The following is a 57,671-nucleotide window of genomic DNA, read 5'->3' as shown; positions in this document are numbered from 1 at the left end:
GTATGCCCGCTGCGGTCGACGCTGGCGGCATTCATAAAGCCCAGCTCGGTCAGGCGATGGGGCTGAGCGCCCTTGGCCTTATAGTCCAGCGCATAGACCTGATGCGCCAACACATCATCCTTGGTGCCGGTAAAGAACAGCTTGCCTGCCTTCTCATCCACGCCATCCAGCGAGGTCACCATCCAGCGCCCTTGGGTCAGCTGGCTCCAGTGCCCATCGGCCAGACGATAGAGATGCCCGAAACCATCGCGCTCGCTCCACCAGATCAGGCTGCCGTCCTTCAGGAATCGATAGGAATCCGACAGGTTAACCCAGCTCTTCTCCCGCGCCTTTTCCGAAAACAGCACGGTCGAGGCGACTGTTGCCGGATCGACCTTGAGCATATCAAGCTGCGTCTGCGCGCGGTTCTGACGCTGGACATAAAGCGCCTTCCCATCCGGCGCCCAATCAACGCGGGCAAGGTAAATGTCTGGGTCCGCGCCCAGATCGACCTTCACCGGAGCGCCACCCTTGGGCGAGACGATGTAAAGCGAAACTTCCGCATTGGGCGTGCCAGCGGCAGGATAGCGCTGGTCGAACACTTTGGTGCCGGTTGCGCCAATCGCCGCGCGGGTGACAATGCCCACCTTGGCTTCGTCAAAGCGCTCGACGGCAATATGCTGGTCATCGCCCGACCACCAGCTACCGGCCATGCGCGCCATTTCTTCCTGCGCGACAAATTCCGCCTCGCCCCAATGCACCGTCTCGCTGGCCTCGGCAGGGGTAACCGGCGTGGGCGCACCGCCCGCCACCGGCACCACCCAGAGGCGACGATCGCGCACAAAGGAGACAAAGCCGCCCTTGGGGCTGAGGCGCGGGTTAAGGCTGTCGGCGCCAGCGCCTTCGACCTTGCGCACCGAACCATCAAGGCCCGCCAAAAACAATTCGCCATCCAGCGGCACCAGAATGGTCTTGCCATCGGCGGCCCAAGTATAGCTGATAATGCCTTTCAGATCGCCAACACGAGCGCGCTCGCGCTGCATCTTCTCCGCTTCCGACAGGCTGCGGCCCGAGGACAGCTTGAGCGAATCCACCAGCATCCGCCATTCGCGCTTCTCGCGGTCATAGCCCCACAGGTCATAACGCTCGCGATCCTCGGCGCGGTTACGCAGCAAGGTCAGATAGCGCCCGTCCGGCGACAGCTTCACCCCGCGCGGCGCAGGGCCATTGAGCGAGGGACTGGCAAACACCCGCTCCAGCGTCAGCGAAGAGGCCACAGGCGCGCTCACAGCAGCTTGCTCGGCATAGGCTGGCACAGTGGCGCAGAGGGCAGCGCCAAGGAATGTGGCGGCAAGCAAAAGAGCAGCGTGGCGCATGGCAAGGTCTGACGTCCTGTCAAAAAAGCGGGAAAAGGATGGCATGCATAAGCAAAAGGCGCCCCGACAGCCAGTGCCGAGACGCCTTTCACGAATTTCCGTAATACGGCTAAAGGGACTAGTCCCTTTCGGCTTAGCCAGCCGTGCGCGGATCGCGACGTTCGGCAATACGGGCGCGCTTGCCGGTGCGGCCGCGCAGGTAATACAGCTTCGCACGACGCACGACACCACGGCGGACCACGGTGATCGATTCGGTGTTGGGCGAATACAGCGGGAATACGCGTTCCACGCCTTCGCCGAACGACATCTTGCGCACGGTGAAGTTCGAGTTGATGCCGCGGTTCGAGCGGGCAATGACAACGCCTTCATAGGCCTGAACGCGGGTGCGCTCGCCTTCCACCACCTTCACGCCAACGCGAACGGTGTCGCCGGGGCGGAATTCGGGGATGTCCTTGCCAGCCTTGGCGATTTCTTCGGCTTCGATCTGCTGAATCAGGTTCATTTAACCCAAGTCCTTACCATTTTGCCGCGCGCCAGAGGCAGACAGGCCCCGATCGCTACCATAGCGATCCCAAAGGTCCGGCCTGCGTGACCGAGTGTCGGCTTGCGCCATGGCTTGACGCCATTTTGCAATTTTACCGTGATCCCCCGATCGCAGCACTTCAGGGATCAAATGCCCCTCCCACTCTTGTGGTCGGGTATATTGGGGATATTCGAGCAGCCCGCTTTCGAACGACTCATCATCCCCACTGGAAGCCGCGCCCATTACGCCGGGAAGCAGCCGAATGCAAGCATCCAGCAGCATCAGCGCGGCAGGCTCGCCGCCCGAAAGGATAATATCGCCGATGCAGACTTCCTCGACCTGACGGCCTTCAAAGATCCGCTCGTCAAAACCTTCAAACCGCCCGCATAGCACAATCACGCCCGGCCCCTGCGCCAACTCGCGCACGCGCTGCTGCTTGAGCGGACGCCCGCGCGGCGTCATAGCCAGCACGGGGCGCCCCTCGGGGCCATTGGCACGCGCATGGTCAATCGCGCGGGCCAGCACATCGACCTTCAGCACCATGCCAGCACCGCCACCGGCAGGCGTATCATCCACCGTGCGATGTTTGTTAGCGGCAAAGTCGCGGATCTGCACCGTATCGACCGACCACTTGCCCTCGTCCCGCGCACGACCGGCAAGGCTGACGCCCAGCGGACCGGGGAACATTTCGGGGTAAAGGGTCAGGACGGTGGCGGAGAAAGTCATTCTGGAGTCTCCGGCAGATTGTCAGCGCCTGGCTGTCCTAAACGGTGCAACAACCGTCCCACAATGGCGCCCGATGGAGCAAATATTAGGGAAATCACAGGCGAAACCATCGCGAGCATGAGCATAGAACGTTGGGGGGCGTCGTCCAACGGGTCATCGTTCAGCAGGGCATCTTCGACGAAGCCGAAAACAAGGAGCAGCAAAAGCAGTGCAGGCACCACCAAGGCCCCTGCAAACATGAGCTTGGAGCGTGGGATGTCAGGATACCGACGCTTGACAAAAAACGCGCCGCCGCATTGGCATAAAATGAGGATGACCGCCAAAGCGACGAGGAAAACCAATTCACCCCTCCGCAAAAGCGGCTTCAACCACCAGCTTTTCGCTATCCCATTCCGGCACCGCTTCGGCGCTCATCGGCACCATAAAGCGCAGAGGCTTTTTCGCGCCTTCAGCCAAAGGCCGCTCGATCTCGATAATGTCGCCCGCGCCGAAATTATCGACGGCGACCACCACACCCAAAGCAACGCCCTGCGTCGAAACCGCCGACAGGCCGATCAGGTCGGCATAATAATATTCACCCTCCGCCAGCGGCGGCAAAGCCGAACGAGCTACGGTCAAAGCCGTGCCCCGCAACTTTTCCGCCGCTGTACGGTCGGCGATTTCGGCAAAGCGGGCGATAGCGCCCCCCTTGCCGTCATCTTTCAGCGCTTTGACGGTGAGCGTGCCATTGTTGAAGGCCTTATAGCGCTTCAACTCCGCCACGCTCTCGCCAAACAGCTTGAGGCGGACCTCCCCCGTCACGCCATGGGCTGCGGCGATGGCCGCCATGGTAACGGGGCGATCCATCGCTCTTACTCGGCCGAAGCTTCGGCAGCGGCTTCAGCAGCAGCCTTGGCCTTTTCAGCCTTTTCTTCAGCGCGTTCCTGAGCCTTCTTGCCGGGCACACCAGCCTTCGGGTTGTAGGTCACCTTGCGTTCCTTGATACCGGCCTTGTCCAGCAGACGGGCAACGCGGTCGGTGGGCTGTGCGCCCACGCCCAGCCAGTACTTCACGCGGTCTTCCACCAGACGCACGCGGTTTTCATCGTCCTTGGCCAGCAGCGGGTTGTAGGTGCCAACCTGCTCCAGGAACTTACCATCGCGGGGCGCGGTGGAGTTGGCGATGACGATCTTGTAATAAGGGCGCTTCTTGGAACCACCACGCGACAGACGCAAAGAAACCGACATTGTTCTACCTTTCCAACTAAATTACGATTATTTCTTCAAAAACTTCGAAAGATCAGGGGCACCGCCACCCAGACCGGGCAGGCCGCCAAGGCCACCTGCGCCGCCGCCCAGACCACCAAGGTCCGGCATCCCGCCAGCAGCAGCACCGCCACCGCCCAGCGCGCCGCCCAAAGCGCCGCCAAGGCCACCGCCCTTACCAAAGAGCGCGGCAAGACCCTTCATGCCGCCCATCTTCTTGATCTGCTTCATCGCGCGCTCCATTTCCTGGTGCATCTTGATGAGCTTGTTAACGTCCTGCACCTGCGTGCCCGAACCCTTGGCCACGCGGATCTTGCGCTTGGCGTTGAGCAGGTCGGGACGGGCGCGTTCCTTTTCGGTCATCGAACCGATGATGGCATCCATGCGCAGCAGCGTGCGGTCATTCATGCCGCTGGCTTCCATCGCCTGCTTGGCCTTTTTCATGCCCGGCATCATGCCCGCCAGCATGCCCAGCCCGCCCATCTTCTGCATCTGGCGCAGCTGGGTGCGCAGGTCGTTCATGTCGAACTGACCCTTGGACATGCGCTCGGCCATTTTCTCGGCATCGGCCACATCCACCGCCGCCGCCGCCTTTTCGACCAGGCTGACAATGTCGCCCATGCCCAGAATGCGGCCAGCCACACGGCTAGGCTGGAACACTTCGATCTGGTCCAGCTTTTCGCCGGTGCCCGCAAATTTGATCGGCTTGCCCGTCACGGCGCGCATCGACAGCGCCGCACCACCGCGCGCATCGCCATCCATACGAGTCAGGATCACGCCGGTCAGGTCCACCTCACCGGCAAAGCTCTGCGCCACATTCACCGCGTCCTGACCGGTCAGCGAATCGACGACCAGCAGGGTTTCCTTCGGCGTAGAGATGGCGGCCACCGCCTTCATCTCTTCCATCAGCGCCGCATCCACGTGCAGACGGCCCGCCGTATCCAGCAGCAGCACATCCACCGCGGTCAGCTTGGCCGAATTGATCGCACGCTCGGCAATGGCGGTGGGCGACTGGCCAGCGATAATCGGCAGCGTGCCCACGCCCACCTGCTCGCCCAGCACAGCCAGCTGTTCCTGCGCGGCGGGGCGGTTGACGTCGAGCGACGCCATCAACACCTTCTTGCCGTGCTTTTCTTTCAGCAGCTTGCCCAGCTTGGCGGTGCTGGTGGTCTTGCCCGAACCCTGCAGGCCGACCATCATGATCACCACCGGCGGGGCAGCGTTCAGATCGATACCGGGGACATCTTGCCCGCCCAGCATATCGACCAGAGCGTCATTGACGATCTTGATAACCTGCTGGCCCGGGGTCACCGATTTCAGCACGTTCTGGCCAATGGCCTTTTCGGTTACTTCATCGATGAAGCGGCGCACCACCGGCAAGGCCACGTCGGCCTCCAGCAGGGCGATGCGCACTTCGCGCATGGCATCGCGCACGTCCTGCTCTTTGAGCGACCCGCGCCCCTTGAGCGAGGCGAAAACCGAACCAAGGCGATCCGACAGATTGTCAAACATCGATCAAACCCTTTTGTCAGCCAGCCCAAACGAACCAAGCCATAAAAACCAAATCCGGCGAAACGCAAAAAACGCCGATGGGCGAAACCTCGCCGATCAGCGTTGACCATCAACCCATCATGCGAAAAATGCCGGCGGACGAAACCTCGTCGGCCAGCATAACGCGTGTGGAATGCGATCCTGCACGTCGCCTCTGCAATCTTTCCAGCGAAAGATCAACAGATCTGTAAAACAATGGTGGAGCCTAGCGGGATCGAACCGCTGACCTCCTGCATGCCATGCAGGCGCTCTCCCAGCTGAGCTAAGGCCCCTTAACCATTCAAATTTCAGAAAAACTTCTGTGGGAGGAAGTTTTCTGCCCTGCCGCTTCCGGCCGGGCCGCCCCTCTATGACGATGCCCCGACCTTGGCAAGAAGTTTTTTGCAGGTGGGTGAAGATTTTTTCCAAACCCTCACCGACACCTGCACAAACCTTAGACTTCGTCGGGCTCGTCGTCGTGACCGGCCACGCCCAGATCATCGTCACCGCCCAGATCGACGTCATTGTCCGGCGAATCGCCGTCCTCGTCGATGTCCAGATCCTCATCGGCCAGATCCACATCGGCCACTTCTTCGGAATCCTTCTTCTGGATTTCCTCAAACGGGATCGGCTGCTTGCTCTTCAGCACAGGCTCGGGAACCCAGCTATAGCCGCATTCGATGCAGCTGACCGGATCATCCTTGCCCAGATCGTAAAAGCGGGTGCCGCATTTCGGGCAGCCGTGCTTGGCGCCCCATTCTGGCTTGACCATGCTGTTCCTCATTCAATCCCGCATGTGCGGGCGGATAGTTATGACGATGCTATATCTGCCACTAAGGGCCAGTATGCATTTAAGACGGCAGGTGAAGCCCTTTTGCAAGGGATGCCCCCGACCGCTATACTCTGGCGCCTTGCCATAGCGCGTTTGCGCTGTCAAAAGCCGCGCGCTTCTGACGGGTGGCTTCCAAGGAAGCAAGCCCTAAAAGGCGCCACAATCAATATAGCCCATACCAGAGGAAAGCACCCAAAGTGAGCGCGTCCGCTTCCCCCACTCCCCGCCGTTTTGTTGCCCAGGGCCCCTTGAAGGGCACGATCCGTGTGCCGGGCGACAAATCGATCAGCCATCGCTCGATCATGCTGGGCGCGCTGGCCTTGGGCGAAACGCGCGTTACCGGCCTGCTGGAAGGCGAGGATGTGATGTCCACCGCCGCCGCCATGCGCGCCATGGGCGCCACCATCACCAAGACTGATAGCGGCGAATGGGTCATTCAGGGCGTAGGCGTGGGCGGCTTGCTCCAGCCCGAAACCGCGCTGGATATGGGCAATTCCGGCACATCCACCCGCCTGTTGATGGGTCTGGTGTCCAGCCATGCCATCACCGCCACCTTCATCGGTGACGCCAGCCTGTCCAAGCGCCCGATGGGCCGCGTGATCGATCCGCTGTCGACCATGGGCGCCGATTTCACCTCTACAGAAGGCCGCCTGCCGCTGACCATGCGCGGCGCCTCGCCCGCCGTGCCGATCACCTATCGCCTGCCCGTGGCCAGCGCTCAGGTGAAAAGCGCGGTGCTGCTGGCGGGTCTCAACACCGCAGGCGTGACGACTGTTATCGAACCCGTCCCCACCCGCGACCATTCGGAACGGATGCTCAAAGGCTTTGGCGCGAATCTGACCGCGGAAACCAACGAGGCCGGTGAGCGAGTGATTCGCATCCACGGCCCCGCCGAATTGACCGGCCAGACCATCGAAGTCCCCGGCGACCCCTCCTCCGCCGCTTTCTTCATTGTCGCGGCCTTGATCGTGCCCGGCTCGGACGTGCTGATCGAAAATGTCGGCCTGAACGATACGCGCGCGGGCATCATCACCGTGCTGCGCCAGATGGGCGGCAGCATCGAGGAAGTGAACCCGCGCATCGTCGGCGGCGAACCCGTGGCCGATCTGCGCGTGCGCCATTCGGCCCTGCATGGCATCAACGTCGATCCGGCCATCGTGCCCAGCATGGTCGATGAATTCCCCGTCCTCTTCGTGGCCGCCGCCCATGCCGCGGGCCGCACCATCTGCACCGGCCTTGAAGAATTGCGCGTGAAGGAAAGCGACCGCATCACCGTGATGCGCGTGGCGCTGGAACTGGCTGGCGCCAAAGTCGCCGAGACCGAGGATGGCATGATCATCGACGGCACGGGCGGTGCCCCCCTGCCCGCCGGAGCCGCGGAGGCGGTTGCCACCCATCTCGACCACCGCATCGCCATGAGCATGGCGGTGGCCGGTATCGCCAGCGAAGGCGGCGTGCTGGTGGATGACACCAGCCCGATCCGCACCTCTTTCCCCAATTTCGAAGCGCTGATGGACGGGTTGGTCGCGTGATTATTGCCGTCGATGGCCCCACCGCTTCGGGCAAGGGCACGATAGCCAAGGCTTTGGCCGCACATTACGGCCTGCCTCATCTCGACACCGGCCTGCTCTATCGCGCGGTAGGGCGGCAGGTAGCGTTGAGCGGCGGCAACCCCGACAATGCCGAAGACGCTCTGGCCGCCTGCGCCTTTCCCGAAGCGCTGCTCGATGAAGCCGAACTCCGCTCCGAAGCGAGCGGCGGATTGGCGAGCCGCGTCTCGGTGCATCCTGCGGTGCGCCAAGCCCTGTATGAACGCCAACGCGCCTTTGCCACGCAGGCAGGCGGCGCGGTGCTGGACGGGCGCGACATTGGCACGGTGATCGCCCCCGAAGCGCAAGCCAAGCTTTTCGTCATCGCCAGCGTCGAGGCCCGCGCCGAGCGGCGCTATAAGGAAATGCTGGCCCAAGGCCGCGCGGCCGACCTTGCCGCCATCGCGCAGGATCTGGCCGACCGCGACGAACGCGACCGCAACCGCGCCCAAGCCCCCTTGCGTGCAGCAGAAGGCGCGGCCCTGCTCGACACCTCCGCCCTCACCCGCGAGGAAGCGATTGCCGCGGCGATTGCGCTGGTGGAAGCAGCGCGCAACGCTTGATCGCATAACCGCCGCCTCAGCGGCTATTTTCCTTGCCTTTCGCGCCACTTTCGCCTAGGCGCGCAGCCGTTCGCAAACAGGTCTGCCTGTTTGCGAATGCTGTGGCTGGCATTCGGCCTCCACGGCGGTTCGGCCCTTTTTGGCCCGGCCCCGGCATGGTGCGGGGGGCGGAGGAAAGACCGGCGGAAACAACCGCCTGGCCGGAAAAACTGTTAAACTTGGGAACTATCCTATGAGCACCCCTACGCGCGACGATTTTGCCGCGCTGCTTGACGAATCGCTGGGCGGAGCCGCCGGTGGTGGCTTTGAAGGCCGCGTCGTCAAGGGCACCGTTACCGCCATCGAAAACGACAAGGCTGTTATCGACGTTGGCCTCAAGAGCGAAGGCCGCGTGGCCCTGCGCGAATTCGCCATGCCCGGTCAGCCCCACGGTCTGAAGGTTGGCGACGAAGTCGAAGTTTACGTCGACCGCGTTGAAAACTCCGAAGGCGAAGCCATGCTGAGCCGCGACCGTGCACGTCGCGAAGCCGCATGGGACAAGCTTGAAAACGAATTTGGCGAAGGCAAGCGCGTTGAAGGCGTGATCTTCGGCCGCGTCAAGGGCGGCTTCACCGTTGACCTCGACGGCGCCGTGGCCTTCCTGCCCGGCTCGCAGGTTGACATCCGCCCCGTGCGCGACGTCACCCCGCTGATGGATGTGCCCCAGCCCTTCCAGATCCTGAAGATGGATCGCCGTCGTGGCAACATCGTGGTTTCGCGCCGCGCTGTGCTGGAAGAAACCCGCGCTGAACAGCGTTCGGGCCTGATCCAGAACCTGACCGAAGGCCAGATCATCGATGGCGTGGTCAAGAACATCACCGATTACGGTGCCTTCGTTGATCTGGGCGGCATCGACGGCCTGCTGCATGTCACCGACATGAGCTACAAGCGCGTCAACCACCCGAGCGAAGTGATCGCCATCGGCGACACCGTCCGCGTGCAGATCGTCCGCATCAATCAGGACACGCAGCGCATCAGCCTCGGCATGAAGCAGCTGGAATCCGATCCGTGGGATGGCGTTGCCGCCAAGTATCCCGTGGGCGCCAAGCTGTCGGGCACCGTCACCAACATCACCGAATATGGTGCGTTTGTGGAACTGGAAGCCGGCATCGAAGGTCTGGTCCACGTTTCGGAAATGTCCTGGACCAAGAAGAACGTCCACCCCGGCAAGATCGTTTCGACGAGCCAGGAAGTCGACGTGCTGGTTCTGGAAGTCGATTCCGACAAGCGCCGCATCAGCCTCGGCCTCAAGCAGGCCCAGCAGAACCCCTGGGAAGCTTTCGCTGAAAAGCACCCCGTTGGTTCGACCGTCGAAGGCGAAGTCAAGAACGCCACCGAATTCGGCCTGTTCATCGGTCTGGACGGCGAAGTCGACGGCATGGTCCACATGTCCGACATCGCTTGGGGCATCTCGGGCGAAGACGCTCTGGCCCTGCACCGCAAGGGCGAAGTGGTTTCGGCCATCGTGCTCGACGTGGACATCGAAAAGGAACGCATCAGCCTCGGCATGAAGCAGCTTGAAAAGGGTGCCCCCGCCGCCGGTGGTGCAGCCGCTTCGGGCAGCAACCTGCGCCGCAACGAAGTCGTCACCGTGACGGTTCTGGAAGTGCGTGACGGCGGCCTTGAAGTGCAGGCTGGCGACGATGGCGCCACCGGCTTCATCAAGCGCTCCGACCTCGGCCGCGACCGCGACGAACAGCGCCCCGACCGCTTCTCGGTTGGCCAAAAGATCGACGCCATGGTCACCGGCTTCGACCGCTCGAAGAAGCCCAGCTTCTCGATCAAGGCCCGCCAGCTGCACGAGGAAAAGGAAGCCGTGGAACAATACGGTTCCTCCGACGCCGGCGCCTCGCTGGGCGACATCCTCGGCGCCGCCCTGAAGGCCAAGCAGTAAGCTTTAGCTTTCAGGCAGCCCTAGGCTGACAAGAACAAACCCGCTCGGAGCAATCCGGGCGGGTTTTCTTTGGGTTGGGGATGAGGGAGGGATTGAAGGTGCCTCCGGCGGGGGTTTTATTGCCCCCGGCGGGCAAAGGGCGGGGGCCCTTTGTAATCCCGGTGATGGGGAGATTTCCGACCAGTTTAAGCCATTTGACAGAAGAGATTTGAATGGCCGCTCCTGCCGAACAGAGTCCAATGAGCGCAGCCGCCAATTTGAGATCGTGCTAGTCGATTGCCGGAGCTCCATAGCTAAGACCTATGGATATCGAAAAAAACACTATGATTGAATATGCGAGGTTGCAGCCGTATCCATCTCCGAAACACAGGGAGAAGCAAGGATGAATGGACTGTCACGGCGCGATCTACACCGCCTCATAGCGGCGACTGCAGCTTCAATGGGACTGGGTGGCTTTGCAAAAGCAGCGGTTGCCGGTGAGCCAGCAGATTTAAGCTACGTGCATACCGAATTGCGTCCCTTTGCCCAAAAGTTGCTCCAGCTGGTCGGGTCGATGCCAGAACTTTCCTCAGATACACTCGCCCTTACGCGTCAAAGCATGAGCGCCTGGGCGCAGCCACCGCTCGAATACCCCAAATGGGATCAACGAAATATCAAAGGCCTGCCCGGGAACCCCAGCGTCAGCGTTTATGTCGTCAATAGTGATGCGACAAAGCGTCGCCCCGCGATTCTGCACACGCATGGTGGCGGTTTCATTAGCGGCAAGGCTATCAGTATGATCGCCGATCTGCAGCGTTTGGCGCTGGAATTGGATTGCACCATCGTCACGGTGGACTATCGCCTTGCCCCGGAAACCGATTTTCGGGGCTCTACCGCAGACACTTACGCCGCTTTGCAATGGCTGCATGATGAGGCCAAAGCTTTGGGTATCGATGCTGGACGTATTGCTGTCATGGGCGAAAGTGCTGGCGGCGGCCATGCGGCCTTGCTGGCACTGCAAGCACGCGACATTGGTAAGATTCCGCTGGTAGCGCAGATTCTTGTCTATCCCATGCTCGATGACCGCACGGGCACCACAAAAACGCCGCCCGCGCCCATCGGTTCAATTGTTTGGAATGTGGCGAAAAACCGTTTTGGATGGCAGGCGTTTCTGGGCATGGCGCCGGGCACGGACAAAATCCCACAAGCGGCTGTCCCGGCACGCTACCATGATTTGTCGGGCCTGCCGCCAACCTTCATCGGTGTGGGCGCGATCGATCTTTTTGTCGACGAGGACATCGCCTATGCCAATCGCCTGATCGATGCTGGCGTGCCAACCCAACTGGAAGTGGTGCCCGGTGCGTTCCATGGTTTCGACGGAATTGGCTCATCGAGCCAAGTGGCCAAGGATTTCACGGCATCAAAGGTGGCCGCTCTGCGCCGGGCATTCGCATAATTTAGATGCGAATATTCATGACGTTAGTCCATTAGCCGCAGTTTATGGCTATACCTGCCGTTCGAAGGACGGCCCTGAAACGGGAGAAATGTCCACTTCCCGCCCATCCCGCGAAGCGGCCTAAATCCTGCTAACCTTTCCCCTAACCCGACGCAGCCTCCCGCGGACCACTCATTAAAGGGTTTGCAAAGGGCCCCCGCCCTTTGCCCGCCGGAGGCAACTAACTCCACCCAACGATCCCCCTCCCCTGTCCTACACAGCCAAAGAGCGTCATACTCGTGGCGCTCTTTCTCATGGTTGGAACTGGTTCAGGAAAAAACAGGCTCTGCGCTTGTGTTTTATCAACTTGCATTTAGTGCAATCACATAAGTCATTGAAAAAGAAACTTCCTTCAAAATAACCCCAAAACCATATTCAATAAAGGGATCGCAAAGGAACGAGTCCCTTTGCCCGCCGGAGGCAAAAAGGCTACACAAGGCACATCAAACGCCATCAACAAGGCCACCCCAAAAAAAAATGCCCCTGCTCATCCATCAATTCCCCTGCCTTTCGGACAATTACGGCTTTTTGATCCACGATGCGCAAAGCGGGGAAACGGCCTGCATCGATACGCCCGAGGCGGAGGAATATCTCGATCAGGCCAGGCTGAAAGGCTGGCGGATTACGCAGGTGTGGAACACGCATTGGCATAAGGACCACGCGGGCGGCAATCTGGAGATCAAGGCCGCCACGGGGGCCAGCATCACCGCGCCTGCGGGCGATGCGGCCAAGATCGAGGGCGTGGACCGGAAGGTGGATCAGGGCGACACGGTGGCGCTGGGCGGGTTGACCGCGCAGGTCATCAATGTGGGCGGGCATACGGTGGGCCATGTGGCCTATTACCTGCCAGAGGCGGGCGTGGCCTTTGTGGGCGACGCTTTGTTTGCGCTGGGCTGCGGACGGATGTTTGAAGGCACGGCGGAGCAGTTCTGGGCCTCACTGAAAAGGCTCAAAGCGCTGCCGCCCGAAACCATGCTTTATTGCGCCCATGAATATACGGCCAGCAACGCCAAATTTGCCCGCCATGCCGATCCGGACAATGCCGCCTTGGCCGATTATGCGCAGGATGTGGCAGGCCTCTGCGGCAGCGGAGAGCCGACCGTGCCCTTCCCGCTGGGGCGCGAGCTTGCCACCAATCCTTTCCTGCGCGCCGATGCGCCGGAGATTCAGGCCCGCTGGGGCGGCGATGCCATCACCGCCTTTGCCGCCCTGCGCGAGGCTAAAAACACATTCTAGGAGCTTATTGCTCCACCACCATATCCTCGCCACCATGGCTGACGCGACCGCCAATCGCGTCAAAGCCGCGGCGGATCGCTTCCAGCAATTCGCTGCGCTTGGCGGCGACCTGCTCGAGACGGCTGCCGCGTTCGGGCTGGGTTTCGGGCTTGAACGCTTCCCAGATCACTTCGGCCTTGGGATCGGTGCCCGCCACGCCGCCAAACACCGGCTGTCCGGTAGAGCGGCTGATTTTGACCATGCGGATACCGGCGGGGGCCACGAAAGGCGTGTGGTCCCAACGCGGCTTGGTCAATTGCACGAATTGCTTGAAGATCGGCGCGGCATAGGTGCCACCCTGCACATAGCCGCCCAGCGACACCGGCTTGTCATAGCCCATATAGACCCCGCCGACGACTTTCTGCGATCCGCCCACAAACCATACATTGGTGGGGCCGGTAGTGGTGCCGGTCTTGCCAAACAGCGGCAGGCCAAGGTCATGCAGAGTGGCCGCCGTGCCGCGCGTCACCACGCCTTCCAGCATATGCACGGTTTGATAGGCGGTGCGCGCATCCATCACCTGCCGCCCGCGCGGGGCAAAGCGGGGCATGGGCTTGCCATCCCAATCGGGCAGGTTGCAATTGTTACAGGCCCGCTGGTCAGACTTCCAGATCACCTTGCCATGGCGGTCCTGAATATAGTCGATCAGCGTCTGTTCGTGCTGGATACCATTGGCGGCAAGCGCGGCATAGGCATTGACCATCTGCGCCACGGTGGTTTCGCCCGCGCCCAGCGCAAAGGCGAAATAGGGCGGATATTTGCCGATGCCGACATTGGCAAAGGTCTTTACCACCTTGTCCATGCCGGTCTGGTCGGCGATATGCACCGTCATCAGGTTGCGCGACTGTTCAAGGCCCCAGCGCATGGTATGCACGCCGCCCACGCCGCGATTGTCAAAGTTTTTGAAGCATTTCTCGCCCAGCCCCGCGCCTTGGTAAACGCAGAAAGGCTGATCGGCCACCATGCTGGCGGGGGTCATGCCATTGTCGAGACCGGTGGCATAGACGAAAGGCTTGATGGTGGAGCCGGGCTGGCGCTGGGCCTGCGTGGCGCGATTGAAACTGTCGAGGCCAAAGTCAAAACCGCCAGCCATGGCCAGCACCCGCCCCGTGCCGGGCTGTTCGACCAACATGCCGCCGCCCACGCCGGGCAGGATGCGCAGCCCATAGGTGCCCGCACCCACAGGCGCCACCGTCACCACATCACCGCGCCGCACGCCATCGACAAGGCCCGTCAGCGCCGCCGTCGTGCCATCGGCAAAGCCCACCTTGCCCGAAGCCCCGCGCGACAGCACCACGCCCACCCGCCAATTCTGATAGGCGATGCTCTTGTTGAGCGAAGCCAGTTGCCCCTGCCAATGGTCAGGGTCCAGATCGATATGGGCGATGGGCCCATGCCAGCCCTTACCCGCCGAATAGCGGAGCAGGCCATTGCGCAAAGCCTCCTGCGCCGCTTTCTGGAATTCGCTATCCAGCGAGGTGCGCACCCACAAACCGCCCGCATAGACGCTGTTTGGCCCGTCCTCGGCCTTTTCGCCATATTTCTCGATCAATTGGCGGCGAACATCTTCGACGAAATAGCCCACCGAAGGGTCATAGGTTTCGGCATGGCGCTGGATCAGGCCCAAAGGCTGCGCCTTGGCAGCGGCGGCGCTGGCGGCGTCGACAAAGCCGTTCTTGACCATCTGGTCCAGCACCCAATTGCGGCGCGTCATCGCCTTGTCGGCAAATTTGGCGCGGCCATAGGTTTCGGGCGCCTTGGGCAGCACAGCCAGAAAGGCCACTTCATGCAGCGCCAACTGGTCCACATCCTTGCCAAAATAGGCGCGGGCGGCGGCCTGCACGCCAAAGCTTTGTCGGCCCAGCGGAATTTCGTTGAGGTAAAGCTCAAGGATCTGCTGCTTGTTCAGAACGCCTTCGATGCGGAAGGCGACGATCATTTCCTTCAACTTGCGGCTGATCGAATATTCATCGCCCAGCAGGATATTCTTGGCCACCTGCTGTGTAATCGTCGAACCGCCACGGGCGCGCTCACCCGAACCGAATTTCATGGCGTAATCGACCACCGCCTGCCCCAGCCCCAGCAAGTCCACCCCGCCATGGCTGAAGAAGTTTTTGTCCTCCGCCGAAAGGAAGGCGTTGACCATTGGCTTGGGGAAATCGACGAAGCGCAATTGGACGCGGCGTTCGCGGGCATAGGAATAGATGGTCGCCCCATCCGATCCGCGCACCATGGTTGGCAAGGGCGGCTGATAGGTCAGCAAGGATTCCGCCGAGGGCAGATTGCGCAAAACCGTGAACCACAAAGCGCCATAAAGCAGCGCACCGCCACCCAGAATGCTGGCCCCGATGCGAAAGGCGCGCCCGCCCTGCCAACGCTCCACAAACCAGTCGCGCGCCGGAGCAAGACGGCTGCCAAAGGCGCTGCCCGCCAGCAGAACCGCATTACGCCCGCGCTTCAACCGCAGGCGCGTGGCGTCCTCTTGCACAGGGGAGGAAGCAGGACCGCCTTCGGGCGGGGTCGGGTCACTATGCTGGTCGGCCATATCGGGGCCAGCCCCTAGCATGGCGGCGGCGTGCTAGGCCAGAGGGATTGCATCGCGCGGCGCGGGCCAATCACATTCCAGCGGGCAAAACTTCGGCTGATCTTTCACGCACAAAGAACAAACGGATCGCCTGCGCGGTGGCCGAGGCAAATTCCTTGCGCCCCTGCGGCGAATGGAGGCGCTCGGCATCCGTGGGATTGGTGATATAGCCCGCCTCGAACAGCACCGAGGGCACATCGGGGGATTTGAGCACCACAAAGGCCGCCGACTGCACCGGATTGGCGCGGAAGGCGATGTGCCCCTCCCCTTCGCGCAGCACCAGTTTGACAAAATCATCGGCCAGTTCCGCCACATGGCGCTGCGCCAGATCGACCAGAATGGCCGAGACGCTGCTGCTGGTTTGCGCCAGAGGCACGCCATTGACCGTGTCGGCGCGGTTTTCGGCATTGGCCAAACGCTCCGCTTCTTCCGAAGAACCCCGTTGCGACAAAGTATAGATCGTCGCCCCGCTGGCCCCTTCCACCTCGGCGCTGTCGGCATGGATCGAGATGAACAGATCGGCCTTCATCCGCCGCGCAATGCCCGAACGCTCCTCCAGCAACAGATAGCGGTCGCTGCTGCGTGTCAGCGCCACCCGCACCCCGCCCTTGGCCAGCAATTGATCCCGCAAGGCCAAGGCAAGGGCCAGCGTCATATCCTTTTCAATATGGGTGCCGCCACCCGAGGCCGGACCATGCGCGCCCGGATCATGGCCGCCATGCCCCGCATCGATCACCACCAAAGGCCGCGTAGGATCGGCAGGCCCTTCGATCGATGGCAATCCGATCTGCACCGCATTGGCGGGCAATTCGATCCGCGCGGCATAGGAAGGCGGAAAGGTCGATTGCCCCATGGCCATATTCACCGCGACCACCGCACCCAGGGTCAGCAAAGGCGCAAAGGCCACCAATCCCAGCACCAGACCGCGCCGCCAACCCAGCACTGGCACCAATTCGCGCCCCTGCCCCTCAACATCCTGCGCAACGGCCTGAACCGGCCCCGCGCCATCGGGTAGCGCAATCGGACGGGCGGAATCGGAAGCAAAGGGCATGAAGGACAACCTGTTATTCTGCGTAACCATCCGTAGGCCGCCGTTGCGCGCCACGCAATGATTTAGGTCCGATAGGGCCAGCTTGACGCCGTAATGGATCAAAGACGACAGAAAATCCGCGCTGGCACATAAAATCACGCAATAATGCCGATGCCGCAATAAACTTGCCCATGGGGTTGATGGGTGCTAGCAAGCAAGAACCGGGGAAACCATGTCCCCGCGAGTTTTGCCGCCGGACAACGGAATGCCCCATGCGCAACAGACGCAAAGGCAGCCCCCAAAACCGGCTTCGGCGCCAGCATCGCCCGCGACAAGCGGGCATGTGGAGAAGCGGACGGAAAAACGCGCGGATAAAAAGGGATACAGGTCCGCAAACCGGCACACATTTGGCCCATACAACAAGGGCCGGATGCAACAGGTTGATGCAAGTATGATGAGCCGTAACCCGTTCCGTGATGCAGAGCCCCTTGGCGGGCCTGCGGCGTGGGCGGTGTTCGGGCCGATGGCAGCCATTTCGGCATCCACGCCACGGCCAGCGCTTAGTCAAATCAAGCGCCCCATCCGCTTTGCAGACACGCAAACAGCCGCCCACCTTGCGCAGAGCATGATCTCTGCGCATGGCCATGGCGGCGAAACGCCTTTCATCGCCTTGCAGGACAGGGATGGCCCTATGCCATGCCAAGCCACCGGCGATGCCCCCCAACAGTTCACGATATCAGGCGTCGCGCAGCGGGCCGATGGGCAAACAGCCCTTGGCAGCGCCGGACGCCTCCGGAGATTACACAATGTCAACGCGCATGCTGATCGATGCGCGCCACCGCGAAGAAACGCGCGTGGCGGTCCTCAAGGGCAACCGTATTGAGGAATTCGACTTTGATTCTGCCGATCACAAGCAGATCAAAGGCAATATTTATCTGGCCAAGGTCACGCGAGTAGAGCCCTCGCTGCAGGCCGCTTTTGTCGATTTCGGCGGCAACCGTCACGGTTTCCTCGCCTTTTCCGAAATCCACCCCGATTATTACCAGATCCCCAAGGAAGACCGCGAGGCCCTGCTGGCCGAAGAGGCCGCCCATGCGGAAGAAGAAGCCGCCCTGCGCGCCGTGGCCGAGGGTGAAGAAGACTTCATGGGCGATGACGAGCTGGGCGAAGGTCTGGCCGATGATTTCGCCGGTGGCAGCGTGGAAGATGCTGGCTCGCTGATCGAGGTGGACACGTCCGAAAAGGGCAGCGTGGCCACGATCGAGGCTGGCCATGTCGAAGAAGGCTTTGACGGCGACCATGAAGCCGAGGAAGCCGCCGAGGAAGCTGGCCACCAGCGCGGCCGCCGCCGCCGTCAGGGCCGCTCGGCAGGCCATGCCAAGGAAGCCGAAGAACTGCGCGCCAAGCGTATGGCTCTGCGCCGCCGTTACAAGATTCAGGACGTCATCCATCGCCGTCAGGTGCTGTTGGTGCAGGTGGTGAAGGAAGAGCGCGGCAACAAGGGCGCGGCTCTGACCACCTATCTGTCGCTGGCGGGCCGCTATTGCGTGCTGATGCCCAATTCCAGCCATGGCGGCGGCATCAGCCGCAAGATTTCCAGCGTGGCTGACCGCAAGCGTTTGAAGAGCATCATTGCCGAGATGGACCTGCCCAAGAGCATGGGCTGCATCGTGCGTACTGCCGGCCTTCAGCGCACCAAGACCGAAATCAAGCGCGACTTCGACTATCTGGCCCGCCTGTGGGACGATATTCGCGAAATCACCTTGAAGTCGGCCGCCCCTGCGCTGATCCATTCGGACAGCGATCTGATCAAGCGTGCCATCCGCGACATTTACAACCGCGAGATCGAGGAAGTGATTGTCGAGGGCGATGACGGCTATCGCGCCGCCCGCGATTTCATGAAGCTGTTGATGCCCAGCCATGCCCGCCGCGTGAAGCATTATGCCGATCCGGTGCCGCTGTTCCAGCGCTTTGGCGCGGAAGACCAGCTTTCGGCTATGTATGATCCGGTGGTGCAGCTGAAATCGGGTGGCTATATTGTCATCAACCCGACCGAAGCGCTGGTGTCGATCGACATTAACTCGGGCCGTTCGACCAAGGAGCATGGCATCGAGCAGACCGCTGTTGCCACTAACCTTGAAGCCGCGCGCGAAATCGCCCGCCAGTTGCGCCTGCGCGATATGGCTGGTCTGGTCGTGATCGACTTCATCGACATGGAATATGGCTCGAACGTCCGCAAGGTCGAGAAGGCCATGAAGGACGCGCTGAAGAACGATCGCGCGCGCATTCAGGTGGGTCGCATCTCTTCCTTCGGCCTGATGGAAATGAGCCGCCAGCGCCTGCGTACCGGTGTGCTGGAAGCCACCACGCGTTCCTGCCCGCATTGCGATGGTTCGGGTCTGGTCCGCACCGCCGGTTCGGCGGGCCTGTCGGCGCTGCGTCTGATCGAGGATGAAGCCGCCAAGGGCAAGGGCATCTACATCACGCTGTATGCCAGCCAGGAAGCGGCGGTCTATGTGCTGAACCACAAGCGTGGGGATCTGGCCGAGATCGAGCATCGCTATGGCGTGAACGTGGAAGTGATCCCCGAAGGCGAGAATGAAGGCGCGAAGATGCGCGTCATTTCCTCCGGTCCGCGCAACGAATTCGTGCCCCGTTTCGAACCGATCATCATCGAGGAAGATTTCGACGATCTGCCCGAGGAAGAGTTTGAAGACGAGGCCGAAGAAGCCGTCGAAGACGCCCGTAGCGAGCGCGGTGACAGCGAGGGCGAAGGCGATGATGTCAACCGTCGCAAGCGCCGCAAGCGCCGCCGTGGCCGTGGCCGTGACCGCCGCGAAGATGGCGTGAACGGTGAGGCAGGCGCCGAGGAAGAGACCTCCGACGAAGGTGAAGGCGAAGACGCCGAAGCCGGTGAAGCTAGCGAGGTCGCTGGCGACAATGGCGGTGAAGCTGCCGATAGCGAAACCCGCAAGCGCCGCCGCCGCAAGCGTCGTCGTGGTCGTGGCCGTGGCGAACAGGGCGAAGCACAGGGCAACGAAGAAGCCGGTGCCGAAGCTGAAGGCGAAGCTGCCGATGACGTGGTGGAAGCACCGGTCGAGGCTGTCGTAGAGGCTGCGCCTGCTCCTGTCGCGGAACCGGTTGTGGAAGCCGTAGCTGAAGCCGCAACCGAAGAAGGGCCCAAGCCCAAGGCCAAGCGCGCACCGCGTCGCAAGAAGGCGGAAGTCGTGGCTGTAGAAGCGGAGGCGGAAGCCGCGCCTGCTGAAGCGACCACCGAGGCAGCTCCTGCCAAACCCAAGCGCGTGCGCAAGAAGAAGGTGGACGCGGTGGCCGAAGAAGCAGCGGCCGTGGCGGTGGAGCCTGCCGCGGAAGCACCTGCCAAGCCCAAGCGCGTGCGCAAGAAGAAGGTGGAAGCCCCTGTCGCTGAAGCAGAAGCTGCGCCTGTCGTGGAAGCTGCGCCCAAGGCAGAAGCAGAGCCCGCTGTGGACGAACCCGCCCCCGCCCCGCGTCGTGGTTGGTGGCAGCGCACGACCACCGTGCTAGGTCTGGATGAAAGCAAGGAAGACTAAACTTTACCCTTTAGTCGCCTAAACAGGGGCCGGAGAGCATTACGCTTTCCGGCCCCTTTCCTTTGCACGCCTTGTGCAGGGCACAGGAGCGATCAACCTCTGTTGTGGAGTATCACGGCGATATAATCGTGAGCGCTGTTCTAGGCCCTCTGGACACCGATACCGATGCTGCTCTGAGGCCACTCCAGCGGGTTGCAGGCTGGCCGAGATGGCTGGGCGCGGGCAAATCTGAACGCTCGACGATTAGCTAGTGCTGGTCGCGGAGATCGCCTGCTGTGGTAATATCTCCGGAGCGCGGCGTCAGCACGTCTCTGTCGGACACTTAGTTAACCGCATCAAGCGCAATGCTGCGTAAGGGCATATGTTACGACAAAGCAGCGTTCAAGCCACGGGCGCCACCTGCACCCCAAACGCAAAAAGCCCCGCCAAGGCGGGGCTTTTCTATTTCGTGCCAAAGGGACTGAGGACTTAGAGAGCAGCGATAGCCGCATCCACCTGAGCCTTGTCGGCATCAGCGCCATAATTGCTGGCGATCAGTTGCTGGGCAGCGGCTGCGGCAGCAGAAGCAGCCTTTGCGCGCAGACCATCAACAGCGGCACGCTCAGCCGCTTCGATGGCTTCACCAGCTATCTTCTCGCGGCGAGCGATCATGGCGCTGGTATCGGCTTCGGCCTTGGCGATAATCGCGGCAGCTTCGGTCTGGGCATGAGCCACCAGCTGAGCGGCTTCCTGCTGGGCGCCTTCAATGCGCTTGGCATAGTCGGCGCGCAGCTGCTCGGCTTCACCGCGCAGGGCCTTGGCATCGTCCAGTGCCTTCTTGATCTCGGCGATCGAACCGTCGAGACCCTTGGCAGCCGTGGCCGGAACCTTCAGGAACAGCGCGACCAGGATCAGCACCGCCATCGAGGCAGCGACGATCTGGGCAGCCGACACGCCACCGAATGCCACCGGTTCGGCAGCCTCATGGCCACCATGTTCGGCAACAGCGCCAGCGGCCAGAATAGCCAGAGTTACGAGGTTAGCCATGGAGCACCTCCTTCACCGAAGCGCGGGCGGCATCGGCGTCGAGCGTCAGGCCGGCAAGGCTCTGGGCGATCAACACAGCCGCTTCGCTGGCGACGGTTTCAATTTCTTGCAAAGCGCTGGCGCTGGCGGCGGCCAGACGCGCATCGGCTTCTGCCATACGCGCATCCACCGCAGCGGCGGCTTCGCCCAAACGGGTTTCGCTTGCCAAGGTCGCATCATGCTTTGCAGCGGCGATCAGGGCATGCGCGTCGGCGCGCTGCTTGGCGGCCGTCTGCTTCCACGCTTCCTCGGCAGCTTCAGCGGCCGTGCGTGCAGCCTTGGCGGCGGCGAGGTCGTCGGCGATCTGCTTGTCACGGTTTGCCACGGTTGCCAGCACGCCGGGCACAAAGCCGCGACCGATGACAAAAAAGACAAAGCCGAAGAAGATCAGCGCCCAGAAGATCTGGGACGCATAGGTTGCGGATAGCTGCGCAATCTGAGGCATCGTAGGTTCCGGTTGCTGTGCGCCCCGACCCGAAGGCCGGAGGGCTTCACCGCTGCTGGAGGCACCAGAGCCATAGGCCAAGGCACCAAGCCGGGGTAAATTCATAAGGCGGAGGGGATCAGGCGCTATACGGTGGCATCAAACCACCAGCGACAGATCCCCCCGTCGCCAAAACTTCGTTTTAGGCAACGAAGATCAGGATCATCGCCACGACGAACGAGAGCAGACCCAGAAGTTCGGCGGCGGCGAAGCCGATGAACAGGCGGCCCTGCTGACCGTCGGCAGCGCCGGGGTTGCGCAGTGCGGATTCGAGGAACGAACCGAAGACGTTACCCACGCCGATGGCGGCAAGGCCAGCACCGATAGCAGCCAGACCAGCGCCGATCAGCTTTGCGGCAGTTGCGTCCATTTCCATAACTCCTCTTGAACGAAATTCGTTGGGTTGAAAGACTTGTATTGCAGTAAGAAACTTTGAAAAACTCAGTGCAGGTTCTCAGCGTCGTTGAGATACAGCGAGGTCAACAGAGCGAAAACATAAGCCTGAATACCAGCCACCAGAATTTCCAGTGCGCAAATGGCGATCATCAGCAGGAAGCTGGGCAGACCGACCACCGTGCCCCACAGGAAGCCCGAGTTGGTGCTGGCGATAACGAAGCTGGACAGAACCTCAAGCAGCACGTGACCTGCCATCATCGCCACGAACAAACGCAGGGCGAGCGAGAAAGGACGCACGAGGAACGAGATCAGCTCGATGAAGGGGATCAGCCACAGCAGCCAGCCCGGAGTGCCATGCGGCACGAACAGGCTGAAGAAGTGCAGGCCGTGACGCTTGAAGCCAACGATCAGCACGATGGCGAAAGACAGAACTGCCAGCACGCCGGTGACCGTGAAATGGCTGGTCGCGGTGAAGGGGTGAACGCCGACCAGACCCAGCGGCAGCAGACCCAGCACGTTGGCGAACAGGATGAAGCTGAACAGAGAGAAGATGTAAGGCACATACTTCTTGCCAGCAGGGCCGACATTGGCAGCCAGCAGATTGTCGATAAAGCCGGTCAGGCTTTCCACCGCCATCTGCCAACGGCCGGGAACCAGCTGCTTCTTCGAACCGCCAGCCACGAATACAAACAGGGCGACAGTGGTGATCAGCATCCACAGCGCCGAATTGGTAAAGGCGATATTATAGCCGCCAAGCGTCAAATGATCGGTGCCGAACAGCGGCTCGATCATGAACTGGTGCATCGGATCGACTTTGCCCTGCTCAGCCACGATAATGCCCTCTTGTCTATCTGCGCCCTTCGCCCCCGCCTTATTCAGGCTGGTCGGGACTCGGGGACGAAATCCGGATGATGTTCCTGAAAGCGACAATGGTGCCAAGCGCCATCACCACCAACAGACCCCAGGGGCGCGTTCCGGCAAATCGGTCAATGACCCAGCCAAAGAATGCGCCGCCGCCAATTCCGGCAATAAGTTCGGTCAGAACGCGATTGCCCAGCCGATAATTAGCATCAGCTTGAGCCCCCCCGTTCGGCGCCTTGCGGGCCTGCTCGCGTTCCTGCAACTCTTGAAGCCGCAGATCGATCGCTTGCATGCGCGCGTCCCTATCGCCGCAATCCTGCGCTTCTGGCCGATCGTCCATTCCCACCTCCTCGCGCCCGATTCCGCAGCCGGAATCTTTTGCGACAAGGCGTGCTTGAACAACGGCTGTCTGCCCAGGGCGCTTGCCCCTTAGGCGGGGGGTAACATCAAGTCAACCGGTCGCAAGGTCGCATCGCGCAGGCCAGAGCCAATCGGGGCGTTTTCCTATGGGTTCGTATGCGGGAAAATTGCCGCGCTGGGCAATATCGCTGCTTTTGCCGCAGCTTTCAGGAGCGCATCCGCGAATCACTCGGGCGCCGCCTTCGGCGCCCCGCCCACCCCCTGCACACCATCGGCAGGAGGCGGGAAAAGGCTTATTTCATCAGCCTATTGCGCCCTTCAAGCAGGGCAACGCGCATCACGGGTCGCCGCACCGTTACCGCGGATCAGCCACTGACCTTCGGGCGACTGATACTTCTCCCCCGGCAAAGTCTGCGCGATCAGCTGACAACCGATGGTGAAGGCATATTGTTCCAAAGTGGCATGCTGGCCCGGCGCCCGCTCGGCATAGACCGCTTTGCGGCGGATGTTGATGTCATCGACCATCCGCTTCAAATCCGGGGTAGGCGAACCCACGATACCCAGAAAGCCCGTGGGCATTTCCCCCACCTGCCCCGCAGCACGCGCGGCGGCATAGGCCGGATCACGCCCCTGCGCCATGGCGGGCGTGGCAACCAAGGGCAAAGCCAGCGCGGCGACCATCAGGCCAAAGCCCATATTCTTCACGCTTATCATGATCCGGCCCATCAGAAAATCCCCTGGTTGTTCTGGATCGTCTTGGCCGCATCGGGCGCCAGACGATAGGTAACATCCTGTGTAATCGCGATGTTGAGTTCGATCACGATCGGCTTGTCCGGCGCCTGCACCGTGATGCAGCCCGAAAGCGCCGAGGCCATCGCCCCCAACACCAGCCCTTGGCTAACCACTTTCAAGCCTCGAAACGACTTGGCGTGGATCATCTGGGTTAAAAGCATCATGGGCGGGACTCGCTTGCTGGAGGCTGAATGGTGGAAGAAGGCTTGGCCGCGGGCGATAATTTCACATCGCGCGGATCGCTGACATAGCTCGAATCATAAAGCGAGCGCAGCGAACCGATCAAAGCATAGAAAGGCGCGCGCAGATTGATGTTGAACTGCAGGGGCAACTTGGCGATCTGGCGCGTCAGGAAGTTGCGACTGGCCAGCTTGCCCTGCGACAGGCCTTTCATGCTGACCCGCGTCACCACTTCGCCCGCAATATCGCCATCCATCCCGATCCGCATTTCGGTAAAGCGCAGGGACTTCAACATGCGAAAGGCCATATTGGCCGCTGGCGACAGGTCACGATAGCTGAGCGCGCCGACATAGGAGACGCTGCCGCCCCCTGCACGCGATACCAGTTCACCGCCCACCACGCGCCCGCCATTATGGTCGAACACCAGAGGCAGGCGCCCGTCAAACGAGCCGGTCGCGGCTAGATTGCTCATATTCATCTGCTCGACGAATTTGGCGGCGTTGATGCCTGAAACCTGCAATTCGAATCGCCGTACCGCCACGCCGCCCAATTGCAGGCGTGCAGGGCTCATCACCATCTGCCCATCGAGGAAGGGCCAACGCGCGTCCTCCACCTCCAGCAAGGCGCCCGGATGCATGGTGAAACGCACCAGACCATCGGTGGCTTCGATACCGGGGTTGATCGAGGCAATCTTCAGCGTTTGATGCGGGGCGGTCACCAGCCCCAGCAGATCGATAAATTCGATCCTGCCTTCGACGCCTTTGACCGGACCTGCCAGACCGGCAAAGTCAAAGCCCTTGCTGCTTATGCTGCCATGGCTGGTCACGCGCCCGCCTGCCCAATCGATTCGGCCCTGCCCGTCCACCGTGCCGCGGGCATTGGCAATCGTGCCCTGCACCAAGGGGGAGAGCATATCGGGCTGGAAATTCTGGTCAAAGCGCAAGGAGGGGATCGTCAGATCAGCAAAGCCGCGCCCGCTGCCCAGATTATGCCCCAGCGCCACCTGCACCACCGGCCGGTCGCTTTTCGATTCGCGTAATTCGGCCTGCGCCGCCACCGCGCCATGGCGGAAAGTCAGCTTCGCCTCTCGCGCGACCAGCGGCGAGAAACGGGCCACCCGCTCCCGATCCGCCACAGTCAAGGCCAGACCGTCCAGCGTCAGCCCGCCATCGGCCCAGTGCCAAGCGCCGCCCGCCTGTTGCAAGGCCATCGGCACCACGCCCATCGTGGCATCCAGACCGCTAAACTGCCCCTGAGGCGCAGCACCCAGCGTAGCCGTCACCGCACCAAGCCGCATCTGCACCGCGCTGTCGCCAGCGCCCATGTTCAGCGCCAGCTTGCGCGCCGACATCTGCGCTCCGTTCCATTCCACCGGCCCGCTATCCAGCGTCAGGCGTTGATCGCCCATCCGCCCGCGCAGCGCCAGCTCCGGCAAGCGCAAGCCCAAACGGCCTCCGCGCCATACCGCCCCACCGCTGGGGCAGAAATCCACCGCGCCCGCATCCAGCGCCAATTCACCGGCCTTCAGTCCGCCAAACTCGGCCCTGCTGCATCGGGTCCATAGCGACAGGCCGCTGCCGTCAAGTGAACCGTTCAGCGGCAGGCGCAGATCGGCCACCTGCACGCCCTCGGCCAAGCCGCCCGTGGCGATCACCTCGCCCTGCCATGCCAGCCCTTGCGTGCCCTTGCGGATCACCACCAGTTCGGGCAGCGCCAGCCTTGCCCCCTGTACGGCATAATCGGCCATGGACAAGCGCAAGGCCTGCCCGTCGCCCTCGATCCTGGCGGCGATGCGCGGCAGGCCCGGAGTCGCACTGGTCAGACTGCCCGACAGGCGCATATGCCCGCCCTGCGCCACTAAAGTCAGCCGCTTGGCCTCCAGCAAAGGATAAAGGCTGGTCCCGCGCAGCATCATTTCGGGCACCACCGCGCTCATCCGCCCCTGCCCCGCATGCAGGACGAAACGCCCCTTCAACTGGCTTGTGGCAGTCTCGCGTTGCAGATTACGGCTCAAGCTGGCCAGCAAAGGCGCGGCCAAGGTGCCCTGCGCCGCCGCGCCTGCACGGGCCAAAGCCGCCATACTGGCCTTGTCGGGCGCCAGAGCCTGCCCCGAAATCTCGCCCTCGCCATCCATGCGGAAATTGTCGAGGCCCAAACGGAGGTGACCGGCAAGGCCAAAGCGCTGCGCCGTCAAACCGGCCGCCTGCGCATGCACAGCCGCCAGATCCCACACCGCATTCACCGCGCCCTGACCGTAGGCCAGTTTGAGCGGGCCGCTGATCGCCGCCGCCGAGGCTCCGCGATAGCGCAAAACACCGCCCGCCAGCGCCAGATCCGCCCCGCCGCTATCCAGCGTCGAGGCTAGCCGCGCCTTCACCGCCACCAATCCACCGGCCAGATGCATGTCCTTGCCACAGGCCAGCGAACCCAGATGCAGCGGCCCATCCAGCATGGGCGCCCCATTGGATGTCGTAATCCGGCCCGTCAGCGAGGCCTGCGTCGAACAGGCACCAGCCTGGATATGCGGCGCCGACACCGCCACAATCCCTGAAAACCCGTCGCTCAACCGCCCGCGCCCTGCCAACGCAACGCCGACCGGCCCTGTCGGCCCCGCAAAGGACAGCCGCGCATCGTTCAGACGCAAATCCACGTCCGGCAGTCGCGCCGGTTGATCGGAGGGCGCATAGATCAATTTGTCCAGCGCGCCGAAACTGGCCCGCCCCTGCACCCAGCGCGCCAGCACGCGCGCGCCATCCACCCGCACCGCCGTCATGCCCGGCAAGCCCCCCGCCCAGCCAAGCAAGACCTCGACCCGCCTTGCGCTGGCGTCGGGACGCGCCGGATCACCAATCACCACATCGGCCAGCACCACATGTGATGAATCCAGTTCGACGATGCGATAACGCGCGGGCAGATGCAGGCTATAGGCCTGCGCCGTAATCATCCGGTCGGCAATGGATACACGCTGGCTCCAACCCAGCCCCAGACCAAGGGCCAGCAAACCCGCCCCTATCGCCAATCCGTGGCGCGCGCGCAGGCGGAAATTTGGCCGCCCGCCATCCTGCTCATTTGCCTCGATGTGTCGCTCAGCTTCGGCCATGGCTTCCTCTTGCGCATGCGCGCGGAAGAAGGCAAGTTAATCCGCAATAATCCGCAGGGAGACAACCCTGCCTGCAAGGGAGAAAGCCTATGAGCAAACCACCCTTCACCTATCGGGGAGAGCGTCGGTCAACGTCGGCCAACCGCCTGCGCGAGGCCCATGGCGGCCATTTGCTCGGCGCGCTCGACCCTGCCAGCGATGCCTTGGTGCAGGACCAACTCAAAGTGTTAGCCCATGATCCCACCGGCCATCGCGCAAGACTGCGCCAGCGATTGCTGCAGGGCGGAGCAGAGGCTTTGGGCGATCACGAGATACTCGAATATCTGCTCACCACCGCGATACCCCGCCGCGATACCAAACCTCTGACCCGCTCGCTGCTCGCCCGCTTCGGCTCTCTGGCCGGTGTCTTTCACGCCGATGCCGCCGCCTTGGTGCAGCACCCCGGAATGGGCGAAACCAGCGCCGCGGCCATCCGCATCGTCGCGCTGGCCGCCAGCCGTTTTGCCCGCACCCAGGCCAGCAGCGCGTCACTGCTCAACAGTTGGTCTGCTTTGCTCGAATATCTGACCATCGACATGGCGCATCTGACCAAGGAGCGGGTGCGGGTGCTCTATCTCGACACCAAAAACCGGTTGATCCATGACGAACATGTCGGCGATGGCAGTCTGGACGAAGCCGCCATTCACCCGCGCGAGGTGATCCGCCACGCGCTGGATCTGGGCGCGGCCTCGCTCATTCTGGTCCATAACCACCCGTCAGGCTCCCCCGAACCCAGCCGCGCCGACATCCAGATCACCCAGCGCATCGCCGAGGCCGGACGCCTGTTGGGCATCGGGGTGCATGACCATGTGATCATCGGCCGCGAGGGGCATGTTTCACTCCGCGCCCGGGGCTTGCTGTAGGCCAACCCCCAATGCTGCGCCAAAATGATACGTTTCGGCGCAAAATACGTGATTCGAACTGATGCCTTTCCCTGAAAACGGAGTAACTTGTTCCAAAATCGAGCGAGTCGCGGCGAGTATGGTGCAACCACAATGCAACATACCGCCTCTATCGGGCGGTTTCCAAGCTGGGGGTCGGCTTAAGATACGCTTCTGAAAGGGAATTTGCAGGCCGACTATCGGCGCGCAAACCCATGATGGCGCGACGGGCGGCAGGCAACCTTGCATCACGGTCGTATAAAAGGGTCTGCACGTGTTCAAGCGATTTGCCACTGCCACTGCCAGCCGCCTCTGGAAACCGCGTGAAGCGGATAACCGCTTTACCGACACTTTGACCAAAAACAGCCCGCCGCGCATGGCCATCACGCCCAAGGCCGACACGCCCCGCCGCGATGTCGCCAATGAGGGCGAGCATCCGCTGGTGGTGGTGCATGACATTATCGGCCGCAGCCGCCCCAAGGCCCGCATCATCGCGGTGGCCAATGAAAAAGGCGGCGTAGGCAAATCGACACTCGCCTTTCACACCGCGATTGCGCTGTGCGATGCCGGTTACAAGGTGGCCGTGCTCGATCTTGACCCGCGCCAGCAATCGGTCGCCCGCACGCTGGCCTTCCGCGAAGCCACGGCCAAGCGCCTCTCGATCAACCTGCCCAGCCCCACCCATACCGTATTTCGGCACAGTTCGGGCGCGATGCTGTGTCAGGAACTGGTGCGGATTGGCTGGCAGGCCGATTACATCCTGCTCGATGTGGCAGGATCGGATTCGCCGCTGGCCCGCCGCGCTATCGCTCTGGCGGATACTTTGCTGACGCCGATCAATGCCTCCTTTGTCGATCTGGACCTGCTGGGCCGGTTCAACCCGACCACGCATGAATTGCTGGGACCGGCCTTCTTTGCCCGCATGGTCAATGAAATCCGCGACGAAAAAGTGCGGCGCGGCATGAATGGCACCGACTGGATTGTGGTGCCCAACCGCCTGCGCGGCGGCGCAGCCAAAGGTCCCAGCGTCAACCAGCAGCGTTTCGACGCGGCACTGGCCCATCTGGCACCCGTGGCCGGTTTCCGCATCGGGCGCGGGATGAGCGAGCGCGTGGCCTATCGCGAATTGTTCCTGCTGGGCCTGACCCATCTGGATTTGCCCCGCGTGCCGCAACTGGCCGATATGAACAGCGCCGCGCCGCAAGAGATCGCCAACCTGCTGGAAGATCTGGCGCTGTTGCCGGTGCAGGAGAAAATCGCGGTTCCCGCCTGACGGCCTAAAACCGGCCTGAAGCGGGCATGAAGCGCCGCTTTAGGCCAAGCCGCCTCTTGCCTTTCGCCCCCACTCCGCCTAGCGCCCGCGGCAGATTTGACGCGCAGGGCGCAATATCCGCTGCATAGCGAGCCCCTTGCGCCCCCTACTGCGGAGGAAAGCATGGTACCTCGTTACGCCCGCCCGGCAATGACCGCCATTTGGGAACCGGAAGCCCGTTACAAGATCTGGTTCGAGATCGAGGCCCATGCCACACAGAAGCTGGGTGAACTGGGCGTCGTACCCATGTCGGGCGCCAAGGCTTTGTGGGATTGGTGGGCGACCAAGCCCAGCATCGATGTCGCCGCGATTGACGCGATCGAAGCGGTGACCAAGCATGACGTGATCGCCTTCCTTGACTGGGTGGCCCAGCAGGTTGGCCCCGAAGCCCGCTTCATGCATCAGGGCATGACCAGCTCGGACGTGCTGGACACCACCCTGTCGGTCCAGCTGGCCAAGGCTGCCGACATCCTGCTCGAAGACCTCGACGCGCTGCTGGCCGCCATCAAGCGCCGCGCGTTTGAACACAAATATACGCCCACCATCGGCCGCAGCCATGGCATCCATGCCGAACCCACCACTTTCGGCAAGAAGCTGGCCGAGGCCTATGCCGAATTCAGCCGCAACAAGGCGCGCCTGCAATTCGCCCGCGCAGAAATCGCCACTTGCGCCATTTCGGGCGCGGTGGGCACCTTTGCCAATATCGACCCCAGCGTGGAAGAATATGTGGCAGAGCAGATGGGCCTGTCGGTGGAACCTGTCTCGACGCAGGTGATCCCGCGCGACCGTCACGCTTTCTTCTTCGCCACCCTGGGCGTGATCGCCTCCTCGATCGAGCGTCTGGCCACCGAAATCCGCCACCTGCAGCGCACCGAAGTGCTCGAAGCGGAAGAATATTTCTCGCCCGGCCAAAAGGGTTCGAGCGCGATGCCGCATAAGCGCAACCCCGTGCTGACCGAAAACCTGACTGGCCTTGCCCGCGTGGTGCGTTCGGCGGTGACGCCTGCGCTGGAAAACGTGGCCCTGTGGCACGAGCGCGATATCTCGCATAGCTCGGTCGAACGCTACATCGGCCCCGATGCCACGATCACGCTGGACTTTGCACTCGCCCGCCTGACCGGCGTGGTGGACAAGCTGGTGATCTATCCCGAGCGCATGCAGAAGAACCTCGACCGCATGGGCGGTCTGGTCCATTCGCAGCGCGTGTTGCTGGCGCTGACGCAGGCCGGTCTGGAGCGTGACGCCTCCTACCGTCTGGTGCAGCGCAATGCGATGAAAGTGTGGGAATCGGACGGCCAGCTGTCCTTGCTGGAACTGCTGAAAGCCGACCCCGAAGTGGCCGCAGCCCTGACCACCGAACAGCTCGAAGAACGCTTCAACCTTGATTATCATTTCAAGGCGGTGGACGTGATTTTTGACCGCGTGTTCGGCGCTTAATTCCGATCATCGGGGCGCGTGAGGCCTGTCCTTGCGCGCCCTCTTCCCTTCGCCGCCATTCCCGCCTAGTCTTGACCACAATGTCTGTGCGAAAGCGGCAAAACGAGAAGGGTTAGCCATGCAAATCCTGCGCAATGCGCTCTGGCTGTTGATCGCCATGCTGGCCACCGCCTTTGTGGCTATCAACTGGCACAAGGCACCGCTGAACCTGTGGCCACTGGAATCGGGCTATCTCCATGTGGAATGGCCGGTGGGCATTGTGGCGCTGGTGTTCTATCTGCTGGGTGCGCTGCCCACGGCCTTGCTTAACAAGGCGCGGCGCTGGCGGCTGAAACGGCGGATTGCCATGCTGGAAAACAATATTCAGGCGCTTACCCCCACGCCTCCACTGGCAACATCGACCCAGTTGGAAGCGGCCAAAGCTGCCGATCCCGTCCATTCCTGAAGCGAGTTATCCCATGAACCACAACCCCGTCTATCTCGCCCTTGACCTGCCCCGTCTGGATGCCGCCCAAGCGCTGGCCCAGAAGGTGAAGGACCATGTGGGCGGGTTGAAACTGGGGCTGGAATTCTTTCTCGCCCATGGCCACCATGGCGTGCATGAAATCGCCAAGGTGGGCTTGCCGATCTTCCTTGACCTGAAACTGCACGATATTCCCAACACGGTGGCCGGCGCGATGCAGGCCATCCATGTGCTGGAACCGGCGATTGTCACCATCCATGCCAGCGGCGGCCGCGCCATGATGGAAGATGCCAAGGCAGCGGCGGGCGAGCATACCAAGGTGGTGGCGGTCACCGTGCTGACCAGTCTTGACGATGATGATCTGGCCAGCGTGGGCGTCAAGGCCCGCGCCGAGGAACAGGCTTTGCGCCTGGCCGAATTGGCCCATAGCGCGGGTCTGGATGGCATTGTCTGTTCGGGCCATGAAGTGGGCGCGATCAAGCGCCAGTGGAAGGACGGGTTCTTTGTTGTGCCCGGCCTGCGCCCTGCCGATGCCACTTTGGGCGACCAGAAGCGCGCCGTAACCCCGCGCGCCGCGCGCGATGCCGGTGCCAGCGTGCTGGTGATCGGCCGCCCGATCAGCCGCGCCGAGGACCCCGCTGCCGCCGCCCGCGCGATCGAGGCCACACTGTAAGCCCATGCTGACTTTCCGACTGGCCGAGGCGGGCGATCTGCCCGCGCTGAAGCAACTTGTCGAAAGCGCCTATCGCGGAGACGCTGCCCGCGCAGGTTGGACCAATGAGGCCGACCTGCTGGAAGGCGAGCGGATCAGCATGGAAGAACTGGCCGACAGCCTTGCCTCCCCCGCCAACCGCATCTGGTTGGCCGAACGCGATGGCGCGCTGATCGGCACGGTGACGGTAACGGCAAAGGACGCCGAACTGGCCTATCTGGGCATGCTTTGCGTCGATCCCTTGCAACAGGGTGGCGGATTGGGGCGGCAATTGCTGGCGCAGGCCGAAAGCAGCGCGGCAGAGCAAGGCGCCAAGGCGCTGGAGATGACGGTCATCTCCGCCCGCCCCGAATTGATCGCCTATTATGAACGGCGCGGCTATGCCCGCACTGGAGAAATCCGCCCCTTCCCCCTGCCCGATATTGACCATCTGGAGATGGTGGTCCTTGCCAAGGCTCTATCATGACCATTGGGATCAAGATCTGCGGCATTTCCACGGCGCCATCGCTGGAGGCCTGCATCAAGGCGCAGGCCAGCCATGTCGGCTTTGTATTCTTTCCCAAAAGCCCGCGCCATGTAACGCTGCAACAAGCAGCCGTGCTGGGCGCGGTGGCCGCTGGACGCATCCAGCGGGTTGGCCTGTTTGTCGATGCCGATGATTCGACCATTGCCGAGGCGGTGGCGGCGGCCAAGTTAGACGTGCTGCAATTGCATGGCAGCGAAACGCCCGAACGCGTGGCGCAGCTCTCCGCCCGCCATGGCCTTCCCGCATGGAAAGCGCTGAGCGTGGCCAGCGCAGAGGATGTAGCGCGGGCCGATGCCTATCGCGGCGCGGCCTCCATGGTGCTGTTTGACGCCAAAACGCCCAAGGGCACTCTGCCCGGCGGCATGGGTCTGGCTTTCGACTGGAAATTGGTGGCGGGCTATCGCGCGGGCGGATTTGCCCAAGGGTGGGGTCTGGCCGGTGGTCTGGGGCCCAACAATGTGGCCGAAGCAATCACGCGCACCGGTGCGCCCTTGGTCGATTGTTCATCAGGGGTGGAAAGCTCGGCAGGCGTGAAGGACGAGACCTTGATCGCGGCTTTCTGCAAGGCAGCGCGGAGCCCCGCTTAAAGAACAAAGCGACGAAACGAGCCGAAGATGCGCCGAAATGGCACAAGACTTCGCACGCAGTCGATTGTTTTATCTTGTTAATAACCAAATCCTGCCTAAGCTGTCACCAGAAAGGCGATACCCGCATTCATCGCCTCTCCTGTGTTTTCTTGGCATGACTCCATGCTTAGGCCACAGGCTCCATACAGGGCGCTCGGTCAGGGCTCTTATCCAGAGCAAGCGGGACAGGAAGAGGGCAGGTTCAGCCAAGCGCATGAACCTGCCCTCTTTTTTGCAGCCAACCGTAGCACATACATGGCGGGGGCTGAAAGGAACGGCCCCCGCCACGCCCTCGGTCAGGGCTCGTGGGATCGGCGGCAAATGCCCGCACGATCCGATCTCGACGGCCTGCGCCATCGCAGGCAAAACTTCAAAACGTCACACCAAAACCCAACAGCAGCCGGTCGCCATTCGACCTTACGCCCTGGTTCAACATGCGGCGATATTCCACCCGCGCGAACACCGGACCCAAGGACTTAGCATAACCCACGCCCGCCGAGGTGCTCTCATAGGCGCCGCCATAGTGATAGCCCACAACCCCATAAAGGCTGCCCAAAGCCAGCACTTTTACCCCAAGCCGCGCCGACGTGCCCCAGCGGGCATCGCCATCCTTGGCCTGTTTGTCGATCGACTGTTCCACACCGGCAAATACGCCCGTGCCCAAAGCCGTTACCGACATGTCATAACCCACAGCAGCGCCCATCGTAGCCTTGGTCCCGCCGCCATTGGCCCAGCCCAGACCAGCGCGACCTTCAACCCGCAACTGACCTGCCGTTGCCGGAGTGGCCGCTACCAGAGCAGCAAGAGCCAAAGCCCCGCCCACCATGCGCTTCAACATAAGAGCTCCTTGAAAATCAGAAACAAGGGTCCTTTGGGCCATCGCGTCCGATTTCCAAAGCGGTTTCTACACCGGTTTCGCGCAACTAGCAGCCAGAAATTTCATCTGTTTTTCAAATTTATAGAGCCATTATGCCGTAAATAATGCCTCAATCGCGCCCCTTGGAATATTGCCGCGAATCACCAAATGGCAAAAAGCCTCCCCCGCAAAATACGAGGGAGGCTTTCCGGATCAACAATGCCCTGCGATAGGCTGCCCTGCGAAGGCGGATCGGAGTGATGGGCAGGGCTGTCTCATGGCTTTAGCCCGAGATCAGAAGCGCAGACCCACACCGACCAGCGCGGCATTGCTGTCCTTGGCGGCATCTTCGTTGAAGGTGTGGCGATATTCCACCTTGGTGAAATAGGGGCCAAAGGCATGTTCCACGCCGCCGCCAATATGGGTGCCATTGGGGCCAACGCCATAGCTGTAACCGGCCAGACCATAGAGCTTGTTGGCCGGGGTCACCTGCAAACCGGCACGGGCGGTGGTGCTCCAACGGGCCTTGTCGCTGCTGGTCAGCACCTTGTCGACCGACTGTTCGATACCGACAAAGGTCTTGCCGCCGGTGGCGATGTCATAACCCAGCGTGGCGCCAAGCGTGCCCTGTGCGGTTTGCCCATCGGCCCAGCCAAGTCCACCATGGACGTCAAAGCGGGCGCCGGTGGTCTTGCTGCTGTCCGGGGTGCTTTCGGCCATGGCGGGCGCAGCAACGGCCAGCGAGGCGAGGAGCGGGATGAGAACCAGACGCATAAAATTCCTCCTAAGTCTTTTTAGAGACGCCATGCGCTTCGTGAGAGGTGAAGCGCCGCTGCGTCTGATCCCTGTCTGCGCCCCTCGCCCTGACGCTTAGGTGAACTGGCCGGTCAGCCAATTGTCAGAAATCGTTCAGAAATCAGAAAGGCATCCGACAAAACCCCGATGTTTCGGGCATTGTGGCGCGGTTCGGCCGCAATTGTCGCCAATGGTAACAACGCGGGCCTTCCTGCCGCGCAACCCCATGGCTCGACGGGCAATTTGCCCCTATCCCCATGCGCAGGCTGGACAGGGCGGCGCGCCCATGGCAGGCGTTTGCGCGCTATGAACCAGACCATGCCCAACTCCTTTCGCCATTTCCCCGATGATCGCGGCCATTTCGGCCAGTTTGGCGGGCGCTATGTCGCCGAAACGCTGATGCCGCTGATCCTGGACCTTGAACGCGAATATAAGGCGGCCAAGGCGGACCCCGCTTTCCACGCCGAATTCGACGATCTGCTGGAGCATTATGTCGGGCGCCCCAGCCCGCTCTATTTTGCGCCCCGCCTGACCGAGGAACTGGGCGGCGCGCAAGTCTGGTTCAAGCGTGACGAGTTGAACCACACCGGCGCGCATAAGATCAACAATTGCATCGGCCAGATCCTGCTGGCGATCCGCATGGGCAAAAAGCGCATTATCGCCGAAACCGGCGCGGGTCAGCATGGCGTGGCCACCGCCACGGTTTGCGCCCGCTTTGGCCTGCCCTGCACCATCTTCATGGGCGCGACCGACGTGGCGCGTCAGGCACCCAATGTGTTCCGTATGAAGCTGCTGGGCGCGACCGTTGTGCCGGTGACCGCTGGCGCTGGCACGTTGAAGGATGCGATGAACGAGGCCCTGCGCGATTGGGTGGCCAATGTGCATGACACATTCTACATCATCGGCACCGCCGCCGGCCCGCACCCCTATCCCGAACTGGTGCGCGATTTCCAAAGCGTGATCGGCCGCGAAGCGCGCGAGCAGATCCAAAAGCGCACGGGCCGCCTGCCCGACCTGCTGGTGGCCGCCATCGGCGGTGGTTCCAACGCGATCGGCCTGTTCCACCCCTTCCTTGACGACACCAGCGTGAAGATGCTGGGCGTGGAAGCGGCAGGCTATGGTCTGGACAAGGAACATGCCGCCAGTCTGGCTGGTGGCCGCCCCGGCATCCTGCATGGCAACAAGACCTATCTGTTGCAGGACGAGGATGGCCAGATCACGGAAGGCCACTCGATCAGCGCCGGTCTGGATTACCCCGGCATCGGCCCCGAACACGCCTTCCTGCGCGACATTGGCCGCGTGGATTACACCTCGGTCACCGACGAGGAAGCGATGGACGGCTTCCAGTTGCTCTGCCGCACCGAGGGGATCATCCCCGCGCTGGAGCCTGCCCACGCCATTGCAGCCGTGAAAAAGGTTGCCCCTACCATGGGCAAGGACCAGATCATCGTCGCCAACCTGTGTGGTCGTGGCGACAAGGATATCTTCACGGTTGCAGACCGTCTGGGAGTAGAACTGTGACCCGCCTCGCTTCCGCCTTCTCTAAAGGCCGCCCCGCTCTCGTCACCTTCATCACCGGTGGCGATCCCACGCCCGATGCAACGCCTGCGATTCTGGATGCGCTGGTGGCTGGCGGCGCCGATGTGATCGAGCTGGGCCTGCCCTTTACCGATCCGATGGCCGATGGCCCCGCCATTCAGGCCGCGAACATCCGCGCGCTGGAAGCCGGCACCAAGACCGCCGACATCTTCCGCATCGCGGCCGAGTTCCGCGCCCGCCATCCTGAAACCCCGCTGGTGCTGATGGGCTATGCCAATCCGATGATCACGCGCGGGGCGGAATGGTTCGCCGGTGAATGCGTCAAGGCAGGCGTGGATGGCATCATCTGCGTGGACATTCCCAATGAGGAAGACGCCGAGATCGGCCCCGCCTTGCGCGAGGCTGGCATTGCCTTCATCCGTCTGGCCACGCCCACGACTGACAAGGCACGCCTGCCCGCCGTTTTGGAAAACTCCAGCGGATTTCTCTATTACGTTTCGGTGGCGGGCATCACCGGCAAGCAGCAGGCCGCTGTGGACACGATTGCCCAGGCGGTCGCCCATCTGAAGGCTGGCACCGACCTGCCCATCGCCGTCGGCTTTGGCGTGCGCACGCCTGAACAAGCCGCCGCCTTTGCCGCCCATGCCGATGGCGTGGTGGTGGGCAGCGCGCTGGTCGATCTGGTGGCGCAGCATGGCGCCAACGCGGCCGAACCGGTGCGTGCCCTGACGCAGGCCTTGGCAGAGGCGGTGCATAAAGCTAGGGAGCCCGCATGAGCTGGCTTAACAAAGTACGCAACTCGCTTTCCTCGCTGTCTGCGGCGAAAGACGACACGCCCGACAATCTGTGGATCAAGTGCAAGAACTGCAACGAGATGCTGTTCGCCAAGGAATATGAGGCGAACCTGTCCGTATGCCCGCGCTGTGACCATCATGGCCGAATCGGCACCGATGCGCGTTTCGCGCAATTGCTGGACGCCGGTTTCAAGGTGCTGCCCTCGCCCAAGGTGAAGGACGACCCTTTGCGTTTCCGCGATACGAAGAAGTATCCCGACCGCATGAAGGCCGCCCGCGCCGCCAATCCGCACCCTGATGCGCTGACCAATGCCTTGGGCACGGTGGACGGCAACAAGGCTGTGCTGGGCGTGCAGGATTTCGGCTTCATGGGCGGTTCCATGGGCATGGCGGTGGGCGCGGCCTTTGTGGCCGGTGCCGAACGCGCGCTGAAGGAAAAATGCGCCTATGTGATCGTGACCGCCGCTGGCGGTGCGCGCATGCAGGAAGGCATCCTGTCCCTGATGCAAATGCCCAAGTCCACGGTGGCGGTGCGCCGCCTGAACGCGGCGGGCCTGCCCTATATCGTCATCCTCACCGACCCGACCACCGGCGGCGTGACAGCTTCCTATGCGATGCTGGGCGATGTGCAAATTGCCGAGCCGGGCTGCCTGATCGGCTTTGCCGGACAGCGCGTTATTCAGGACACGATCCGCGAAAAGCTGCCCGAAGGCTTCCAGCGTGCCGAATATCTCTATGACCATGGCATGGTGGACATGGTGGTGCATCGCCGCGATCTGAAGGAACGTCTGGCGCAAGTGCTGTCCTATCTGGGCGCGGCACGGGCGGCGTGATTCAAGCAGGGGTGGACAGGTGAAGGATTTTGCCATCTCCGACCACCCCGGCGTGGCCGCGCAACTGGCGCGACTGGGCCAGCTATCCGTGCCGCAAGGGCGGCTGGGGCTGGAGATTATCGAAGGTCTGCTCGACCGTCTGGGCACCCCCCAGCGCAAGCTGCCGCCGGTGTTCCATGTCGCGGGCACCAATGGCAAGGGCAGCACCTGTACCTATCTGCGCATGATGCTGGAGGCGCAGGGGCTGACGGTCCATAGCGCGACCAAGCCGCATCTGGTGCGTTACAATGAACGGATCAGGCTGGCGGGCAAGCTGATCGAGGATGATCTGCTGGCCTCTTTGCTGGCCGAAGTGCTGGACGCCAACGAGGCGGGCGGCGACCTTGGCCCCAGCTTCTTTGAAGTGACCACCGCCGCTATCTTCCTTGCTTTCAGCCGCATTCCGGCCGATGCTTGCGTGATCGAGGTCGGGCTTGGCGGAAGGCTGGACGCCACCAATGTGATCCCCACCCCTGTCGCCACCGGCATTGCCACGCTGGGCATTGACCATGAAGGTTTCCTGCTGCGCCCCGAGGAAGGCGCGCCGCAAGTGCCCTTGGCGCGGATCGCATGGGAAAAGGCAGGCATCACCCGCCCCAGCGCGCCTTTGGTGACGCAGAGCTACCCTGCGGAGGCCGAGGAACAGATTGCGGCGCTGGCCGAGGGTGTCGGCACATCATGGCTGAAACGCGGACGCGACTGGTTTGCCGAAATTGGCGATGTCATCCATTACCGCGATGCCAAGGGCGAACTGACCTTGCCCCTGCCCCGCCTTGCCGGTGTGCATCAGGCGGAAAATGCGGCGCTGGCTGTGGCGCTGATCCGCCATCAATCGGAGGTAGAAGTTACCCCCGAAGCCATGGCGCAGGGCATCCTTGCTGCACGCTGGCCCGCCCGCCTGCAATTGCTGGGCAATGGTCCGCTGACGGCTCTGGCAGGCAACCGCCAAGTCTGGCTGGACGGTGGCCATAATCCCGATGCGGGGCGTGCCATTGCCCGCCATTTTGCCGATGCGCCCAAGTTCCACCTGATCACCGGCATGTTGGCCAATAAAGACCCCGGCGCAATTATCGCACCTTTGGCCGATCGCCTATTGTCGGTATCGGTCGTGCCCGCCCACGGCCATGACGCGCATCGGCCAGAGGATTTTGCGCCTTTTACCGCGCTGCCGGTACGGTCTTTCGACGATGTGGCACAGGCGTTGGCGGCACTTCCGCCGCAAGGTGATGTGTTGATCGCGGGCTCGCTCTACCTTGCGGGCGATGTTTTGCGCCGGAATGAAGAGTTTCCGGACTAAGGCTGGACATGGCTCTGCTTTCATGCTGCTAAGGTCTGCATCCGGCCATCAGGTGAATGTCATGAAAATTCAAAACCTTGCCCGCCCAATTTTTGCAGGCGCCACCTTGTTTGCGGTCTATATGGCGCTGACGCCTAAGCCGCCCAGCCTGCCGATTGACAAGTTCGGCGACAAATTCGCCCATATGCTGGCCTTTTTCGTGCTGACCATTCTGGCCCGCGCCGCTTTCCCCAAGGCGCGCTGGAGCACAGTGCTGGAACGCCTGTCCTTCCTTGGCGCCTTGATCGAGGTGTTTCAGGCCATCCCCAGCCTGCACCGCGATTGCCAGTGGAATGACTGGCTGGCCGATACGGCGGCCATTTCGGTGGCGCTGGCACTGCTCTGGGCGCTCCAGCGCTTTACCGGCTTCAAACTGGTCGAGGATTAACCTTCGGCCTTTTCCGCCACCTTGTTCCCCACCCGCAGCCATTCCAGCAGCACAAAGCTGACGCTGACCACACCGGCCAGCGCGGTGTAACGGAACACCGGCCCATAGCCATAGGTGTCAAACGCCTCGCCCGCCACGCCGCGTCCCAAAGTGCCGACAAGGAAGGTGAGCGAGGATAGCAGCGCATATTGAATCGCGGTGTAACGCTTGGACACCACGCTGGACACATAGGCGACAAAAGCCGTGCCCGCGATGCCTGTGGCGATGTTTTCATAACAAATGGCCAGCAGCAGCCGCAGCATGCGCAGATCCGCCCCCAACCATGCGCCCAGTTGCTGCAGGCCCACCGCGCCCGAAAATGCATCAATCGCATGGCCGCCATCGGCCAGATCGGCATAGAGCAGATTGCCCAAAGGCGGCAGCAAGGCCCCCAGCAGCACCGTGGGGAAGCGCCCGATGCGCAGGAACAGATAGCCCCCCAGCGAAATGCCGGTCATCGTCATGATGATGCCAAAGATCTTGGAGGCGAAGGCCACCTCGTCCTTGGTGTAATGCAGATGGTCCAGATAGAAGGGGAAGGCAAAGCTAGACCAGATATTATAGCAAAACGCATAGGTGAGGATGAAACCCATCACCACCAGCACCCCGCCTTTGAGCCGCCCCGCCAGTTCGGCCATGGGCGTGACCAGCGCGGCATAAATATGGTTGCCAATCGCGCGCAACGGACCGGCGGCGCTATCCTCTTGCGCCTGCACCGCCACACCGCGCGCCTTGAGCAGATTGGAGATGCTGGCCACGATCAAGGGCACAAACACCGTGGCCACCACGATCCACGGCCCTTGGGCGCGGGTAAATTCGGCCACGCTGGGCGGCTTCGTTCCGGCGGCGGCGGGGGCCAGCATATGGATCATGAAACGGGCAATACACGCCACCGCCCAGCCCCAACTGGCCAGCACCACCATCAGCAAAGCCGCGCGCGTGGCGGCGGTCAACTCGCCCACCTGCGCCAGATCGCTATGCAGACGGGCGGTGATCGTGCGTTCGGTATCGGGCGCGCGTAGGGTGACAAAAGCCATGAGCCCCATCACCACTGTCATCGCCCCGAACACCTGCGGCCAACTGATCCGCGCCGCCAGCATCAAGGCCAGCGCGCCCCCCACAATCGAGGCGGTGCGATAGCCGAACTGGTAAAGCGCGGTCAGCAATTCCACGCTGGTCTGTTCATCGGCATTTTCGATGCGCCATGCGTCCAACGCAATATCCTGAGTCGCGCTGGCAAAGGCGGCGACAAAGGCCAGCACGGCAAAGCTGCCAATCGCGGCCACCGGATCGGTCAGGGACAGGCCCGCCAGCGCCAAGGTCAGCACCGACTGGCACAGCAATATCCAGCTACGGCGGCGGCCCAAAGCCTCCAGCACCGGCAGCTTCACCCGATCCACCACCGGCGCCCACAGGAATTTGAACGAATAGGACAGGCCGATCCATGACAAAACGCCAATCGTCGCCAGTTTAACCCCCACCTCGCCCAGCCACGCGTTCAGCGTGCCGATCAACAGCGCGAAGGGCAGGCCGGAGGAAAAGCCAAAGCCCAGCATACAGGCCGCCTTGCGCGTGGAAAGCGCCACACGCAGCAGCGCCAGCCCCTTGGGACGCGGCTTGGCCTGCGGCTGTTCGACCTGATCGCTGGAATTGGCGCTGCTCGCCATGAACTTAAGCTCCTGTTGCGTATTGCCCCTCAGGCTAGAGCCCCGCGCGGTTAATGGCCAGACCCGAGGCGCACAAATATCCGCCACAGATTTTTGACGCGCCGGAATGGGACTGGCCTTCGCCCCCGCAATTTTTGACGATTCCGGCCAAGCAGCGTATGGGGCGCGCATGGCATTTAACAAACCTCCCCGTTCGCCTTCCGGACCCCGGTCTGGCAAAGGCCGTTTTGGCTCCTCGTCGCGTGGCGATGGCCCCCAAGATAACAACTCCCGCGAGAATGATCGGCGCGCGCCTCGTACCGGCGGCCGTGGCGCCCCGCGTGGCGAGGAAGATCGCTATGGCGATTCGCCGCGCCGTGCTGGCGGCGGTGCAGGCGACCGCTATAATGGCGGTGGACGCTCGCAAGCTGGCCCGCGTTCCGGCGGTGACAAGCCCCGCATGGGCGCCCCGCGTGACGCACAAGGGCGCCGTATCCGCGATGATGGCAAATTGATCGACCGTCCCCGTGGCGCGCCTTCGCATCGCGGAGCGCCTTCTGCACGCGCAGAACGCGGCAGCGACGCTGCACCATGGGCCACTGGCGATCATCGCCCCGCTGGCCGTGACGCCGCTCCGCGCAGCGATCGCAGCGAAGCGCCTCGCGCCGGTTCGGCCCGTTATGGCAGCAAGCGTCGCGAAGAATTTGACAGCGCAGGCCCCCGCCCCGTTCTGACACGCAGCGAACGCCCCGCCGCCGAACCCCGTCGTGGCGAACGCTCCTTCACCGAACGTGCCCATGGCGAGCGCTTCTTTGGCGATTCGGCGCGCGGTGGCGCTTCGCGTGGCCGTTTTGGAGACAAGCGCAATGCCGCACCGGACAGGGTTAGCAAGGACCGTGGAGGTCAAACCAGCCGCCCGCCCAAGCTGGCCATGGCCAAGCGCCGCAATCCCTATGCCAAGCCCGCCGAGCCGCTGCAGCGTCTGGAAGGCGAAGGCGAACGCATTGCCAAGCTGCTGGCCCGCGCCGGTGTCGCCAGCCGCCGCGAAGTGGAGCGCCTGATCGCCGAAGGCCGCGTGAAACAGGGTGATGAAGTGATCACCACCCCCGCCATGCTGCTGACCAGCCTGAACGGCATCACGGTGGATGGCGAGCCGGTGCAAAAGCCGCAAGCGGCCCAGCTTTACGCTTTCCACAAGCCCGAAGGCCTGATCACCGCCGAGCGCGATCCGGCGGGTCGCCCCACCATCTACACCGCCCTGCGCAACGCGCTGCCCGAGGGCACGCCGCGCCTGATGCCGGTGGGCAGGCTCGACCTTGCCACCGAAGGTCTGCTGTTGCTCACCAATGATGGCGAATTGAAGCGCGCGATGGAATTGCCCAGCAGCGGCATCCCCCGCACCTATCGCGCCCGCACCTTTGGCGACATCACGCAGGACCAGCTGGAACAGCTGATGGAAGGCATCGAGGTGGAAGGCGTGTTCTATGGCCGGATCGACGCCAATATGGAGCGCCGCACGGGGCGCAACCAATGGATCGAACTGACGCTGACCGAGGGCAAGAACCGCGAAGTGCGTCGTGTGCTCGAAGCCCTGGGCCTGCAGGTCAGCCGCCTGATGCGCACCAAATATGGTCCGTTCGAACTGCTCGATCTGGCCCGTGGTCAGGCGGTGCAGATCCCGCAGAAGATGGTCGACAATTTCATCAAGACGCTGAAACCCGCCCCCACCCGCGAGGAGCGCCAGAAGGGAGAGGGCGCATGATCCGCATCATCTCTGGCCAATGGCGCGGGCGCAAATTGCAAACGCCCGAGGGTGAGGAAACCACCCGCCCCACTTCGGAACGCACCCGCGAAACGCTGTTTTCCATGCTGGCCAGCCGTCTGGGCAGTTTTGAGGAATTGCGCTTTGCCGATCTGTTCGCCGGATCGGGCGCGCTGGGGCTGGAAGCCTTGAGCCGTGGTGCGGCCCATTGCATCTTTGCCGAACAGGCCCCCCCTGCCCTGCGCGCCATCCGCGCCAATGTCGCCAATTTGAAGGCACAGGCCCAATGCGATGTGCGCGCCACCAGCGTGATGGCGCTGGGCCCCACCAAGCAGGCGCTGGATGTGGTGCTGCTGGACCCGCCCTATGGCACGGGCGCGGGCGAGGTGGCGATCGACAAATTGCGCCGTCTGGGCTGGATCAACGAAGGCACATGGGTCGCGCTGGAAACCGGCGAAAAGGAAGTGCCCCGCGTCAAAGGCTTTGCCATTGATGCAGAGCGTAAGGTCGGCAAGGGCAAGCTGACCCTGATGCGGTTGGAAGCCACCGAAGCCTGAAACAGAAAGGGGAGCCAACCAGCTCCCCTTTTTCTTTACACCACCCGCAGCCGTTTCCGGCGCATCCGCCGCGACCAGCCAATGCCGGCCAGCGTCACTAGCCCCGCCGTAGCGGGCAACAGGCCGATCCAATGGCCATGGCCCTGCTCGATAAAGGACTGGGCCACCACCGGCGTCACCGCGCCGCCGATAATGCCGCCACCGTTAAACGCCATGGAAATGCCCGAATAGCGCACCTCCACCGGAAACAGGCTGGAAAGCCAGCTGGTGAGCGGGCCATAGGCCATGCCCATCACGAAAAGCGCGCTGAACAAAGTGGCGAAGACCAGCAGCAGGCTGCCCGAGGACAGGCCACTCCAGTAAAGCGCGCCCACCACCGCGCCCAGGCCCGCGCCGCTGGCCAGCACCCGCCAAGCGCCGAAACGGTCGGACCAGATGGCGGCATAGATAATGCCCAAAGCCAGCCCGATATTGGCGGCCAATTGGGCCACCATAAAACCCGTGCGCGGGTAATGCAGCAGGCCGGTGCCCTGCGCCAAGGCAAAGGCGGTGCACAGATAGAACAGCGCAAAGCAGGACACCACGCCCGCTGTGCCCGCGATCAAAGCCTGCCAATGCTGGCCCATCAACACACGCAGGGGAACAGCGGGGGCTTTCCCATGCGCCTTGGCCTCGGCAAAAGCGGCGGTTTCGGTGATTTTCAAACGCACCCACAGGCCCACACCCACCAGCACGGTGGAGAGCAGGAAGGGCACGCGCCAGCCCCAAGCCTTGAAGTCGGCCTCACTCATCACCAGCCCCAGAATCAGGAACAGGCCATTAGCCGCCAGAAAGCCCACCGGCGCCCCCAATTGCGGCGCGCTGCCAAAGCGCGATTCCCAGCCCTTGGGCGCATTTTCCACTGCCAGCAAAGCCGCCCCACCCCATTCGCCACCAAGGCCGAAGCCCTGACCAAAGCGGCAAAGGCACAGCAGGATCGGCGCGATAATCCCCGCCTGTGCGTAAGAAGGCAGGAAAGCCACCGCCACCGTCGATCCACCCATCAGCATCAAGGATGCCACCAGCGTAGATTTACGCCCGATCCGGTCACCAAAATGGCCAAAGGCCATAGCGCCAACCGGCCGCGCCACAAAGGCGATGCCAAGGCTCATGAAAGCCAGCAGCAATTGCCGCCCCGGCGCCGCATCGGGGAAAAACATCGGCCCGAACACCAAAGCCGTGGCCGTGGCGAAAATATAGAAATCATAGAACTCGACCGAGGTTCCGACCAAAGCGGCGGTCAGGATACGGGCGTGTTGGCGAACGGGGTGGACAGACTGGCTCATGGCCCGTTGGTTGCTAGGGGATTGCGCCAAGGTCAACCCATAATCGGGCCAAAATCAGGCAGGCCTGCCCGCCCGCCCCCTTGTCAGCCGCGCCCATGTTCCCTAGGCGTTCCACATGACGCAGCTTACGCCCCCCTCCGACTCCGCACCTGACTGGCTCACCCGTCTAAACCCGCCCCAGCGGGAGGCCGTGATGACGCTGGACGGGCCGGTGCTGATGCTGGCAGGGGCAGGCACGGGGAAAACGGCGGCGCTGACGGCGCGTCTGGCCAATATTATCGCGCAAAGGCGGGCTTGGCCCAGCGAGATCCTCTGCGTCACCTTTACCAACAAGGCCGCGCGGGAAATGCGCGAAAGGGTGGGCCATCTGATCGGGCCAGCGGTGGAGGGAATGCCGTGGCTGGGCACGTTCCACGCGATTGCGGCCAAGATGCTGCGCCGCCATGCCGAATTGGCGGGCATGGAAAGCAATTACACGATCATCGACATGGATGACCAGAACCGCCTGCTCAAGCAATTGATTCAGGCCGAAGGGCTGGATGAAAAGCGCTGGCCGCCCAAGCTGTTGGCCTCTTGCATCGACCGCTGGAAAAACCGCGGCATGATGCCCGAGGATGTCGATGCGATGGAAAGCGAGGCCTATGCCAACGGGCGCGGGCAGCAGATGTATCGCCTTTATCAAGACCGGCTGAAGGCGCTCAATGCCTGCGATTTTGGCGACCTCCTGCTGCATATGCTGACCATCTTCCGCCGCCATCGCGACGTGCTGGAGCAATATCAGAGCCGCTTCAAATATATCATGGTGGACGAATATCAGGACACCAATTCGGTCCAGTATCTGTGGCTGCGCCTGCTGGCGCAAAAGACGGGCCAGACGCGCCACAATATCTGTGTCGTTGGTGATGATGACCAGTCGATCTATAGCTGGCGCGGGGCCGAAGTGGCCAATATCCTGCGCTTTGAACAGGATTTTCCGGGCGCCAAGGTGATCAAGCTGGAGCAGAATTACCGCTCCACCCCGCATATTCTGGGCGCGGCATCGGGCCTGATCCGCGAGAATAGCGAGCGTTTGGGCAAAACGCTGTGGACCGAGGCCACCGGTGGCGACAAGGTCAAAGTCACCGGCGTCTGGGATGCGCCGGAGGAAGCGCGCCGTGTGGGCGAGGATATTGAAAGGCTGGAGCGCGAAGGCCTGCCGCTGGACAAGATCGCCATTCTGGTGCGCGCCCAGTTCCAGACTCGCGAGTTTGAAGACCGCTTTATCGCCATCGGCCTTAATTACCGCATCATCGGCGGTTTCCGTTTCTATGAACGCGCCGAAATCCGCGACGCTCTGGCCTATCTCCGCCTGATCGCCCAGCCGAGCGATGATCTGGCCTTTGAACGCATCTATAACACGCCCAAGCGCGGCCTAGGCGACAAGACGCTGGAAAAGCTGCACCGCTTTGCCCGCGCGCAGGCCATGCCCTTGGCGGCGGCTGCTTTGGCCATTGCCGATACCGATGAACTGCCCGCCCGCGCGCGCAACACTTTGCTGGCGCTGATGCGCGATCTGGCGCGTTGGCGCGATGTGGCCAAGGAAAGCTCACCCGCCGATCTGGCGCGGATGGTACTGGATGAATGCGGCTATACCGGCATGCTTCAGGCCGAACGCAGCGCGGAAAGCGCTGGCCGTCTGGAAAACCTCTCGGAACTGGCCCGCGCGATGGAGGATTATGAATCGCTTGGCGATTTCCTTGAACATGTCAGTCTGGTGATGGACAATGAAGCCCGCGACGATGTGGAAAAGGTCACCATCATGACCATCCACGCCGCCAAGGGTCTGGAATTTGATCATGTTTTCCTGCCCGGATGGGAAGAAGGCGTGTTCCCCTCGCAGCGCTCGCTGGATGAAGGCGGGCTGGCCAGTCTGGAGGAGGAGCGCCGCCTCGCCTATGTGGCCATCACCCGCGCGCGCCGCCATTGCACCATCCTGCATGCCGCCAACCGCCGTATTTATGGCCAATGGACCAGCTCGATCCCCAGCCGCTTCATCGCCGAATTGCCCGAGGCCCATGTGGACCAGAGCAGCACGATGAGCGGCGGCGCCTCACTATGGCGCGCGCAATGGAGCGAGCGGGACGATCCCTTTGCCCATGTCGCCACCCGCGTGGACCAGCAGCGCAGCAACGCGGCACGCGGGCCGGGCTGGCAAAGAGCCACCGAGCGAGCGACAGAAAGCTACACACCCACGCCGCGCAATGTGGTTCCCACCCGCCCGTCTACCCGCAGTGCGGCCAGTTTCGCCGCCAAGCCCCGCATGGACATCAAACAAGGCGACCGCGTGTTCCATGACAAGTTCGGCTATGGCCAAGTGGCTGTTCAGGAAGGCAACAAGCTGGAAATCGACTTTGAAAACGGCGACCGCAAGCGGGTGCTGGACAGCTTCGTCCGCCCCGCTTGAGCCTTTCTCATAAACCTTGCGTCCTTTAGCGCACTTGCGGCGCAGGGCCCGCTCTGGCATCGAACGCACACAATATATCGGGGTGAAAAAGCAGATTTATGAGCGAGACCGCCAAAGCGATCGATCCGGCACAATTCCGCCAAGTGCTGGGCCATTATCCCACTGGCGTGGCCGCTATCACCTCGCTTGATGCCAATGGTCAGCCTTTGGTGATGATCGTGGGCACGTTCACCTCGGTCTCGCTCGATCCGCCTTTGGTGGGTTTCCTCCCCACCAAAACCTCGGCCAGCTGGGCCGCGATTGCCGCCACGGGGCGCTTTGCGGTCAATGTGCTGGGCCTGGATCAGGGCGCACTATGCGGGCAATTGGCGGGGCGTGGCGACAAATGGGCTGGCGTGGAATATAGGCTGGGCGAGCGTAATGTGCCGCTGCTGGCGGGGGCGCTGGTCACCATCGAATGCGATATTGCCGGCACCAGCGATGCGGGCGACCATGATTTCGTGCTGGGCGCGGTGCGCAGTCTCGAGGTCGGGCGTGAAGGCGATCCGCTGCTTTATTATCGCGGTTCCTATGGAACCTTTACAAATCGCTAACCATAAATTTTTGTTCCCGCCGAATTGAATGTGATTGTGATTGCCCGCCAGCATCACCCCCGTCACAAGTTCCCCTGAAGAATTTCGGGGGCTTGGTGGGGCATGAAGCGGGAATTGATCACTTTCGAGGTTGGCGGGCAATTGTTCGGGGTGGATATTATCGCCATCCGCGAAATTCGCGCCTGGTCACCGGTTACCCGCGTGCCGGGCGTGCCCTATTATGTGGCGGGCATGGCCAATCTGCGCGGGCAAATCCTGCCGGTGATCGATCTTGCCGCCCGCCTCGGCTGGGAAATGAGTGAGGCGACCGACCGCCACGCGATCATCGTGATTGACATTAACGGCAAATCGACTGGCCTGATCGTGGAATCCGTGTCCGATCTGGTGGCGCTCGAATCGGATGCGCTGCAACAACCGCCCGCTCTGGGCGATGATGGCGTTTCGGCCTTCCTCGACGGTCTGGCACCGGTGGGCGACCGGATGGTTCTGGTGCTCAATCTGGCGCTGGTGGCGGGCAATGACATGAGCCACATGTTCTAAAGCATCACAAGTCGCAGGCTTGACGGGCGCGGCTTCATCAGGGAACATCGCAGGAATGGCATTTGCTTTCCGTCAAGGAAGGCAGGCTTGGCTTGCCTCATGCTGGCGCATAGCGGGCGGGGCATGCCGATTGTTCCCGCCTGTAGCACCCCGATTGTAGCCCTAGGAGACCCGTTCATGCCCGCTCTCTCGCTTGACCGGCCGCGCCGCAGCGCCCTCTACATGCCCGCCTCCAACCCCAAGGCTCTGGCCAAGGCGCGCAGCCTGCCCGCCGATATCATCATCCTCGATCTGGAAGATGCCGTTGCGCCCGACAAGAAGGACGAGGCGCGCGATGCGGCCATGGCGCTGCTTTATTCGGGCGGCTTTGGCGACCGTGAAGTGGCGGTACGCGTCAACGGGCTGGATACGCCTTGGGGCGCGGCCGATCTGGAGGCGGTGGCGCTGTCGGGCGCGGATGCGGTGCTGGTGCCCAAGGTGAACGGGCCGCAGGATGTGCTACGCTATCACGAGGCCCTGTCCCATGCGCCCGGCGATCTGCAACTCTGGGCCATGATCGAAACCTGCGCCAGCGTGCTGCATCTCGATGCCATCGGCGCTTTGTCCAAATCCACCCGCCTCGCGCTCTGGGTGCTGGGGCTGAACGATCTGGCCAAGGAAATGCGGGCCAAGCCCGATGCCAGCCGCAGTATTTTCCACCCCTTCATGGCGATGGCCGTCGCCGCTGCCCGCGCCCATCACATCAGCGTGCTGGACGCCGTCTGCAACGAATTCCGCCATATCGACGCCTTTACCACCGAGGCCATGCAGGGCGCCGCTTTCGGTTTTGACGGCAAGAGCCTGATCCACCCCGACCAGATCGCCCCCTGCAACGCAGCCTTCAGCCCTTCAGCCGAAGAACTGGCGCAGGCGCAGGCGATTATCGAGGCCTTTGCCCTGCCCGAAAATCAGGACAAGGGCGTCATTCAGGTCGGTGGCCAGATGGTCGAATTGCTGCACCAGACGCAGGCACAGGCCTTGCTGAAACGCGCCAAGCGCATGGGCCTGCTCAGCGGCAGCGATGAGCCAAGCCTGATGAGCTTTAGCTAAACGCTTCAAGCGGGCTGATATTCCGCCACCAGAGCCAGAACCTGCGCCGCATGTTCGGGGCGACAGATCAGCAAGTCGGGCAGATAGGTGTCGCGCTGGTTATAGACCAGCGGGGCACCATCGATCCGGCTGGCATGCAGCCCATGGGCCAGAACAACCGCCGCCGGCGCGCAGCTGTCCCATTCGAACTGGCCGCCCGAATGGAGGTAAATATCCGCCTCGCCACGGATCACCGCCATGGCCTTGGCGCCCGCGCTGCCCATTGGCACCAGTTCCGCCCCCAGCCTTTCGGCCACGAACAGAGCCTCTGCCGCAGGGCGGGTACGGCTGACCACCATGCGCAGCTTTTCCGGCGCAGGCGGCACAGCCACCGGCGCATCGCTGCGATAGACCACGCCGGCATCGGGCAAAGCCACCGCGCCCAGCACTGGCGCGCCATCGACCGCCAGCCCGACATGGACGGCCCAATCGGCCCGCGCCTCGCCATATTCGCGTGTTCCATCCACCGGATCGACAATCCACACGCGCCTCTGGTCCAAACGCTCCAGCGTATCCTTGCTCTCTTCCGACAGCAGGCCATCCTCAGGCCGCTGATGCTGCAAGGCATGGACAAGGAACTGGTTAGCGGTCGCATCCCCCGCCTTGCCCAAAGCCTTGCCGCTCACCGCGCCGCTTTGCCGCACGGTGATCAGCAATTGCCCCGCAACCTGTGCAAGATGGGCGGCAAGGTCAGCATCGGTCATGGCCATCAAATCTCCGGCATCCAGTAATCGCCAAGCAGCTTGGCCACGATCAATTCGGCCGCGTCTTCGGGGCTGATGCTGGTCGTGTCAATGCGGATTTCCGGCGCAACCGGCGGCTCGTAAGGGCTGGAAATACCCGTGAAATTGGGGATCTTGCCCTCACGCGCCTTTTTATACAGGCCCTTCACATCGCGGCTTTCGGCCACGGCCAAAGGCGTGTCGACAAACACTTCAAAGAATTCGCCATCGGGGATCAGGCTGCGCGCCAATTCACGCTCGGCGCGGAAGGGGCTGATAAAGGCGGTCAACACGATCAGACCCGCATCGGTCATCAAACGCGCCACCTCGCCCACGCGGCGGATATTCTCGATCCGGTCGGCCTCGTTAAAGCCCAGATCCTTGTTCAGCCCATGGCGCACATTGTCGCCATCCAGCAGGAACGTGTGCTTGCCCAAAGCATGCAGCTTCTTTTCCACCAGATTGGCGATTGTCGATTTGCCCGAACCCGACAGGCCGGTGAACCACAGCACGGCGGGGCGCTGGGTCTTGGCCGAGGCGCGGGCATCACGGGTGATGTCCAGAGCCTGCCAATGCACATTTTCCGCACGGCGCAGCGCCGATTGCAGCATGCCCGCCGCCACGGTGGCATTGGTGATCTTGTCGATCAGGATGAAGCCGCCCAGCGTGCGGTTCTCGCCATAGGGTTCAAAAGTGATGGCGCGGTCGGTCGTCACATGGGCCACGCCAATGGCGTTCAACTCCAACGTGTCGGCGGCGACATGCTCCATCGTATTCACATTGACGGTATATTTGGGCGCCTGCACCGTGGCCGACACCATTTGCGTGCCGCTTTTCAGCCAATAGGCGCGGCCCGGAATCAAGGGCGCATCCGACAGCCACACCACCTGCGCCTCGAACTGGTCGGCCACCTGCGGCGGATTATCGGCCAGAGCCAGCACATCGCCACGCGAACAGTCAATCTCGTCCGCCAAGGTCAGCGTGATCGACTGGCCTGCTACAGCCTCGTCCAGATCGCCGTCAAAGGTGACAATCCGCGCCACGGTGCTGGTCTTGCCGCTGGGCAGCACACGCACCGCATCGCCCGGCTTCACACTGCCGCTGGCCACAAGGCCGGCAAAGCCGCGGAAGTCCAGATTGGGGCGGTTCACCCATTGCACCGGCATACGGAACGGCTGCGCCACTTCGCGCGCCTGCCCCACTTCCACCGTTTCCAGATGGTCCATCAGGCTGCGACCAAAATAGGCAGGCGCCTGATACCACGGCATATTGGGCGAAAGGCTGGTGATATTGTCGCCCATATAGCCGCTGATCGGCAGGGCGGTGAAGCCCTCGATCCCGATGCTGGCGGCAAAGGCGCGGTAATCGGCCACGATCTCGTCAAAACGGCTCTGGCTATAATCGACCAGATCCATCTTGTTGACCGCCAGCACGATGTTACGGATGCCGATCAGATGGGCAAGGAAGGAATGGCGGCGCGTCTGCGTCAGCACGCCCTTGCGCGCGTCGATCAGGATCACGGCCAGATCCGCCGTGGAAGCGCCCGTCACCATATTGCGCGTATATTGTTCGTGACCGGGCGTATCGGCCACGATGAACTTGCGCTTTTCGGTGGTGAAGAAGCGGTAGGCAACGTCAATGGTGATGCCCTGCTCGCGCTCGGCAGCCAGACCATCGACCAACAGGGCAAAGTCGATCCCCTGCCCCTGCGTGCCCTGCTTCTTGCTGTCGGCTTCCAGCGCGGCCAGCTGGTCCTCAAAAATCATCTTCGAATCGTACAGCAGGCGGCCGATCAGCGTGCTCTTACCATCATCCACGCTGCCGCAGGTGATGAAGCGCAGCATGGTCTTGTGCTGATGCGTTTCGAGATAGGCCTCGATATCCTCGGCGATCAGGGCGTCCGTGACGTAAACGGGATCTTGCGTCATCTCAGAAATACCCCTGCTGCTTTTTCACTTCCATGCCGGCCCCGCCCGCATCCTTGTCAATCGCGCGCCCCTGACGCTCGCTGGTGGTGGTCAGCAGCGTTTCCTGAATGACTTCTGGCAAGGTCTTGGCCTTGCTCTCCACCGCGCCGGTCAAGGGGTAACAGCCCAAGGTGCGGAAACGGATCGAGCGCATCACCGGCACTTCGCCCTCGCGCAGCGGGAAGCGGTCATCATCGACCATCAACAGCATGCCGTCACGCTCCACCGTGGGGCGTTCATCGGCGAAATAGAGCGGCACGATGGGGATGTTGTTGACGTGGATATATTGCCAAACATCCAGCTCGGTCCAATTGCTGATCGGGAAGACACGGATCGATTCGCCCTTGTTCTTCCGCGCATTATACAGGTTCCACAATTCGGGCCGCTGGTTCTTGGGGTCCCAGCCATGGGTGCTGGTGCGGAAGGAGAAGATGCGCTCCTTGGCGCGGCTCTTTTCCTCATCGCGCCGCGCGCCGCCAAAGGCCGCGTCGAAACCATATTTGTCCAGCGCCTGCTTCAACCCTTCCGTCTTCCACATATCGGTGTGCAGCGCGCCATGGTCGAACGGATTGATTCCCCGCTCCTGCGCTTCGGGATTGTGATAGACCAGCAATTCCATGCCGGTCATTTCCGCCATCTGGTTGCGCAATTCATACATGGCCTGGAATTTCCAGGTCGTATCCACATGCAACAGCGGGAAAGGCGGCGGCGCGGGGTAAAAGGCCTTGCGCGCCAGATGCAGCATCACCGCGCTATCCTTGCCCACCGAATAGAGCATCACCGGATTTTCCGCCTCGGCCACCACTTCGCGGATGATGTGGATGCTCTCGGCCTCCAGCCGTTCAAGATGGGTCAGCGTCTGGGCAGACAGTTCGGGCGATCTATTGGCGATAGTCATAGTGTGCCCTCCCTGCCCCAGCCTTGCCGCACAGGCAAACAAATGAAACTTGCCGGGGTGATAGGTGGCCCCATGGCAGGGGTTGGCCTTGGGGAAGGTCCGTCCGCTTCCAACCGAAATGGCGCCGTTCAGCGCAGGATAAGCCACAATCGGGCACAGGCCCATTCTTCCCCACAGGCCGATGCGGTGCTAGTGGGCGAAAGAAACGGGCCTTTGTGCGGGCCTGACAGGAATTGCAGCGCGGGACGGGGGCATTATTCCGGCCGCAGGGGACAAGTTATGACGTTTTCGCGGGAAAAGACCCTTGTCTAGGCCGGTATTTTTCGACCCATCGGGCCGCCGTCGCCGCTGGACGCGTCGTTTCGTCTTTCTGGGGCTGATCCTGTTTGTGGCGGTGGCCGTAGGCTTTGCCACCACCGTGGTGCATATTCCGGTGCCAAGCCCGCTGCCCTTGGGGCTGGAACGGCGCACGGCGCTGCCCATGCGGGCGCAGGTGTCGCGCCTGTCCAATTCGATCAAAAACCTGTTTGCCGCCCCGCCCAAGGTCCGCGCCAACAGCAAGGGGCAGACGACCACAGTCGCCTTTTACACCACTTGGTCGGATGTCTCCGCGCCCTCGCTGGTGCGCCATATCAATCAAATCGACTGGGTGGCCCCCACCTCGCTCAATGTCACGCTACAGGGCAAGCTGGAGGTGGGCGATGACCGCGCCATGCGCCGCATCGTGCTCAATGCCTTGCGCCGCCCGTTGATCGTGCCGGTGCTGCAGAATGTCGACGATGACGGCTTCTCGCGCCCCGCCGCCGAGGCTTTGTTCCGCAGCAAGGAGCGCCGCCGCGCGCTGATCACGCAGGTTCTGGCCTATCTGGACAAGACGGGCGATGCGGGCATCATCTTCGACTTTGAAGACCTCTCGCCGCAGGACATGCCCGCCTATCGCGCCATGATTGCCGAAGTGAACGAGGCGCTGGATAAAAAGGGCCGCGTGGTGGCGGTAACGCTGCCGATGGAGGGCGAAGGCTGGTCGCCTAACCAGTTTGCCGCTGTGGCCGATAAAATCATCCTGATGGCCTATGATGAACATTGGGCCAGCGGCGCGCCCGGCCCGATTGCCTCGACCAACTGGTTCGCGGCCAAGGTTGCCAAGGCGATCAAGGGCATGCCCGCCAACAAGGTGATCATCGCGCTGGGCTCCTATGCCTATGACTGGCACCCCAACCCGCAAGGCCAGAATATGGCCGAAAGCATGACGGTGGAAGAAGCGTGGCTGGCCGCGCATGATTCGGCCACCAAGCCGGTCTATGACAAGGTCAGCGGCAATTCGGGCTTTTCCTTCCTTGAAAATGGCCAGCGCCATGACGTGTGGATCATCGACGCCGCCGCCAGCTGGAACCAGATGCGCATCCTGTCGCAATTGGGCGTGGGCAACGTGGCCTTGTGGCGTCTGGGTACGGAAGACCCCGGTTTCTGGCCCGCTTTGGGCAGTTGGCGCGCGGGAAAGGACAGTTGGGGCAAGACGGGCAACACCCCCGCCGCCCCGCTGCCCGATCTGACCAAGATTAAACAGGCCGCCAATGCCGACGTGGAAGGCACCGGCGAAATCCTGCGCATCACTTCCGTGCCCACCGATGGCAAGCGCGCGGTACAGTTTGACACCAAAACCCATCTGGTGACCGATTTCCGCTATGACACGCTGCCAACGCCCTACAAGGTGGAGCGCACCGGCTATGCGCCCAAGAAAGTGGCGCTGACCTTTGACGATGGGCCGGACCCCGACTGGACGCCGCGCATCCTGACCATTCTGGAACAATATAAGGTGCCGGGCACCTTTTTTGTCATCGGCGAAAATGGCGTTTCCAACCGCGAGATCCTGCAAAGGATGATGGCTTCGGGCATGGAAATCGGCAACCATTCCTATACCCACCCCGACATGGCCAACAGTTCGGACACGGCGATCCGGTTGGAAATCAACGCGACCCAGCGCTTGGTGGAGGCCTATACGGGCCGCTCCATGCGCCTGTTCCGCGCGCCCTATTTCGGGGACGCCGAACCGACCACCGCCGACGAATTGGTGCCCGCCGCCATCGCGCAGGAGCGTGGCTATACGGTTGTGGGCCTGCATGTCGATTCGGCGGACTGGAAAGCGCCGGGCGTGCAAAAGATCATCGACAACACCTTGCGCGGCGTTCACCGCAGCAGCCCCGCCTATTCGGGCAATATCGTGCTGTTGCATGATGGCGGCGGCAACCGCGAACAGACCATCGCCGCCCTGCCCGGCATTATCACCGCCCTGCGTCAGGAAGGCTATCAATTCGTTTCGGTGGCCGATCTGGCGGGACTGACCCGCGATCAGGTGATGCCGCCGGTCGAAGGCTATAATCTGTTGGCGGTGCGCGCCGACGTATTCATGTTCACCATGATCGGCGCCAGCATTGTCGGCCTCAACTGGACCTTCTTCTTCGCCATCGCGCTGGGCGTGTTGCGCTCGGTCAGTCTGGTGGCGCTGGCCATGTTGCGGCCCAAGCGCAAGGCGCCGATCCCCGATGGCACGTTCCGCCCCAAGGTGACGGTGATTATCCCCTGCTTCAATGAAGAGAAGGTGATTGCTACCTCGGTGCTGCGCATTCTGGAATCCTCTTATCCCTATCTGGATGTGATCGTCGCCGATGACGGGTCCAAGGATGGCACCAGCGCGGTGGTTCAGGAGAAATTTGGCGACAATCCGCGCGTCAAGCTGATGACCATGACCAATGGTGGCAAGGCCGCCGCGCTCAACCGCGCGCTGGCCGAGGCGACAGGCGAAATCATCGTCGCGCTGGACGCCGATACGCAATTTGAACGCGAAACCATCATGCGCCTCGTACGCTGGTTCATCGATCCCAAGGTGGGCGCGGTGGCGGGCAATGCCAAGGTGGGCAACCGCGTGAACCTTGTCACCCGTTGGCAGGCGGTGGAATATACCACGGCTCAGAATATCGAGCGCCGCGCCCTCACCCGTTTCGACGCGATCATGGTGGTGCCCGGCGCTGTGGGGGCATGGCGGCGCACCGCGCTGGAAAGCGTGGGCGGCTATCCCGAAGACACGCTGGCCGAGGATCAGGATCTGACCATCGCCATCCAGCGCAAGAAATGGAAGATCGCCTATGACGAGGACGCCGTGGCATGGACCGAGGCGCCCGAAAGCTTCAGCGCTCTGGCCAAGCAGCGCTTCCGCTGGTCCTATGGCACGCTGCAATGCCTGTGGAAGCACCGCAAGGTGATGCGGCGCGGCAAGCCCGGCGGTCTGGCCTTCATCGGCATCCCGCAGGCCTGGCTGTTCCAGATCCTCTTCGCCTGCATCTCCCCCGCGATTGACCTTGCGCTGGTGGTCTCGATGCTGGGCACCGCCGTGCGCGTGGCACAGCATGGTTGGGCGCAGACCCAGACCGACGTGTTCCGCATGGGCCTTTATTGGGTCGCCTTCTCCTGCATCGACCTCGTCTGCGGCTGGATCGCCTATCGCCTAGACGTGCGCGATAAAAAGTTCCGCCCCTTCCTCCTGCTCAGCCAGCGTTTCGTCTACCGTCAGGTGATGTATTCGGTCGTGCTGCGCGCCGTGGCTGCCGCCGTGCGTGGTGTAGGCACCGGCTGGGGCAAGCTGGAGCGGACGGGGCGCGTTACGGCGCCGGAGCAGAGGTAGGGGTGAGTTCAGGGGGTGCCTTCTGTTTTTATAAGAAGGTGCCTCCGGCGGGCAAAGGGCGGGGGCCCTCTGCAATCCCGATCATGGGCGAGATTTGATGCGGCGGGTTGTGAATAGGTTTAAGGCCGCTGCGCGGAGGGACTGCTGCCCCAAGTTTCAATGTCGCAATCGGCGAAAAGATGCATGTGATAGACAGACTGGTTTGTCGAAGGGTTTCGGGCGCCGACAGGCGTACGAAAGTCTTACAAGTACGACCCGCGGTGAGGCTCGCCTTGGTCTATGGGTAAAAGGGCTTTGGTGTGGCTTGGTTGGGCTGAAGCAAGCTTGCCGC

50 protein-coding genes and 1 tRNA gene (1 of these 51 running past the window's edge) are annotated in these 57,671 nt (G+C 62.3%); 25 read left to right on the top strand and 26 right to left on the bottom strand.

All coding sequences use genetic code 11. The features are described 5' to 3' along the window. The 9 genes from EOE18_RS14315 to EOE18_RS14275 all read right to left on the bottom strand — a co-directional run. A protein-coding gene (locus EOE18_RS14315; RefSeq protein WP_127710719.1) for a S9 family peptidase crosses the window boundary here: on the bottom strand, positions 1-1,355 show its 5' portion. The gene continues 901 nt to the left of window position 1, outside the view; 1,355 of the gene's 2,256 nt are visible here — the first part of the coding sequence; it begins with the start codon at positions 1,353-1,355; its stop codon lies off the left edge, out of view. Between the two features lie 133 nt (positions 1,356-1,488). After that, positions 1,489-1,857, bottom strand: coding sequence for a 50S ribosomal protein L19 (gene rplS / locus EOE18_RS14310; RefSeq protein ID WP_127710718.1), 369 nt, complete (start codon positions 1,855-1,857; stop codon positions 1,489-1,491). After that, a complete protein-coding gene (trmD, locus tag EOE18_RS14305) occupies positions 1,858-2,604 on the bottom strand; it encodes a tRNA (guanosine(37)-N1)-methyltransferase TrmD (RefSeq protein ID WP_127710716.1) in 747 nt (248 codons plus the stop codon). Continuing rightward, positions 2,601-2,945: a hypothetical protein gene (locus EOE18_RS14300; protein ID WP_127710714.1), complete on the bottom strand. Its 345-nt coding sequence runs from the start codon at positions 2,943-2,945 to the stop codon at positions 2,601-2,603. Before EOE18_RS14300 ends, trmD begins: the two co-directional genes overlap by 4 nt. Before the next feature lies 1 nt (position 2,946). Beyond that, positions 2,947-3,450 carry a ribosome maturation factor RimM gene (gene rimM, locus EOE18_RS14295; RefSeq protein WP_127710712.1) on the bottom strand — a complete coding sequence of 168 codons (504 nt, stop codon included), beginning with the start codon at positions 3,448-3,450 and terminating at the stop codon, positions 2,947-2,949. A gap of 5 nt (positions 3,451-3,455) precedes the next feature. Further along, the gene (gene rpsP, locus EOE18_RS14290; RefSeq protein ID WP_127710710.1) at positions 3,456-3,830 is read right to left on the bottom strand and encodes a 30S ribosomal protein S16; all 375 of its coding nucleotides are present in this window, start codon (positions 3,828-3,830) and stop codon (positions 3,456-3,458) included. Between the two features lie 27 nt (positions 3,831-3,857). Next, positions 3,858-5,360: a signal recognition particle protein gene (ffh, locus tag EOE18_RS14285; protein ID WP_127710708.1), complete on the bottom strand. Its 1,503-nt coding sequence runs from the start codon at positions 5,358-5,360 to the stop codon at positions 3,858-3,860. A 235-nt stretch (positions 5,361-5,595) separates the two neighbouring features. Beyond that, positions 5,596-5,671: transfer RNA gene (locus tag EOE18_RS14280), tRNA-Ala, on the bottom strand. 161 nt (positions 5,672-5,832) lie between these two features. Then, entirely contained in the window at positions 5,833-6,150 is a 318-nt protein-coding gene (locus EOE18_RS14275; RefSeq protein ID WP_127710706.1) for an FYDLN acid domain-containing protein, read from the bottom strand. A gap of 257 nt (positions 6,151-6,407) precedes the next feature. Between EOE18_RS14275 and aroA the strand changes: the two genes are divergently transcribed. The 5 genes from aroA to gloB all read left to right on the top strand — a co-directional run bounded on the left by aroA (position 6,408) and on the right by gloB (position 13,005). Further along, complete coding sequence (gene aroA, locus EOE18_RS14270) at positions 6,408-7,742, top strand: 3-phosphoshikimate 1-carboxyvinyltransferase (RefSeq protein ID WP_127710704.1); 1,335 nt, start codon at positions 6,408-6,410, stop codon at positions 7,740-7,742. Continuing rightward, entirely contained in the window at positions 7,739-8,362 is a 624-nt protein-coding gene (locus EOE18_RS14265; RefSeq protein ID WP_127710702.1) for a (d)CMP kinase, read from the top strand. Before aroA ends, EOE18_RS14265 begins: the two co-directional genes overlap by 4 nt. A 232-nt stretch (positions 8,363-8,594) precedes the next feature. Then, positions 8,595-10,295 carry a 30S ribosomal protein S1 gene (rpsA, locus tag EOE18_RS14260; RefSeq protein WP_127710700.1) on the top strand — a complete coding sequence of 567 codons (1,701 nt, stop codon included), beginning with the start codon at positions 8,595-8,597 and terminating at the stop codon, positions 10,293-10,295. 382 nt (positions 10,296-10,677) lie between these two features. Continuing rightward, positions 10,678-11,730 (top strand): alpha/beta hydrolase, encoded by a 1,053-nt coding sequence (locus tag EOE18_RS14255; protein WP_164852769.1) that lies wholly within the window; start codon positions 10,678-10,680, stop codon positions 11,728-11,730. Positions 11,731-12,246: 516 nt separating this feature from the next. Next, positions 12,247-13,005 carry a hydroxyacylglutathione hydrolase gene (gene gloB, locus EOE18_RS14250; protein WP_127710698.1) on the top strand — a complete coding sequence of 253 codons (759 nt, stop codon included), beginning with the start codon at positions 12,247-12,249 and terminating at the stop codon, positions 13,003-13,005. Positions 13,006-13,009: 4 nt separating this feature from the next. Here gloB and EOE18_RS14245 read toward each other — a convergent pair whose 3' ends face one another. Together EOE18_RS14245 and EOE18_RS14240 are read right to left on the bottom strand one after the other, a co-directional pair. Next, a complete protein-coding gene (locus tag EOE18_RS14245; RefSeq protein ID WP_246027464.1) occupies positions 13,010-15,610 on the bottom strand; it encodes a penicillin-binding protein 1A in 2,601 nt (866 codons plus the stop codon). A 49-nt stretch (positions 15,611-15,659) separates the two neighbouring features. Next, on the bottom strand, positions 15,660-16,679 hold the full coding sequence (locus EOE18_RS14240; RefSeq protein ID WP_127710696.1) for an N-acetylmuramoyl-L-alanine amidase family protein: 1,020 nt from the start codon (positions 16,677-16,679) through the stop codon (positions 15,660-15,662). 785 nt (positions 16,680-17,464) lie between these two features. Here EOE18_RS14240 and EOE18_RS14235 point away from each other — a divergent pair. Further along, complete coding sequence (locus EOE18_RS14235) at positions 17,465-20,227, top strand: Rne/Rng family ribonuclease (RefSeq protein ID WP_127710694.1); 2,763 nt, start codon at positions 17,465-17,467, stop codon at positions 20,225-20,227. Positions 20,228-20,695: 468 nt separating this feature from the next. Here the strand turns inward: EOE18_RS14235 and EOE18_RS14230 are convergent, their stop codons facing one another. The 8 genes from EOE18_RS14230 to EOE18_RS14195 form a co-directional block, all read right to left on the bottom strand. Continuing rightward, the gene (locus EOE18_RS14230) at positions 20,696-21,253 is read right to left on the bottom strand and encodes a F0F1 ATP synthase subunit B family protein (RefSeq protein ID WP_127710692.1); all 558 of its coding nucleotides are present in this window, start codon (positions 21,251-21,253) and stop codon (positions 20,696-20,698) included. Continuing rightward, positions 21,246-21,737 carry a F0F1 ATP synthase subunit B family protein gene (locus tag EOE18_RS14225; RefSeq protein ID WP_127710690.1) on the bottom strand — a complete coding sequence of 164 codons (492 nt, stop codon included), beginning with the start codon at positions 21,735-21,737 and terminating at the stop codon, positions 21,246-21,248. The genes EOE18_RS14230 and EOE18_RS14225 overlap by 8 nt, the downstream gene beginning before the upstream one ends. Positions 21,738-21,918: 181 nt before the next feature. Beyond that, positions 21,919-22,146 carry a F0F1 ATP synthase subunit C gene (locus EOE18_RS14220; protein WP_127710688.1) on the bottom strand — a complete coding sequence of 76 codons (228 nt, stop codon included), beginning with the start codon at positions 22,144-22,146 and terminating at the stop codon, positions 21,919-21,921. A 71-nt stretch (positions 22,147-22,217) separates the two neighbouring features. After that, positions 22,218-23,003, bottom strand: a complete 786-nt coding sequence (locus EOE18_RS14215) for a F0F1 ATP synthase subunit A (protein WP_127710686.1) — start codon at positions 23,001-23,003, stop codon at positions 22,218-22,220. 40 nt (positions 23,004-23,043) lie between these two features. Then, complete coding sequence (locus tag EOE18_RS14210; protein ID WP_246027463.1) at positions 23,044-23,325, bottom strand: AtpZ/AtpI family protein; 282 nt, start codon at positions 23,323-23,325, stop codon at positions 23,044-23,046. Positions 23,326-23,711: 386 nt separating this feature from the next. Further along, on the bottom strand, positions 23,712-24,119 hold the full coding sequence (locus tag EOE18_RS14205; RefSeq protein ID WP_127710682.1) for a YdbL family probable chaperone protein: 408 nt from the start codon (positions 24,117-24,119) through the stop codon (positions 23,712-23,714). Continuing rightward, positions 24,119-24,349 carry a YnbE family lipoprotein gene (locus EOE18_RS14200; RefSeq protein WP_246027462.1) on the bottom strand — a complete coding sequence of 77 codons (231 nt, stop codon included), beginning with the start codon at positions 24,347-24,349 and terminating at the stop codon, positions 24,119-24,121. Before EOE18_RS14200 ends, EOE18_RS14205 begins: the two co-directional genes overlap by 1 nt. Continuing rightward, the gene (locus tag EOE18_RS14195; RefSeq protein WP_127710680.1) at positions 24,346-27,465 is read right to left on the bottom strand and encodes an intermembrane phospholipid transport YdbH family protein; all 3,120 of its coding nucleotides are present in this window, start codon (positions 27,463-27,465) and stop codon (positions 24,346-24,348) included. Before EOE18_RS14195 ends, EOE18_RS14200 begins: the two co-directional genes overlap by 4 nt. 89 nt (positions 27,466-27,554) lie before the next feature. On the opposite strand from EOE18_RS14195, the gene radC reads away from it, so the two are divergent. The 7 genes from radC to EOE18_RS14160 all read left to right on the top strand — a co-directional run bounded on the left by radC (position 27,555) and on the right by EOE18_RS14160 (position 33,422). Beyond that, entirely contained in the window at positions 27,555-28,367 is an 813-nt protein-coding gene (gene radC, locus EOE18_RS14190; RefSeq protein WP_127710678.1) for a RadC family protein, read from the top strand. A gap of 292 nt (positions 28,368-28,659) precedes the next feature. After that, entirely contained in the window at positions 28,660-29,658 is a 999-nt protein-coding gene (locus tag EOE18_RS14185) for a division plane positioning ATPase MipZ (protein WP_246027461.1), read from the top strand. A 162-nt stretch (positions 29,659-29,820) separates the two neighbouring features. Further along, entirely contained in the window at positions 29,821-31,134 is a 1,314-nt protein-coding gene (gene purB, locus EOE18_RS14180) for an adenylosuccinate lyase (RefSeq protein WP_127710676.1), read from the top strand. 118 nt (positions 31,135-31,252) lie between these two features. Then, positions 31,253-31,579 carry a LapA family protein gene (locus EOE18_RS14175; RefSeq protein WP_127710674.1) on the top strand — a complete coding sequence of 109 codons (327 nt, stop codon included), beginning with the start codon at positions 31,253-31,255 and terminating at the stop codon, positions 31,577-31,579. A 13-nt stretch (positions 31,580-31,592) separates the two neighbouring features. Further along, complete coding sequence (gene pyrF / locus EOE18_RS14170) at positions 31,593-32,270, top strand: orotidine-5'-phosphate decarboxylase (protein WP_127710671.1); 678 nt, start codon at positions 31,593-31,595, stop codon at positions 32,268-32,270. Between the two features lie 4 nt (positions 32,271-32,274). Then, on the top strand, positions 32,275-32,775 hold the full coding sequence (locus EOE18_RS14165; RefSeq protein ID WP_127710669.1) for a GNAT family N-acetyltransferase: 501 nt from the start codon (positions 32,275-32,277) through the stop codon (positions 32,773-32,775). Next, on the top strand, positions 32,772-33,422 hold the full coding sequence (locus EOE18_RS14160; RefSeq protein ID WP_127710667.1) for a phosphoribosylanthranilate isomerase: 651 nt from the start codon (positions 32,772-32,774) through the stop codon (positions 33,420-33,422). The genes EOE18_RS14165 and EOE18_RS14160 overlap by 4 nt, the downstream gene beginning before the upstream one ends. Before the next feature lie 409 nt (positions 33,423-33,831). Here EOE18_RS14160 and EOE18_RS14155 read toward each other — a convergent pair whose 3' ends face one another. Then, positions 33,832-34,299 (bottom strand): hypothetical protein, encoded by a 468-nt coding sequence (locus EOE18_RS14155; RefSeq protein WP_127710665.1) that lies wholly within the window; start codon positions 34,297-34,299, stop codon positions 33,832-33,834. A gap of 312 nt (positions 34,300-34,611) precedes the next feature. Then, positions 34,612-35,091 (bottom strand): outer membrane protein, encoded by a 480-nt coding sequence (locus tag EOE18_RS14150; protein WP_127710663.1) that lies wholly within the window; start codon positions 35,089-35,091, stop codon positions 34,612-34,614. 327 nt (positions 35,092-35,418) lie between these two features. Here EOE18_RS14150 and trpB point away from each other — a divergent pair, with 327 nt between their 5' ends. The 5 genes from trpB (at position 35,419) to EOE18_RS14125 (ending at position 40,041) form a co-directional block, all read left to right on the top strand. Next, positions 35,419-36,633 (top strand): tryptophan synthase subunit beta, encoded by a 1,215-nt coding sequence (gene trpB / locus EOE18_RS14145; protein WP_127710661.1) that lies wholly within the window; start codon positions 35,419-35,421, stop codon positions 36,631-36,633. After that, positions 36,630-37,427, top strand: a complete 798-nt coding sequence (gene trpA, locus EOE18_RS14140; RefSeq protein WP_127710659.1) for a tryptophan synthase subunit alpha — start codon at positions 36,630-36,632, stop codon at positions 37,425-37,427. The genes trpB and trpA overlap by 4 nt, the downstream gene beginning before the upstream one ends. Next, on the top strand, positions 37,424-38,278 hold the full coding sequence (gene accD / locus EOE18_RS14135; protein WP_127710657.1) for an acetyl-CoA carboxylase, carboxyltransferase subunit beta: 855 nt from the start codon (positions 37,424-37,426) through the stop codon (positions 38,276-38,278). Before trpA ends, accD begins: the two co-directional genes overlap by 4 nt. A 19-nt stretch (positions 38,279-38,297) precedes the next feature. Then, on the top strand, positions 38,298-39,614 hold the full coding sequence (locus EOE18_RS14130) for a bifunctional folylpolyglutamate synthase/dihydrofolate synthase (protein WP_127710655.1): 1,317 nt from the start codon (positions 38,298-38,300) through the stop codon (positions 39,612-39,614). A 61-nt stretch (positions 39,615-39,675) separates the two neighbouring features. Next, on the top strand, positions 39,676-40,041 hold the full coding sequence (locus EOE18_RS14125; protein ID WP_127710653.1) for a VanZ family protein: 366 nt from the start codon (positions 39,676-39,678) through the stop codon (positions 40,039-40,041). On the opposite strand, the gene EOE18_RS14120 is transcribed toward EOE18_RS14125, so the two are convergent. Next, positions 40,038-41,747 carry an AmpG family muropeptide MFS transporter gene (locus EOE18_RS14120; protein ID WP_246027460.1) on the bottom strand — a complete coding sequence of 570 codons (1,710 nt, stop codon included), beginning with the start codon at positions 41,745-41,747 and terminating at the stop codon, positions 40,038-40,040. The two genes, EOE18_RS14125 and EOE18_RS14120, sit on opposite strands and share 4 nt — an antisense overlap. Before the next feature lie 169 nt (positions 41,748-41,916). Between EOE18_RS14120 and EOE18_RS18485 the strand changes: the two genes are divergently transcribed. Both EOE18_RS18485 and rsmD read left to right on the top strand, forming a co-directional pair. Beyond that, entirely contained in the window at positions 41,917-43,488 is a 1,572-nt protein-coding gene (locus EOE18_RS18485; protein ID WP_164852768.1) for a pseudouridine synthase, read from the top strand. Further along, entirely contained in the window at positions 43,485-44,045 is a 561-nt protein-coding gene (gene rsmD / locus EOE18_RS14110) for a 16S rRNA (guanine(966)-N(2))-methyltransferase RsmD (protein WP_127710651.1), read from the top strand. Before EOE18_RS18485 ends, rsmD begins: the two co-directional genes overlap by 4 nt. Before the next feature lie 35 nt (positions 44,046-44,080). Here rsmD and EOE18_RS14105 read toward each other — a convergent pair whose 3' ends face one another. Then, positions 44,081-45,370 (bottom strand): MFS transporter, encoded by a 1,290-nt coding sequence (locus EOE18_RS14105; RefSeq protein WP_127710649.1) that lies wholly within the window; start codon positions 45,368-45,370, stop codon positions 44,081-44,083. 115 nt (positions 45,371-45,485) lie between these two features. On the opposite strand from EOE18_RS14105, the gene EOE18_RS14100 reads away from it, so the two are divergent. From EOE18_RS14100 to EOE18_RS14085, 4 genes are all read left to right on the top strand, one after another. Beyond that, positions 45,486-47,813, top strand: a complete 2,328-nt coding sequence (locus EOE18_RS14100) for an ATP-dependent helicase (RefSeq protein ID WP_127710647.1) — start codon at positions 45,486-45,488, stop codon at positions 47,811-47,813. A gap of 98 nt (positions 47,814-47,911) precedes the next feature. Then, on the top strand, positions 47,912-48,406 hold the full coding sequence (locus EOE18_RS14095; protein WP_127710645.1) for a flavin reductase family protein: 495 nt from the start codon (positions 47,912-47,914) through the stop codon (positions 48,404-48,406). A gap of 102 nt (positions 48,407-48,508) precedes the next feature. Next, positions 48,509-48,946 carry a chemotaxis protein CheW gene (locus EOE18_RS14090; RefSeq protein ID WP_127710643.1) on the top strand — a complete coding sequence of 146 codons (438 nt, stop codon included), beginning with the start codon at positions 48,509-48,511 and terminating at the stop codon, positions 48,944-48,946. Between the two features lie 177 nt (positions 48,947-49,123). Continuing rightward, positions 49,124-50,035, top strand: coding sequence for an HpcH/HpaI aldolase/citrate lyase family protein (locus tag EOE18_RS14085; RefSeq protein ID WP_127710641.1), 912 nt, complete (start codon positions 49,124-49,126; stop codon positions 50,033-50,035). A 5-nt stretch (positions 50,036-50,040) separates the two neighbouring features. Here EOE18_RS14085 and EOE18_RS14080 read toward each other — a convergent pair whose 3' ends face one another. The 3 genes from EOE18_RS14080 to cysD are packed head-to-tail and all read right to left on the bottom strand — an operon-like array spanning position 50,041 to position 53,661. Beyond that, positions 50,041-50,778 (bottom strand): 3'(2'),5'-bisphosphate nucleotidase CysQ, encoded by a 738-nt coding sequence (locus EOE18_RS14080; protein ID WP_425464299.1) that lies wholly within the window; start codon positions 50,776-50,778, stop codon positions 50,041-50,043. Positions 50,779-50,783: 5 nt separating this feature from the next. Then, positions 50,784-52,724, bottom strand: a complete 1,941-nt coding sequence (cysN, locus tag EOE18_RS14075) for a sulfate adenylyltransferase subunit CysN (RefSeq protein ID WP_164852767.1) — start codon at positions 52,722-52,724, stop codon at positions 50,784-50,786. A gap of 1 nt (position 52,725) precedes the next feature. Continuing rightward, the gene (cysD, locus tag EOE18_RS14070) at positions 52,726-53,661 is read right to left on the bottom strand and encodes a sulfate adenylyltransferase subunit CysD (RefSeq protein ID WP_127710635.1); all 936 of its coding nucleotides are present in this window, start codon (positions 53,659-53,661) and stop codon (positions 52,726-52,728) included. A gap of 304 nt (positions 53,662-53,965) precedes the next feature. Here cysD and EOE18_RS14065 point away from each other — a divergent pair, with 304 nt between their 5' ends. Then, entirely contained in the window at positions 53,966-57,340 is a 3,375-nt protein-coding gene (locus tag EOE18_RS14065) for a trifunctional glycoside hydrolase family 18/polysaccharide deacetylase/glycosyltransferase family 2 protein (protein WP_127710633.1), read from the top strand. Positions 57,341-57,671: the final 331 nt, after the last annotated feature.

This window comes from Novosphingobium umbonatum, assembly GCF_004005905.1.
GTDB lineage: Bacteria > Pseudomonadota > Alphaproteobacteria > Sphingomonadales > Sphingomonadaceae > Novosphingobium > Novosphingobium umbonatum.
This window is presented reverse-complemented; position numbering and strand designations above follow the sequence as displayed.

Excerpts from the sequence above, each read along its gene's own strand:
- purB (WP_127710676.1), top strand. The coding sequence starts at position 29,821 with ATGGTACCTCGTTACGCCCGCCCGGCAATGACCGCCATTTGGGAACCG.
- pyrF (WP_127710671.1), top strand. The coding sequence starts at position 31,593 with ATGAACCACAACCCCGTCTATCTCGCCCTTGACCTGCCCCGTCTGGAT.
- rsmD (WP_127710651.1), top strand. The coding sequence starts at position 43,485 with ATGATCCGCATCATCTCTGGCCAATGGCGCGGGCGCAAATTGCAAACG.
- EOE18_RS14095 (WP_127710645.1), top strand. The coding sequence starts at position 47,912 with ATGAGCGAGACCGCCAAAGCGATCGATCCGGCACAATTCCGCCAAGTG.
- rimM (WP_127710712.1), bottom strand. The coding sequence starts at position 3,450 with ATGGATCGCCCCGTTACCATGGCGGCCATCGCCGCAGCCCATGGCGTG.
- EOE18_RS14230 (WP_127710692.1), bottom strand. The coding sequence starts at position 21,253 with ATGGCTAACCTCGTAACTCTGGCTATTCTGGCCGCTGGCGCTGTTGCC.
- gloB (WP_127710698.1), top strand. The coding sequence starts at position 12,247 with ATGCCCCTGCTCATCCATCAATTCCCCTGCCTTTCGGACAATTACGGC.
- EOE18_RS14080 (WP_425464299.1), bottom strand. The coding sequence starts at position 50,778 with ATGACCGATGCTGACCTTGCCGCCCATCTTGCACAGGTTGCGGGGCAA.
- EOE18_RS14240 (WP_127710696.1), bottom strand. The coding sequence starts at position 16,679 with ATGCCCTTTGCTTCCGATTCCGCCCGTCCGATTGCGCTACCCGATGGC.
- rpsA (WP_127710700.1), top strand. The coding sequence starts at position 8,595 with ATGAGCACCCCTACGCGCGACGATTTTGCCGCGCTGCTTGACGAATCG.
- radC (WP_127710678.1), top strand. The coding sequence starts at position 27,555 with ATGAGCAAACCACCCTTCACCTATCGGGGAGAGCGTCGGTCAACGTCG.
- EOE18_RS14090 (WP_127710643.1), top strand. The coding sequence starts at position 48,509 with ATGAAGCGGGAATTGATCACTTTCGAGGTTGGCGGGCAATTGTTCGGG.
- cysN (WP_164852767.1), bottom strand. The coding sequence starts at position 52,724 with ATGACGCAAGATCCCGTTTACGTCACGGACGCCCTGATCGCCGAGGAT.
- EOE18_RS14220 (WP_127710688.1), bottom strand. The coding sequence starts at position 22,146 with ATGGACGCAACTGCCGCAAAGCTGATCGGCGCTGGTCTGGCTGCTATC.
- trmD (WP_127710716.1), bottom strand. The coding sequence starts at position 2,604 with ATGACTTTCTCCGCCACCGTCCTGACCCTTTACCCCGAAATGTTCCCC.
- accD (WP_127710657.1), top strand. The coding sequence starts at position 37,424 with ATGAGCTGGCTTAACAAAGTACGCAACTCGCTTTCCTCGCTGTCTGCG.
- EOE18_RS14245 (WP_246027464.1), bottom strand. The coding sequence starts at position 15,610 with ATGCTAGGGGCTGGCCCCGATATGGCCGACCAGCATAGTGACCCGACC.
- EOE18_RS14210 (WP_246027463.1), bottom strand. The coding sequence starts at position 23,325 with ATGCAAGCGATCGATCTGCGGCTTCAAGAGTTGCAGGAACGCGAGCAG.
- rpsP (WP_127710710.1), bottom strand. The coding sequence starts at position 3,830 with ATGTCGGTTTCTTTGCGTCTGTCGCGTGGTGGTTCCAAGAAGCGCCCT.
- EOE18_RS18485 (WP_164852768.1), top strand. The coding sequence starts at position 41,917 with ATGGCATTTAACAAACCTCCCCGTTCGCCTTCCGGACCCCGGTCTGGC.
- EOE18_RS14200 (WP_246027462.1), bottom strand. The coding sequence starts at position 24,349 with ATGATGCTTTTAACCCAGATGATCCACGCCAAGTCGTTTCGAGGCTTG.
- EOE18_RS14100 (WP_127710647.1), top strand. The coding sequence starts at position 45,486 with ATGACGCAGCTTACGCCCCCCTCCGACTCCGCACCTGACTGGCTCACC.
- trpB (WP_127710661.1), top strand. The coding sequence starts at position 35,419 with ATGAACCAGACCATGCCCAACTCCTTTCGCCATTTCCCCGATGATCGC.
- cysD (WP_127710635.1), bottom strand. The coding sequence starts at position 53,661 with ATGACTATCGCCAATAGATCGCCCGAACTGTCTGCCCAGACGCTGACC.
- EOE18_RS14255 (WP_164852769.1), top strand. The coding sequence starts at position 10,678 with ATGAATGGACTGTCACGGCGCGATCTACACCGCCTCATAGCGGCGACT.
- ffh (WP_127710708.1), bottom strand. The coding sequence starts at position 5,360 with ATGTTTGACAATCTGTCGGATCGCCTTGGTTCGGTTTTCGCCTCGCTC.
- EOE18_RS14235 (WP_127710694.1), top strand. The coding sequence starts at position 17,465 with ATGTCAACGCGCATGCTGATCGATGCGCGCCACCGCGAAGAAACGCGC.
- EOE18_RS14275 (WP_127710706.1), bottom strand. The coding sequence starts at position 6,150 with ATGGTCAAGCCAGAATGGGGCGCCAAGCACGGCTGCCCGAAATGCGGC.
- EOE18_RS14175 (WP_127710674.1), top strand. The coding sequence starts at position 31,253 with ATGCAAATCCTGCGCAATGCGCTCTGGCTGTTGATCGCCATGCTGGCC.
- EOE18_RS14120 (WP_246027460.1), bottom strand. The coding sequence starts at position 41,747 with ATGGCGAGCAGCGCCAATTCCAGCGATCAGGTCGAACAGCCGCAGGCC.
- EOE18_RS14195 (WP_127710680.1), bottom strand. The coding sequence starts at position 27,465 with ATGGCCGAAGCTGAGCGACACATCGAGGCAAATGAGCAGGATGGCGGG.
- EOE18_RS14155 (WP_127710665.1), bottom strand. The coding sequence starts at position 34,299 with ATGTTGAAGCGCATGGTGGGCGGGGCTTTGGCTCTTGCTGCTCTGGTA.
- EOE18_RS14150 (WP_127710663.1), bottom strand. The coding sequence starts at position 35,091 with ATGCGTCTGGTTCTCATCCCGCTCCTCGCCTCGCTGGCCGTTGCTGCG.
- EOE18_RS14225 (WP_127710690.1), bottom strand. The coding sequence starts at position 21,737 with ATGCCTCAGATTGCGCAGCTATCCGCAACCTATGCGTCCCAGATCTTC.
- EOE18_RS14125 (WP_127710653.1), top strand. The coding sequence starts at position 39,676 with ATGAAAATTCAAAACCTTGCCCGCCCAATTTTTGCAGGCGCCACCTTG.
- rplS (WP_127710718.1), bottom strand. The coding sequence starts at position 1,857 with ATGAACCTGATTCAGCAGATCGAAGCCGAAGAAATCGCCAAGGCTGGC.
- EOE18_RS14205 (WP_127710682.1), bottom strand. The coding sequence starts at position 24,119 with ATGGGCCGGATCATGATAAGCGTGAAGAATATGGGCTTTGGCCTGATG.
- EOE18_RS14160 (WP_127710667.1), top strand. The coding sequence starts at position 32,772 with ATGACCATTGGGATCAAGATCTGCGGCATTTCCACGGCGCCATCGCTG.
- EOE18_RS14085 (WP_127710641.1), top strand. The coding sequence starts at position 49,124 with ATGCCCGCTCTCTCGCTTGACCGGCCGCGCCGCAGCGCCCTCTACATG.
- EOE18_RS14165 (WP_127710669.1), top strand. The coding sequence starts at position 32,275 with ATGCTGACTTTCCGACTGGCCGAGGCGGGCGATCTGCCCGCGCTGAAG.
- EOE18_RS14105 (WP_127710649.1), bottom strand. The coding sequence starts at position 45,370 with ATGAGCCAGTCTGTCCACCCCGTTCGCCAACACGCCCGTATCCTGACC.